The organism is Kitasatospora sp. NBC_00039 (assembly GCF_045160625.1).
Classification (GTDB): domain Bacteria; phylum Actinomycetota; class Actinomycetes; order Streptomycetales; family Streptomycetaceae; genus Kitasatospora.
Genome location: NZ_CP108289.1, coordinates 275,758 through 333,428, shown reverse-complemented (window position 1 = coordinate 333,428; position 57,671 = coordinate 275,758). Strand labels below are relative to the sequence as shown.

General features: G+C 72.6%; 39 protein-coding genes and 2 pseudogenes (1 of these 41 running past the window's edge). 14 read left to right on the top strand and 27 right to left on the bottom strand.

Annotated elements, in window-relative coordinates; all coding sequences use genetic code 11:
• The 4 genes from OG286_RS01820 to OG286_RS01805 all read left to right on the top strand — a co-directional run.
• Positions 1-50, top strand: partial view of a hypothetical protein gene (locus tag OG286_RS01820; protein ID WP_396320232.1) — the 3' portion only. Its footprint begins 124 nt before the window's first position; 50 of the gene's 174 nt are visible here — the last part of the coding sequence; the start codon falls outside the window, past its left edge; its stop codon occupies positions 48-50.
• A 1,585-nt stretch (positions 51-1,635) separates the two neighbouring features.
• Entirely contained in the window at positions 1,636-2,280 is a 645-nt protein-coding gene (locus OG286_RS01815) for a transcriptional regulator (RefSeq protein WP_396320231.1), read from the top strand.
• Between the two features lie 7 nt (positions 2,281-2,287).
• Positions 2,288-3,421, top strand: a complete 1,134-nt coding sequence (locus OG286_RS01810) for an aminotransferase class I/II-fold pyridoxal phosphate-dependent enzyme (protein WP_396320230.1) — start codon at positions 2,288-2,290, stop codon at positions 3,419-3,421.
• Entirely contained in the window at positions 3,418-4,359 is a 942-nt protein-coding gene (locus OG286_RS01805; protein ID WP_405363408.1) for an ornithine cyclodeaminase family protein, read from the top strand. The genes OG286_RS01810 and OG286_RS01805 overlap by 4 nt, the downstream gene beginning before the upstream one ends.
• A 333-nt stretch (positions 4,360-4,692) precedes the next feature.
• On the opposite strand, the gene OG286_RS01800 is transcribed toward OG286_RS01805, so the two are convergent.
• The 10 genes and pseudogenes from OG286_RS01800 to OG286_RS01755 form a co-directional block, all read right to left on the bottom strand.
• Positions 4,693-5,709: an aminotransferase class I/II-fold pyridoxal phosphate-dependent enzyme gene (locus OG286_RS01800; RefSeq protein ID WP_396320228.1), complete on the bottom strand. Its 1,017-nt coding sequence runs from the start codon at positions 5,707-5,709 to the stop codon at positions 4,693-4,695.
• Entirely contained in the window at positions 5,706-7,046 is a 1,341-nt protein-coding gene (locus tag OG286_RS01795; protein ID WP_396320226.1) for a radical SAM protein, read from the bottom strand. The genes OG286_RS01800 and OG286_RS01795 overlap by 4 nt, the downstream gene beginning before the upstream one ends.
• Positions 7,047-7,053: 7 nt before the next feature.
• Positions 7,054-7,233: a hypothetical protein gene (locus tag OG286_RS01790; protein ID WP_396320225.1), complete on the bottom strand. Its 180-nt coding sequence runs from the start codon at positions 7,231-7,233 to the stop codon at positions 7,054-7,056.
• A 21-nt stretch (positions 7,234-7,254) separates the two neighbouring features.
• Positions 7,255-8,097: an alpha/beta fold hydrolase gene (locus OG286_RS01785; RefSeq protein ID WP_396320224.1), complete on the bottom strand. Its 843-nt coding sequence runs from the start codon at positions 8,095-8,097 to the stop codon at positions 7,255-7,257.
• A 65-nt stretch (positions 8,098-8,162) separates the two neighbouring features.
• Positions 8,163-8,354 (bottom strand): annotated as a pseudogene (locus OG286_RS01780) (deaminase); the annotation flags it as partial.
• 390 nt (positions 8,355-8,744) lie between these two features.
• Positions 8,745-9,548, bottom strand: a complete 804-nt coding sequence (locus OG286_RS01775) for a hypothetical protein (RefSeq protein WP_396320223.1) — start codon at positions 9,546-9,548, stop codon at positions 8,745-8,747.
• Between the two features lie 188 nt (positions 9,549-9,736).
• Positions 9,737-10,531 carry an alpha/beta fold hydrolase gene (locus tag OG286_RS01770; protein ID WP_396320222.1) on the bottom strand — a complete coding sequence of 265 codons (795 nt, stop codon included), beginning with the start codon at positions 10,529-10,531 and terminating at the stop codon, positions 9,737-9,739.
• 35 nt (positions 10,532-10,566) lie between these two features.
• Entirely contained in the window at positions 10,567-10,896 is a 330-nt protein-coding gene (locus tag OG286_RS01765; protein WP_396320221.1) for a winged helix-turn-helix transcriptional regulator, read from the bottom strand.
• A 135-nt stretch (positions 10,897-11,031) separates the two neighbouring features.
• Positions 11,032-11,937, bottom strand: coding sequence for an NADP-dependent oxidoreductase (locus OG286_RS01760; protein ID WP_396320220.1), 906 nt, complete (start codon positions 11,935-11,937; stop codon positions 11,032-11,034).
• A 96-nt stretch (positions 11,938-12,033) separates the two neighbouring features.
• The gene (locus OG286_RS01755) at positions 12,034-13,104 is read right to left on the bottom strand and encodes an alkene reductase (protein WP_396320218.1); all 1,071 of its coding nucleotides are present in this window, start codon (positions 13,102-13,104) and stop codon (positions 12,034-12,036) included.
• Positions 13,105-13,325: 221 nt separating this feature from the next.
• Between OG286_RS01755 and OG286_RS01750 the strand changes: the two genes are divergently transcribed.
• Positions 13,326-13,856, top strand: a complete 531-nt coding sequence (locus OG286_RS01750; RefSeq protein WP_396320217.1) for a MarR family winged helix-turn-helix transcriptional regulator — start codon at positions 13,326-13,328, stop codon at positions 13,854-13,856.
• Between the two features lie 140 nt (positions 13,857-13,996).
• Here OG286_RS01750 and OG286_RS01745 read toward each other — a convergent pair whose 3' ends face one another.
• Together OG286_RS01745 and OG286_RS01740 are read right to left on the bottom strand one after the other, a co-directional pair.
• Complete coding sequence (locus tag OG286_RS01745) at positions 13,997-14,143, bottom strand: hypothetical protein (protein ID WP_396320216.1); 147 nt, start codon at positions 14,141-14,143, stop codon at positions 13,997-13,999.
• A 239-nt stretch (positions 14,144-14,382) separates the two neighbouring features.
• Positions 14,383-15,285, bottom strand: a complete 903-nt coding sequence (locus OG286_RS01740) for a LysR family transcriptional regulator (RefSeq protein WP_396320215.1) — start codon at positions 15,283-15,285, stop codon at positions 14,383-14,385.
• A gap of 188 nt (positions 15,286-15,473) precedes the next feature.
• Between OG286_RS01740 and OG286_RS01735 the strand changes: the two genes are divergently transcribed.
• From OG286_RS01735 to OG286_RS01720, 4 genes are all read left to right on the top strand, one after another.
• The gene (locus OG286_RS01735; RefSeq protein ID WP_396320214.1) at positions 15,474-15,767 is read left to right on the top strand and encodes a DUF1330 domain-containing protein; all 294 of its coding nucleotides are present in this window, start codon (positions 15,474-15,476) and stop codon (positions 15,765-15,767) included.
• Positions 15,768-16,184: 417 nt separating this feature from the next.
• Complete coding sequence (locus OG286_RS01730; protein ID WP_396320213.1) at positions 16,185-19,136, top strand: type 2 lanthipeptide synthetase LanM family protein; 2,952 nt, start codon at positions 16,185-16,187, stop codon at positions 19,134-19,136.
• A gap of 42 nt (positions 19,137-19,178) precedes the next feature.
• Positions 19,179-19,382 (top strand): hypothetical protein, encoded by a 204-nt coding sequence (locus OG286_RS01725; protein ID WP_396320212.1) that lies wholly within the window; start codon positions 19,179-19,181, stop codon positions 19,380-19,382.
• 111 nt (positions 19,383-19,493) lie between these two features.
• On the top strand, positions 19,494-22,400 hold the full coding sequence (locus tag OG286_RS01720) for an ATP-binding protein (RefSeq protein ID WP_405363421.1): 2,907 nt from the start codon (positions 19,494-19,496) through the stop codon (positions 22,398-22,400).
• 73 nt (positions 22,401-22,473) lie between these two features.
• Here OG286_RS01720 and sbnB read toward each other — a convergent pair whose 3' ends face one another.
• The 7 genes from sbnB to OG286_RS01685 all read right to left on the bottom strand — a co-directional run bounded on the left by sbnB (position 22,474) and on the right by OG286_RS01685 (position 28,950).
• Positions 22,474-23,487 (bottom strand): 2,3-diaminopropionate biosynthesis protein SbnB, encoded by a 1,014-nt coding sequence (sbnB, locus tag OG286_RS01715; protein WP_405363423.1) that lies wholly within the window; start codon positions 23,485-23,487, stop codon positions 22,474-22,476.
• A complete protein-coding gene (gene sbnA / locus OG286_RS01710; protein ID WP_396320209.1) occupies positions 23,481-24,494 on the bottom strand; it encodes a 2,3-diaminopropionate biosynthesis protein SbnA in 1,014 nt (337 codons plus the stop codon). Before sbnA ends, sbnB begins: the two co-directional genes overlap by 7 nt.
• On the bottom strand, positions 24,487-24,645 hold the full coding sequence (locus OG286_RS01705; RefSeq protein ID WP_396320208.1) for a hypothetical protein: 159 nt from the start codon (positions 24,643-24,645) through the stop codon (positions 24,487-24,489). The genes sbnA and OG286_RS01705 overlap by 8 nt, the downstream gene beginning before the upstream one ends.
• Before the next feature lie 550 nt (positions 24,646-25,195).
• Positions 25,196-26,149 carry an ornithine carbamoyltransferase gene (locus tag OG286_RS01700; RefSeq protein ID WP_396320207.1) on the bottom strand — a complete coding sequence of 318 codons (954 nt, stop codon included), beginning with the start codon at positions 26,147-26,149 and terminating at the stop codon, positions 25,196-25,198.
• A gap of 34 nt (positions 26,150-26,183) precedes the next feature.
• Positions 26,184-27,485: a diaminobutyrate--2-oxoglutarate transaminase gene (gene ectB, locus OG286_RS01695; RefSeq protein WP_396320206.1), complete on the bottom strand. Its 1,302-nt coding sequence runs from the start codon at positions 27,483-27,485 to the stop codon at positions 26,184-26,186.
• 209 nt (positions 27,486-27,694) lie between these two features.
• Complete coding sequence (locus tag OG286_RS01690) at positions 27,695-28,285, bottom strand: response regulator transcription factor (RefSeq protein WP_396320205.1); 591 nt, start codon at positions 28,283-28,285, stop codon at positions 27,695-27,697.
• Between the two features lie 44 nt (positions 28,286-28,329).
• Positions 28,330-28,950 carry a response regulator transcription factor gene (locus OG286_RS01685; RefSeq protein ID WP_396320204.1) on the bottom strand — a complete coding sequence of 207 codons (621 nt, stop codon included), beginning with the start codon at positions 28,948-28,950 and terminating at the stop codon, positions 28,330-28,332.
• 556 nt (positions 28,951-29,506) lie between these two features.
• Here OG286_RS01685 and OG286_RS01680 point away from each other — a divergent pair.
• Together OG286_RS01680 and OG286_RS01675 are read left to right on the top strand one after the other, a co-directional pair.
• Positions 29,507-30,212, top strand: a pseudogene (locus tag OG286_RS01680) (oxidoreductase C-terminal domain-containing protein); the annotation flags it as partial.
• Positions 30,213-30,244: 32 nt separating this feature from the next.
• Complete coding sequence (locus OG286_RS01675; RefSeq protein WP_405363427.1) at positions 30,245-30,517, top strand: hypothetical protein; 273 nt, start codon at positions 30,245-30,247, stop codon at positions 30,515-30,517.
• 45 nt (positions 30,518-30,562) lie between these two features.
• Here OG286_RS01675 and OG286_RS01670 read toward each other — a convergent pair whose 3' ends face one another.
• Both OG286_RS01670 and OG286_RS01665 read right to left on the bottom strand, forming a co-directional pair.
• Positions 30,563-31,549: a TauD/TfdA family dioxygenase gene (locus OG286_RS01670; RefSeq protein ID WP_396320203.1), complete on the bottom strand. Its 987-nt coding sequence runs from the start codon at positions 31,547-31,549 to the stop codon at positions 30,563-30,565.
• A complete protein-coding gene (locus tag OG286_RS01665) occupies positions 31,549-38,862 on the bottom strand; it encodes an amino acid adenylation domain-containing protein (RefSeq protein WP_405363429.1) in 7,314 nt (2,437 codons plus the stop codon). The genes OG286_RS01670 and OG286_RS01665 overlap by 1 nt, the downstream gene beginning before the upstream one ends.
• Before the next feature lie 182 nt (positions 38,863-39,044).
• Here OG286_RS01665 and OG286_RS01660 point away from each other — a divergent pair, with 182 nt between their 5' ends.
• Positions 39,045-40,295 carry an MFS transporter gene (locus tag OG286_RS01660; RefSeq protein ID WP_396320201.1) on the top strand — a complete coding sequence of 417 codons (1,251 nt, stop codon included), beginning with the start codon at positions 39,045-39,047 and terminating at the stop codon, positions 40,293-40,295.
• Positions 40,296-40,373: 78 nt separating this feature from the next.
• On the opposite strand, the gene OG286_RS01655 is transcribed toward OG286_RS01660, so the two are convergent.
• The 5 genes from OG286_RS01655 to OG286_RS01635 form a co-directional block, all read right to left on the bottom strand.
• Complete coding sequence (locus OG286_RS01655) at positions 40,374-46,817, bottom strand: amino acid adenylation domain-containing protein (RefSeq protein ID WP_396320200.1); 6,444 nt, start codon at positions 46,815-46,817, stop codon at positions 40,374-40,376.
• Complete coding sequence (locus tag OG286_RS01650; RefSeq protein ID WP_405363432.1) at positions 46,804-47,850, bottom strand: TauD/TfdA family dioxygenase; 1,047 nt, start codon at positions 47,848-47,850, stop codon at positions 46,804-46,806. Before OG286_RS01650 ends, OG286_RS01655 begins: the two co-directional genes overlap by 14 nt.
• A gap of 228 nt (positions 47,851-48,078) precedes the next feature.
• Complete coding sequence (locus OG286_RS01645) at positions 48,079-51,402, bottom strand: amino acid adenylation domain-containing protein (protein ID WP_405363434.1); 3,324 nt, start codon at positions 51,400-51,402, stop codon at positions 48,079-48,081.
• Entirely contained in the window at positions 51,399-53,252 is a 1,854-nt protein-coding gene (locus OG286_RS01640) for an amino acid adenylation domain-containing protein (protein ID WP_405364639.1), read from the bottom strand. Before OG286_RS01640 ends, OG286_RS01645 begins: the two co-directional genes overlap by 4 nt.
• Positions 53,249-53,470: an MbtH family protein gene (locus OG286_RS01635; RefSeq protein WP_396320196.1), complete on the bottom strand. Its 222-nt coding sequence runs from the start codon at positions 53,468-53,470 to the stop codon at positions 53,249-53,251. The genes OG286_RS01640 and OG286_RS01635 overlap by 4 nt, the downstream gene beginning before the upstream one ends.
• Positions 53,471-54,040: 570 nt before the next feature.
• On the opposite strand from OG286_RS01635, the gene OG286_RS01630 reads away from it, so the two are divergent.
• Positions 54,041-54,535 (top strand): hypothetical protein, encoded by a 495-nt coding sequence (locus OG286_RS01630; protein ID WP_405364637.1) that lies wholly within the window; start codon positions 54,041-54,043, stop codon positions 54,533-54,535.
• Positions 54,501-55,073, top strand: a complete 573-nt coding sequence (locus OG286_RS01625) for a GNAT family N-acetyltransferase (protein WP_396320194.1) — start codon at positions 54,501-54,503, stop codon at positions 55,071-55,073. Before OG286_RS01630 ends, OG286_RS01625 begins: the two co-directional genes overlap by 35 nt.
• Positions 55,074-56,219: 1,146 nt before the next feature.
• On the opposite strand, the gene OG286_RS01620 is transcribed toward OG286_RS01625, so the two are convergent.
• Positions 56,220-57,584: a glutamate decarboxylase gene (locus tag OG286_RS01620; RefSeq protein WP_396320193.1), complete on the bottom strand. Its 1,365-nt coding sequence runs from the start codon at positions 57,582-57,584 to the stop codon at positions 56,220-56,222.
• Positions 57,585-57,671: the final 87 nt, after the last annotated feature.

The window sequence follows — 57,671 nt, the reverse complement described above, 5'->3', positions numbered from 1 at the left end:
CCAGGGGCACGGCTCCCAGCAACTTGGCGCTGGCGGTGAAGAAGCCCTGAGGATCGAACACTCCGGTGGAGAGCAGGTCCGGGTCGCTCCCGACCGGGCCGAGCGTCCGGGACAGGGCGCGGACCGCCGGGTTCGGCGTGACGAGCGCTCCGGCCCGTTCGGCCGGCAGGCTCACGTCGAGCGTCCCGGCGATGAGCCGGGCGAAGAGTTGTGCGCGGTTGCCCGCGGCGAGCGCCGTTGTGGCGAGCGCCGCGTTCGGCCTCGCGACACCGTCGCACGCTGCCGAGCCGGAGGCGCCGGTGTCCGCCGCCTACGGAGAGCACGAACCCGCCGACACCGCCACGTCTGTGCACCCGGTGACGGACAGGCAGAACCAAGGACACTAGCGAGAAGCAACGAAGGCTCCCCCGGCCGCGCCGGGGGAGCCTTTCGCGAAGTCCGGGTCAGTGCCAGTCGGGCCTAGCTGCGACGAGTCGGTCGAGCTGTTCGTCGGTGAGCTTGGCCCGGCGGCGCCGTAGGGCTGCTTGGCGGCATGCCGGCCCGCAGGGCAGGCCGGGCCGACCGGTGCGGGCCGGTTTCCGGGAGTTGCCGACCGCGGCGGGGCCGGCGCACACGGCGGCCGTCCATTCGTGATGGTCCGCCTCCACCCCACCGTGAGGGAACCCGGAGGCCACCACAAGCCGCCCCGCTGCGGGGCGGTGGGTGATGTGGGCCGGAGCTGCCCGTCTGCCCGTCCCCGTCGGGTCGGGTCGGGTCGGTGCGGCTGCGGGTGCCCCGGGGTGGTGGTGTTCACCAGCTACCGGTGACGCCGCCTTGCCCCGCACGCCCCGGTCGCCCGGGGGCGGGTGGTCGGGCTGGTTGTGGGGGTGTGGCTTCGGCGGCGGTTGGCGGTGGGCGGGTGGCTGCGTGGTTCGTCGGGGCTGGCCGGGCCCGCGCCGGCGTGGTCGTCCGCTTCGGGTTGGTGGGGAGGTTGCCGGGCGGGGCTGGTTCTTCGGGTGGGTGAAGCTGTGCTCGGTCGGCGTCCGGGCGGCGGTCGGTGTCCTGTCGGACGGCCTCTGTCCTCGGGGTAGGGGCCGCTTAACTGGCGGATTTGTGGCTGGTGGTCACCGCCGGGTCGGCGTCCGGGCGGCTGTCGTCGAGGCCGGCGAAGCCCGGTGGGCGAGCGCGCCGGGCGGCGGCTTCTGGCGGCCCGCGCGGCCAACGCCGTGTGTCCGTGCTGTAGGCGCCGGGGCTCGATCGGTGGTGAGGCGGGCTCGATGGAGCTGACGGCCCGGGCGGGCCCGGGCCGGCTGGAGTGCCCGGCCGGTGAGGGCAGGCGCAGGCGGAAGGACTGGGGGCGCTGATCCTGGCGAATCCGGCCGGGCGCGAGCTGGTGGCTGCGCTGGTGTCGGCGCCGTCCGGTCCCTGGTGGGAGGCGGGCAGCTGCATGCCCGCGGGTTTGCGGATCGTAGGGCGTGGCACCTGCCGCCGGTCATCCGCATTCGCATCTGCGCCGTCGCGGAGCTGTGCGAGGCAGGTCGGGTGCGCAGCGCCGTGTGGATCGCGGGGCGCTGTTCGTCCCGCTCCCGTGGCCGTGCTCGTCGCTCACATCCATCAGTCTGGACATTTTGTCCAGGCTGGACTTACAGTCCAGGTATGGGGAATGTGGAAGAGGGCAGGGATCCTCGGGTGCGGATGTGGGCGCCGGTGTGCCAGGCCGTCGCGCTGTTGCTCGGCCCGTACGCCGAGGTCGTCCTGCATGATCCGGACACCGATCGGGTGCTGGAGATCTGGAACCCGATGACCTCCCGTGGCCCAGGGGATCCTTCGCTGCTCGGCGAGCTGGTCGAGCTCGACCCGTCAGCGCAGGACGTGTACGGGCCGTACGAGAAACTGCTCGCGGACGGCCGCCGGTTGTCGTCGGTCAGCGCGGTCCTGCGAGATGCGCGGGACCGTCCGTCGGCGGTGCTGTGCGTCAATCTCGACCGCACGCCGCTGGAACGGGCCGCGGCGGTGCTGTCCGCCTTCGGCGCGCCGACCGTGCCGCGCCCAGAGCCGCTGTTCGAACAGGACTGGTCCGAGCGCATCCAGCACGTGATCGGCGGCTACGTCCGCGAAACGGGCCGTCCCATCGAACGCATGACCCGCCAGGACCGCCTGGCCGCCCTCGGCCGCCTCGACGAGGCCCGGGTGTTCGCGGTGCGCCGCGCCGCCCCGGTCGTCGCCGGCGCCCTGCGGGTGTCCCGGTCCACCCTCTACGGCCTGCTGGCCGAGCTCAGAGCACCAAGCGCAAAGGACTGACACGACCATGACCCGGCTGCCCGACTTCCGCCTGGAAACGTACTTCTCCCGCTGGGAGTTCACCGCCCGCCACCACCTGACCGCCTCAGACGTCCAGACCATGACCCTCGGCGAGCTGCTCGCCCTGGCCGACGACAAGGACCGCGAAGCCTTCGAGAACCTGTCCCTGGGCTACACCGAGACCTTCGGCGACCCGGCCCTGCGTGAGGTGATCGCCCAGACCTACGGGCACGCCGACGCGGACGACGTCATCTGCTTCGCGGGCGCCGAGGAAGCCCTCTGTCTGGCGATGAACGTCCTGCTCGACGCGGGCGACCACGCGGTGGTGGTGACCCCGAACTACCAGGCCGCCGAGACCGTGCCGCTCGCGCTGTGCGAGGTCACCGGTGTGGCCCTCGACCCGGACCGGGACTGGGCCCTGGACCTCGAAGAGGTGGCGGCGGCGATCCGGCCGAACACCCGCCTCGTCTCGGTGAACTTCCCCAACAACCCCACCGGCAAGGTCATCGACGCCGCCGACTTCACCGCGCTGGCCCGGCTGTGCGACGAGCGCGGCATCCACCTGTTCAGTGACGAGGTCTACCGCGGTCTGGAGCGCGACCCGGCCCGTATCCTGCCGCAGGCCGCCGACCTGTCGGAGCGCGCACTGTCCTTGAACGTGACCTCGAAGTCGCTCGGGCTGCCCGGGCTGCGGATCGGCTGGATCACCTGCCGCGACCGCGCGCTGCGCTCGCGCCTGGAGCGGGCCAAGCACTACACCACCATCTGCAACTCCGCGCCCAGCGAGGTCCTGGCCCGCATCGCGCTGAAGGCCCGCGCGACGATCCTGGACCGCAACCGGGCCCTGATCACGGCCAACCTGCCGGCCTTCGAGGCGTTCTTCGCCGAGTTCACGGACGACTTCGACTGGCAGGCGCCGGACGGCGGCTGCGTCTCCTACCCCCGCTACCTCGGCCAGGACGGCGTCGAGGAGTTCTGCACCCGCCTGGTCCAGGAGGCCGGCGTCCTGCTGCTGCCCGCGAGCATCTACCGCTCCGAGCTCACCGCCACCCCCGCCGACCGGTTCCGCATCGGCATCGGCCGCCGCAACCCCGAGGACGGCCTGGCCGCCTTCGCCCAGTGGATGCGGGCGCGCCGATGACCCTATCCGTCTTCGACGCGGCCGCCATCAAGAAGGCCGCCACCTCACAACTGGTCTTCGACACCGTCCGCGACGCGCTGATCGACCACGCCGAAGGCCGCACCAGCGTGCCACCGCCGCTGCACCTGGACTTCCCCGACGCCGACGGGGACTGCCACGTCAAAGCCGGCTGGATCGCCGGCGCCACCGACTTCACCGTCAAGATCGCGACAGGCTTCTACCGCAACCCCGCCCTCGGCCTTCCGGCCAACCACGGCCTGGTCTGCGTCGTCAGCGCCCGCACCGGACAGATCCGCGCGATCCTCGACGACCGCGGCCTGCTGACCGCCTGGCGCACCGCCGCCGCAGGCGCGCTGATCACCCATGCCATGGCCCGGTCCGGCGCCGCCACACTGGCAGTCTTCGGCACCGGCGAACAAGCCCGCCTCCAGGCCGCCTGGCTGGCCAAACTCCGCCCGCTCAGCACCGTGCTCGTCCACGGCCGCAACCGGCACAAAGCCGCCACCTTGTGTGACGAGCTCAACGCACGCGGCCTGGCCGCCAGGCCCGCGTCGGCACAAGAGGCGGCCGCCGCCGACATGATCATCACCACGACTCCGGCAACAGTCCCCGTTCTGGACGCCGCCCACGTGCGCGAGGGCGCTCACGTGACGGGCATCGGCACGGACATGCCGCACAAGAACGAGCTACCACCGGCGCTCTTCCACCGCGCACGGCTCATCGCGACCGACGACCACGCCCAGTGCCTCGACCACGGCGACTTCGGCCACGCCGTGCGCGCAGGTGCCGCCGCCCAGGACAGCGACATCGCGGCCGGCCTGCTCCTCAAAGCAGCCGCCGACCGGCCGGACACCGCGATCACGGTCGCCGACCTCACCGGTGTCGGGGCACTCGACGCGGCACTCGCCTCGGCCGTCCTCGGCCGGCTCCCGCGCTGAATGCCCAGAGCCGGCCGGGGCGGTGACTGTCGGCAGAGGCAAGCGGTGGAAGCCGGGCTCGGCGGCCCCGGTGCGGGGCGCCGTCCTGGTGGCGCTCGCCCTCTTCCAGAGCGGCACCGCCCGGGAGCTCGGGTTCGCGGTGTCTCATGAGACACCGCGAACCCGCCCACGCGATCGGCAGGGTGATGCGCCCGGTTCCGCAGGCCACCTTCAGGACCGGTCAGCCCGCCCGGACCGCTTGGCCCAGGAAGAACGGAATGTCGTGGGTGCGAGCGGCGAACTCCTGGTCGTAGAAGTCCGCATCGTCGTACACGGCCAGGCCTTCCGGTGGTTTCATCGCGCCACCGCCGGCGTCGGGCCGGAAGCGTCGGCAAGGCTGGTGAGGATGGAGCCGGACCAACTGCTCTCCCCGAACACGCTGACCGGCATGGCGAGCACGCCGTGCTCGCGCTGGAGCGTCTCCGCCGGGATGTCAACCGGGAAGAAGTAGTTGCCGGGACAAGTGCGGCTCGCCGTGGGAATCGCCCCGAGCACCTCGTCCGGCAACCGTTCGAACAACCGCGCAGCCCGTGCGGCCAGTTCGTCGCCGACTTGCCGGGGCACGTCACTGTGCTCGGTCAGCAGACGGTCGGCGAGCCTCAACTGTGCCCGCGTCGGCGGATCCGCCCGGAACGCCTCGGCCAGTTCGGCTTGTTCCGGACCCAGCAGGACCACGCCGAAGGTGCGTGGCCACAGCCACCCCTTGGTGACCGAATGCAGCAGCACTGTACGACCGGTGTCCAGCAATCGCCGTGTCCCGGCGGCGAACGGGGCTCCCAGGTCGTAGACGCTGTCGATCAGCAGGCGGCGGTGTGGTGATTCCTGCAGCCACGAGATCACCGCGGCGCACTCGGCATCGGACAGGTACCGGCCGAGCGGCTTGCTGGGGTTGGCGAGCAGCAGGTACTCGGGCCGGTCCTCCGCAGGCGCCCCCGGCCAGGCCGGCACCGGCAGCGTCGGGTAGGACGCGGGTGTCAGGCCCGCCGCGCGGGCCAGCTCGAAGTACACCGGGTACACGTCGCCGGGCAACCACAACCGCGCTTGCACGGCGCGCAGCCACTGGAACACCACACCGAGCCCGTGCCGGACCCCTCGACAGACCATGGCGCGGCCGGACCACTCTTCCGGCAGCTCGAACCGCCGCAGCCAGGCACGGGCGAGATCGCACCGGTGCACCGTAATCGTGTCGGTCGGCGGTTCCGGTCGCATCGGAGCGAGCGCCCGGTACACGTTGGTCTCGGCGGCGTCCAGAAGCGACGAGGAAGTGCCGAGTTGCCGCTGCCGGAATTCCTGGAACTCGTCGAACCTCATGCCGTTGCACCTTCCGCCACGATCTCGCTGGCGCGGTCCTCCAGGGAGGCGTAGCAGCGTCCGTCGGCCAGGACGTTCCAGCTGCGCGCGATCCCACTGGTGCGTTCCCAGAGCAGGCTGGGCTCGGTGTAAGCGGCGATCCGCATCGGCCGTCCGTCCCAGCTGCCGTGGTAGACCGGCGCGCCCCAGGGCAGGCGGCTCGCCAGTTCGAAGCCGTGCCGCTCGGCGAACCGGGTGACGACGGACAGCGAAACCTGGTGCGCTCGGCTCCAGACGTTGGCGGTGCGGTCGAAGTAGAGCGATTCAGTGCTGGTGGAGACGTACAGCTCTTTGAAGCAGACTTCCTCGACGCCGAGATCCGCGGCCCACGAAAGGTAGTCGGCGACGCCGGCCGCATCGGCCACGCCGCCGCGCTGGAGTACGCAGATCAGCCTCATCCGCAGGCCCGGCCATCGGTCACGTTCCCCGTGCCAGGTCCCGACCACGGAACTCACCGGCGTGCGCAGCATCATCAGCCGCTCGCTGACGGCGTCGTCCTGATGGTGCCGGGAGACCGCCAGCACGCTCAGGCCTGCGGCGCTCAGGGCTGCCAGTCGGCCGGCCCGGTCAGCGTGCTGACCCTTCGCCAGGGTGTGCGCGTTGGTGATCAGGACGACCTTCGGGAAGGCCGCCGAGCAGGCGGACACCAGCCGCAGCTGCTGTTCGAACGGTATGAGCGTGGGCTCCCCGCCGCCGGTGATCACTGCCCGCTCGGCACCTGCCGTGCGGGCGCGCTCCAGCCAGTGGGCGACCGCGTCCCACGGGACCCGTGCCGGCGCTTGGTCGCTGGAGATCGAAGCGGAGGAGAAGCAGAACGAACACCGGGCCTGGCAGGCGGAGGCGACCGGTAGAACCGAAACCGAGCGCGGTCGCACGTCGGCGTAGCGGCGCAGTGCCGATCCGTGCAGGTGCAGGGAGTCCGCCATTGCATCCTCGACGGTCGTCGGGCGCAGGGTGAACTCGTCGCCTACGTGGTCGAGCTCGTGGACGGCTGACAACCGGATGTGAGCCTCGTGCAGTTCCATGCCGAGGCCGGTCGACACGTTGGGCACCAGCTTGTCGGGGTCCACCGTGGTTTCCAGCACCAGCAGCCGGTCGCCCGGAATGGCCAGACGGTCCAGCAAGCGTCGCGCCTTGCCGATGCCGATACCCAACTCCGAACGGGTCAGCAGGTGGAACCGGTCGGGATAGGTACTCTCCGGAATCCCCGTTTTACCGTAGGTGAACGCGTACTTGTCGAAGCCCTTCGCGAAGTTCGACAGCACGATGACGTGGAAGCGCTGGTCACTAGGGTTCATCCCGTCATCATGCATGAACGGGCTCGGGGGCCAGGATCGCGACGTCGTCGTCCGGACCCCCGGCCGACTCCTCCATGCTCTCCCGGGCCTCGCCGGTCAGATCGCCGTCCTTGCCGTGGACCAGGTCCTTGTTCGCCGAGTTCCGGTTCTCCACCACCCGCAGTCCCTCGTCGATTTCCCGGTGCACCCGTGCGGCACCTGCCGTCGTCTATCCGAGCATGAGCATTGCTTCGGCGACCTTGCTGACCGCCGTGTCGGGGATCGCGGTGGCGGCCCCGTTGAGGACGAGGGGCCGTGCTCCGGGGATCTCGCGCGCGAGCGCCTCGCCGTTGCCGAGGGGCAAGATCCGGTTGCGGCGGCCGTGGACGACGAGCGTGGGGACCTCGATTCCGGGCAGGCGCTCGCGCCAGCGGGGTGTGGAGTCGAGCCTGGAGAACACCGTGCCCAGCTGGTTGGCCATCTGGACCGGTGGTGTGGTGCCGGGGGTGCGGTCCCAGATGCGTGCGGCGGTTGCGCGCGCGGCGGCGGGGTCGTCGCCGAGGATCTCCGCGCCGGTGGCGGCGAACTCCGCGACTGCCTCGCGGTCGGTCCAATCGGGCATCGGACGCGCGAACAACCGGCTCATCGTCGCCTGGTCATGGTCGGGGAGGTCGTCGTCGGGCGGACCGGGGGCGACCGCGCGGGTGCCGACCAGGGTGAGTGCGCAGAACGCGCCCGGATGGTCGAGCACGGCCACCTGGGCGACCATCCCACCGATACCGATCCCCCCGAGGTGCGCAGGCGCCCCGCCGAGCGCGTCGGCGAGGGCCGCGGCGTCGGCGGCGAGGTCGCGCAGGGTGTAGGCGGGCGCCTGGGGATCCGTCGTCGTGGACTCCCCGCTGTCACGCAGGTCGTAGCGCACCACACGGCGCCCGCCGGCGGCGAGGCGCTCGCAGAGCGAGTCGGGCCAGGAGAGCATCGTCGGCCCGCCTGCGAGCAGGACGAGTGGTGCGTCGTGGTCACCGAACGACTCGATGCCCAAGGCGATCTCATTGGCGTTGACAGTGGTCATCGGATCACCGGAAGTCGTCGCGCCCGAGACCGCGGTCGGGTGCGCTCATGTCGCCCGTCCCGGGGGTGCCGTCGGCGGCCGAGCAGGAGGGCGTCCGTGCCCTCGTACGCGGCGAGGATCTGCGCCCCGGTGACCTCGTCCAGCAGGGGCGCCTGCCAGCCGCCGAACGGGAACCCCACGGGGTCCTCGTCGGGGCCGCCGGGCGCCTGCCCGACGAGGTCGAGGGTCGTGAACAGCTCGATGTGGATGAGGCCCATGTCTGTACTCCCGATGAGTTGGTCGTCCGGGTCGAGATGTAGACCTGCCGGGGCCGGAAAACTCATCGACGCGCCGGCACCCGGTTTCCGTACCCCCTGGCTTCGCTCATGTGAAGTAGCAGCGATTAGTCAGCGCTTTGGGCAACAGTTGGCGATCTGAGTGCCGCGGATGTCACCAGATATGACGTCACCTGGAGCCGACGGGGCCTCTGCGAGGGTCGGCGATCTTCCCCGGCCTGCTCGTCGCCTCATGTTGTTGGATCCCGCGGCGACGTTGGTGGTGGGCGATCGGCGGTGGCACGTGTGGGCGGTAGCGCCACAGGGACTCGGTCTGGACCACCTCGGCTGGTGCGGAGGGCTCGTCGTTGGTGGCGGATCCGGCTGACGGTGTCACCGAGCTGTGAACTGCTTGAGTGTGTCGACCCATGCCCGGTCGCTGTTTCCTCTGGTGCTCCCTCCCCAGATCACGACTCCCTTGACAGCTTTCGCGCATGCCGCCAGTTCGTATGACCACAGGTCTGCGGGCAGATACTGTGACGCGTTCGGGGTGTGGTCAGGGTAATGGGGCCAGAGGAACGGGTAGACCGGAATGTTCGGGTTGGTCTGTTGCGCCTGGGCCACGATGCGGTCGAGTCTTGCCTGCCACTTGTTGCGGTCCGGGGAGGGGGTGTAGAGGTCCGGGAAGAAGGCGTCCTCCTGTTCGGCGAGGCTGCGGGCCAGCGGGTAGTACGCGGGTTGCGTGGTGTCGAGCAGGCCGAAGACGCCGATCTGTTTTCCCGGCGCGGCCTCGTGTGTCCACTGCAGCAATGTTGAGAGCTTCTGGTAGTGCCGCTGTGCTTCGTCGGGCGTGCCGGTGAGGTAGAGCGTTTCGTAGTCCAGGACGAGGGGTCCTGGTGTGCCCAGGTGCTGGCGCACCACCTTCTCGTAAGCCTCCTGCGGCGGCAGGGCCAGTTCGGCTTTGGGGCCGCCGTATGTGCCGCCGGGGGAGGGCTGGCCGGCCAGGGATGCGACGGCGGATCCGTAGATGATGTCGGCTTTGACCGCACCGGCTTGTTCGAGGTCGAGATTCGCATAGAACGTCGTGTCGTAGACGGTGAAGCCGGCGGGAGCAGGACCGGGGCTCTGCTTGACGGTTGGTGTGGACGCGGCCGGGGCATTCGCATCGCACGCGGCGAGTCCGAGGACGGCGATCATGCATGCCGTCGTTCGAAGTCCCCACCCACGGTTGATTCTGGTTATGGACATCCGTCCTCCGCCTGGACTGTCGGTCGGTGAGTGCGCACGGTGATCGGCTGCGGCCGTGCGCCAAAGGTTTGTCGGGGAGCACACATCGGTGTGGGGCCGTGCCGTCGTTGTCGGCGCGGCCCCACACCGGTCTGTGGTCAGGCGTTGTGCTTGGCGAGGAAGTCGGTGATGAGCTTCTGCCATTCCTCGGGCCGCTCGACCATGGGCAGGTGGCCGGTGGGGATCTCGGTGAGCTGGGCGCCGGAGATGTTCTCGGCGAGGTGGCGGTGCAGGGCGGGGGGCGCCAGGTGGTCGGCGGTGGTGGAGATGACCAGGGTAGGGACACGGATGCCGGCGAGGTCGTCGCGGACATCGATCCGGCTGGCGAGGTCGGCGTGCTCGACGGTGCCGTCGGCGACTTCGCCGGCGGCGTAGGTGATGACTTCCTCCAACTGCTCGGCGGGCATGGCCTCGATGGCCTGGGGGCTGAGGGCGTGGGGGAAGAGGAACTCGCTCACCAGGCGGCGGTCGCCGGTGGCGGCGAGCTTGCCCCACACCCTGATGGTCAGGGCCTGCTGGTTGTTGGGGTGGGCCATGGTGGCGGTCAGGACGAGGGCGGTGACGCGCTCGGGGTGGCGGGCGGCAGCGCGGATGGCGACGGGGCCGCCGAGGGAGTAGCCGTGCAGGGCGAAGGTGTCCAGGCCTTCGGCGACGGCGGCGGCGACGAGTTGGTCGGCGAGGTCGTCCAACTGGAGGGGAGTGGTGGAGCGGGGGGTGTTGCCGCTGCCGGGGTAGTCGACGCCGACGACGGTGTGGCCGGCGGCCAGGCCTTCGAGGATCGGGCCGTAGGTGTTGTCGATGCTGCTGCCGGCGCCGTGGGCGAGGGCGAGGCCGGGGCCGGAGCCCAGGACGGTGCGGGCGAAGGTCGCCTCGGGGAGGGTGCGCTCGGACATGACGTTTCCCTTACTCGTTGGGGTGTGGCGGATGGTCAGGTGGTGCGGTTCTTGGCCCAGGTGCGGACGTGCTCCAGGGCGGGTAGCAGGGCCCGGCCGTCGGAGGTGAGGGTGTAGCCGGCGGGCCCGGGCGGGAGCTGGTCGTGGGTGACCAGGCCGGCGTCGAGGAGTTCGCGCAGCCGGTCGGCGAGCATCTTGGTGCTGATGCGGTCGATGGCGGTGCGCAGTTCGCCGAAGCGGGCCGGGCGGGTGGCCAGGGTGTGGAGGATGATGCCGTTCCGCTTCTGGCCGAGGACCTGGAACGCGGTAGTGAGGTCCGCGTCGGCCGCCAGTGGCGCGGGCGTGGGGATGGTGGCGAGTGCCATCGCGTTCGGCCTCCCGTCGTACCGGTTCAGCTCGTGGGGGTTCGGGGGTTAGGCCGCGGCCGGTGAGGTGCGGGTGCCGGCCGCGGCCCCGGGGCCGCCTCGCCCGGTCCAGCGATGCGAGGCGGCGGCAGGGGGTCAGGGCAGGAGGACGGCCTTGCCCTGGTTGCGGTGGGCTTCCAGGTCGGCGTGGGCCTGGGCGGCCTCGGTCAGGGGGTAGGTGCGCCAGATCGGCAGGCTGAGCTTTCGGTCGGCGGCCAGCTTCACCAGCTCCGGCAGGGCCTGGCTGCCCTGGTCGGCGCTGCCGGCGCTGAAGCGCACGCCGTGCTGCTGGGCGGCCATGTCGGCGATGGTGATGACCTTGGCCGCATCGCCGGTCAGGGCGACGGAGTCGGCGAGCACGCCGGCGCCGGAGGCGTCGAACACGAAGTCCACCCCGCCCGGAGCGGCGGCCTTCACCCGCTCGACCCAGCTGTCGCCGTAGCGGACCGCGGTGGCCCCGAGCGCGGTGACGCGCTCGAGGTCTTTCTCGCCAGCGGTGCCGATGACGGTGATGCCGCGGGCGGCGGCCAGCTGCACGGCGATGACGCCGACGCTGCCGGCGGCGCCGTGGACGAGCAGGGTCTGCCCCGGCTGCACGCCCAGCTGGCCGAGGACCCGGTGCGCGGTCTGGCCGACCGTCACCAGCGAGGCGGCGACTTCCCACGACAGGGCGGCAGGCTTGGCCACCGGACGCTCCAGCAGCGCGTACTCGCCGTAGCTGCCGCCGACCGTGGCGCCGAGGACCTCGTCCCCCACCGCCGCTCCGGCGCCCTCGCCGACCGCGTCGACGACACCGGCCGCGTCCAGACCCGGGACCACGGGAAAGCGGGCCGGGGTGACCTTGGCCATCAGGCCGGAACGGATCTTCATGTCGAGCGGGTTCACCGAGGCGGCCCTGACCTTGATCCGGACCTGGCCCGGGCCCGGCTCCGGCCGGTCGACCTCCGTCAGCTGGAGCACCTCGGGCGCGCCGTACTCGGAGAAAGTGATCGTGGTGGACATGAGGAACTCCCAGGTGGAGACGGGTGGGGGAGGAAAGGTCACACGTTCTGACTCACTGTGTGGCCATGAGAGCGGCCACGAGGGTGGCCACGCCGGTTAGGCGGTCAGAGTGGGGTAGTCGGTGTAGCCGCGGTGGTCGCCGCCGTAGAAGGTGGCCGTGTCCGGGGTGTTGAACGGGCCGCCGACGGCCAGGCGGGCCGGAAGGTCGGGGTTGGCGAGGAACAGGGCGCCGTAGGCGACCATGTCCGCCGTTCCGTCCTCGACCAGCTTCAGCGCCTCGGGGCCGGTGACCTCGGGGTAGGTGAAGGGGTTGAGGACGAAGGTGCCCGGCCAGGCCTTGCGCAGCCGGGCGGTCAGGTCGCGGTCCGGGCCCTCCATCAGGTGCAGGTAGGCCAGGTCCAGACCGGCGAGCTGCTCCAGCAGCGCCTCGTACACCTCGCCCGGCTGGGGCTCGGCGATGTCGTTGTACGGGTTCCCGGGCGAGATCCGCAGACCGACCCGGTCGCTGCCGATCGCCTCCGTCACGGCCGTGACCACCTCGACGGCGAACCGGATCCGGCCCTCGACCCCGCCGCCCCAGGCGTCGGTGCGCAGGTTGGTGTTCGGGGCGAGGAACTGGTGGACCAGATAGCCGTTGGCGCCGTGGATCTCCACGCCGTCGAAGCCGGCCTGGATCGCGTTATGGGCCGCGGTGGCGAAGTCGGCGATCGTCTGCCGGATCTCCGCCTCGCTCAGCTCGTTCGGGGTCACGTACTCCTTCGGGCCCTCGTGGGTGAATACCTGGCCCTTGGCGGCCACCGCCGACGGCGCCAGCGGCACCAGGCCGTCGGGCAGCAGGCTGGGGTGGCCGATCCGGCCGGTGTGCATCAGCTGCGCGAAGATCACGCCCCCCTCGGCGTGTACGGCGTCGGTCACCGTCCGCCACGCCGCCACCTGGCCGGCCGTGTGCAGACCGGGGGTGCCCGGGTAGCCCTGGCCGACCGGCGAGGGCTGGATCCCCTCGGTGACGATCAGCCCGGCACTGGCGCGCTGCGCGTAGTACTCCGCCATCAGAGCGGTCGGCTCCGCGCCCGGCCCGTAGGCGCGGCTGCGGGTCATTGGCGCCATGGCGATACGGCTGGCCAGGCGGCGGCCGCCCAGAACGATCGGATCGAAAGCAGTGGTCATGATCTCTTCCCTCGTCAGGAGTGATGGGCGGTGGCCCCGACATATCCAACGTAACAGATACCTGCTCGAACAAGTAAATATTCGAGAGCCACTTTCCAGTCGATATGTGACGCAAATCACGCACCCTGACCAGGAAAGGTCCGAATCTGAGGTAGATGCAGCCCGTAGAGAGAGGAGGTGCGGGATAGCATTAGCTGCCTGACCAGGAAAGCGAGGTAGAGATGACACAGTCCACACCGGCAGCCGGGAAGGATCCCGTGGCAGCCGGGCAGGAGGCCAGCGTTCCGGTGCCGGCCGCGGCGAGCGGCGGGCCCATCAGTCACGCGATCTTCCGTCTCGCCCGCCTGCACCGCATGTTCGCCGGACAGCTACTGCGCCGCATCGGTCTGCATCCGGGCCAGGAGCTGGTGATGATGCACCTGTGGGAACTCGGCCCCCAGCGCCAGACCGACCTGGTGCGGCTCATGGACTCCGATGCCGCCACCATGACCCGCACCGTCCAGCGCCTGGAGCAGGCCGGCTTCGTACGCCGCCGCCCCTCGCCCACCGACAAGCGCGCATCCCTCATCGAACCCACCGCGGCCAGCCACGCCCTACGGCGTGAGGTCGAGCAGAGCTGGAGCCAGCTCGAGGACCTTGTCACCGCGGGTCTCTCGGCCGACGAGTGCACCGAGGCCCTGCACACCCTGGAACGCCTGGAACAGAACCTCGTCCAGGCCGCCGCCGACCCCACCTGCGCAGTCGGGAGTTAGCCGGCGGCTCTCCAGCTGGTCGGCGTTACAGCACGTCAGAGCTGGTTGAGCAGCATCGCAGCCCCGTCACCTGACGGGGCAACGGTCCTTCAGCTCGCTCCCGTCCTCGTCGGCCGACGGCTCCCGCATCGGGACTGGTGTCACGGTGTATGGCTGCCGGGTGCGTACCGGCTCCACGGGGCTCCGACCTCGGTGGCGACGTAGGCGGTGGCGGCCCCGGTGTAGCCGAGTGCCTTGGCGACGACCGGGGGCGGCGCGTGTCGGAGGTAGTGCCGGAGGGCTGTCACTCGGGCGGATCTGGGGGAGATGCCGGCTTCCCGTAGGTGTTCGCGGAGGGCACCTGGGCTCATCGGCTGTCCGGCCTGGCGGCCGGGGAACAGCCAGCAGGCGCTTGCTGATCCGCCGGCGTAGCGAGGGCGTGTCGGACATTCAGCAAGACCGCCGTCGTCATCACCGCGAAGTCCGCCGGGCGCAAGGTCTTCGGGCTCGCCACCGCAGGCGTCCGGCTCGCTTGACCTCTTGCGCGTCAGTCCGGCAGCCAGTGCAGCTCGTGCGCCAGGGTTTTGGCGACGGCACGGATGCGGCGGTGTAGTGGCGACTGCTCGCGTGGGAGGACCAGGTGGATCGTCAGGCTGGGCGCGCCCCGCAGCGGTCGCCAGGTGAGACCGGCCGGTTGTGCCGTGGCCGCGGCTTCTCCGGCCGGGGCGAGGGTGACCCCGTCGCGCAGGTCGCGCTGAGACATGTCGAAAGCGACTGCGGGCGTGTGGAATCGGGGGTGTGGTCGGGTGTCTCGGAACAGTGCGGACAGCTGATCGTGGATCACGGGGTTGGCCGCACGGTCCGGGAGCCGCAGCGGATACGCGGCCGCGTCGGCGATCTCGATCTCCGGGTGTTCGGCCAGCGGATGGTGCTGCGCCAGCTGGACCCCGATGCGCGCACGCCGCAGCAGGAACCGGCGCACGCCACGGCCCGGTTGTTCACCGCGGGTGATCCCGGCATCGAGGCGGCCGTCGGCGACCGCGGGGGAGATCTCCGGTGTCGCCATCGGGACCGCGCCGACCTCGAGTCCGATGTTGCCGCGAATCAGCCTGTCCACCAGGGCCGGTGCCGTCTCGGCCCCGGCGCTGAGGCTGTATCCGATGCGCAGCGTGCCCAGTTCACCGGCTGCCGCGCTCCGGGCAGTGTCCCATGCCCGGTCCAGCGCCGCCAGCGCGGGCGGCGCGGACTCCGCCAAAGCCGCACCGGCCGTGGTCAATACGACGCTACGCGTGTTGCGGACCAGCAGGGCCGTACCGAGTTCCGCCTCCAATCGGCGCATCCGGGCGCTGAGTGCGGGCTGTGCGATACCGATCCGTGCGGCCGCGCGGGTGAAGTTCAACTCCTGTGCCAGCACCAGGAAGTACCGCAGGCTCACCGTATCCGGCGCCACGTGCCCTCCCTGCCGATTGATAACGATCCGTTCTGAGCCTATCCCGTACCGGTCTTTCCCTCGACCGCACATCAAGCCCTAACCTGCGCATATGACGATTCCGCTGACCGCAGTACCCGTCGCCGGGATCGATCGATCCGAGTGTCAATTCGAAGTCGGACGTGTCCGGCCGAACACAGGAGGTTTCCATGGCCAAGGGCTACTGGGTCAGTGTCTACCCCGCCATTTCCGACCCTGAGAGGCTGACTGCCTACGAGAAGCTGGCCCGTCCGGCTGTCCGGGCTGGGGGCGGGCGCCTCCTGTCCCGTGGCGGTCGAGTCGTCGCCCACGAGGCCGGAATCACGCAACGCGTCGTTCTGATCGAGTTCGACAGCTTTGAACAGGCCGTCGCGGCATACGAGAGCGAGGCATACCAGAAGGCGCTGGTGGCCCTCCCCGACGGCGTCGAGCGCGACTTCCGCATCACCGAAGGCATCGACTGACCGGCGGGCCCAGCCATCGCTGAGCATCCGTCACCTGATGCGCACACGGTGCTGAACGACGACTCACGACGTTCTTGCCGGTCTTGATCGTGATCTTCTTGGCGATCTCGGGCACGGGCTCCAAAGCCAGCTCGACGCCTTGGAGGCCGCCCGCTGCAAACGGGCGGGCCGGTGAGCAGTTCGTCGCAGATCGCGTTGTGTTCCCGGACGGATCCCCCTGGGAGGGGTGTTCCCCTGCCGGCGCTCCGGTTCCACGATAGGAGGGTCGCCGCCCGCCCGCGCGCCGGGGCTTCCGGCGGCCCGGCGCCTCCGGGGACGAGGCGCGCCGGAAACCCTCAACGCCGTCTCCCGGTAGGGTAATTCCGGCTGGTTCCCGTCTCTTGCGCCGCCACCGGGCGGACTGACAGGCTCTGCGCCGTGATCGGTGACAGTGCGTTCGCAGCAGGGGAGGAGGCCGCCTCGTCCCGGTGGTCGCCGACCCTCGCGCCGGCGCAGTCCCCGGGCCCGCGGCACCTCGACCCGGCCGAGTTCGTCGAGGCTGCTCTCGCCGCCGCACCCGGCGACCCGGTCCTGCCGTCCGGGCCGCTGCCCGGGACGGCCGGCTTCGCCGTCGTGCTCGCGCCGTTCGCCGCTCTGGCCGGGCGGCGGCTGCTCGCCGCGCTCGACCCGGTGGTCGGCCGGTCGGCCGAACTGCCGCATATCGTGGCGGAGTTCACCGCGCGGACGGCCGCCGCGCTGGGCGGTCTGGCGGCCCGCGCGCTGGTGTTGGAGCTCCGGGTGGCGAGGGTGGAGGGGCGACTGGCGGGCGCGACCCCGCCGGCCAGGTTCCGCGACTTCGTCGCCACCGCCGGCACCCGGGCCGGCCTGACCCGGTTGTTCGCCGAGTACCCGGTGCTGGCCCTGCTGCTCGGCCGTTCCTGCGTGAACGCCGTCGCGGCCATGGCCGAACTGCTCACCCGGTACGCCGCCGACCGCACCGAACTGGTCGCCCGGCTGCTGGCCGGACGCGACCCGGGGCCCTTGGCCGCCGTGGACCGGACCACCGGTGACGCGCACCGGGGCGGCCGACGGGTCGCCGTACTGGGCTTCGCCGACGGCAGCCGGCTCGTCTACAAGCCCCGCCCGCTCGCGGCCGACCACCACTTCGGCGAACTGGTCGACTGGTTCAACACCCGCCCCGGGACGCCCGGGTTGCGCACGCCCGCCCTGCTGACCCGTCCGGAATACGGCTGGTCGGAGTTCATCGAGGCCGGACCCTGCGCCTCCCCGGCCGAACTGGACCGGTTCTACCGACGCCAGGGCGCGCTGCTCGCCATCGCCCACGTCCTCGACCTCACCGACCTGCACCACGAGAACCTGATCGCCTGCGGCGACCACCCGGTAACGGTGGACGTCGAGACGCTCTTCCACCCGCCCTCGCCCGAGGACTCCGCCGCCGCTGACCCGGCGGGCCGTGCGCTGGACGAGTCCGTCCAGCGGACCGGCCTGTTGCCCCAACTGATGCTCGGGGACGAGGCCGCGCTCGACCTCTCCGGCCTCGGAGGCGGGACCGACCGCCGCTCGCCGCTGGAGGCGATCGGCTGGCAGGCCGCCGGCACCGACGAGATGCGGCTGGTGCGCCGGCCCGGCTCGGTCCCCGCCGGCGACAACCGCCCCCGGCTGGACGGCGCCGAAGCCGAGCCCGCCGCCCACGCCGACGCGCTGGTGGCCGGCTTCCGCGCCGGCTACCAAGCGATCCTGACGGACCGGCAGGAGCTGACCGGCCTGCTGCGCCGCTTCGCCGACGACGAGGTCCGCGTGGTCACCCGGGCCACCCAGGTCTACGCGACGGTCCTCGTCGAGGCCACCCACCCCGACGTGCTGCGGGAGCCGGCCGACCGGGAGGCGCTGCTGCGACTGCTCGGTACGGACGCGGTGGACGACCAGGGCTGGCCGGGACTGCTCGACCACGAGGTCGCCGAACTGGAGGCCGGCGACGTGCCGGTGTTCACCGCCCGGCCGGGCCGCGCCGACCTGTGGAGCGGCACCGGCGCCCGCATCCCCGGCGCCCTCGACCGGCCCGGACTGGCCCGGGTGACGGACCGCCTCGCGGCGATGGACGAGGCCGACCTCGCCGGGCAGGAGCGGATCATCCGGGCGTCGCTGGCCTGCCGTGCCGCGAAAGCGGCCCATCCCGCCGCCGTGCCCGGCCCGCGCGCCGCCGAGCCGGGCGAACCGCCCGCTCCGGGGCGGCTGCTCGGCGCCGCCCGGGAGCTCGGCGACCTGCTGATCGGGCGGGCCCACCGGGGGCGGGGGCGGGCGAACTGGCTGGGCGTGGAACCGCTCGGCGAGCGGTACCGCAGGCTGGGGCCCTGCGGTGCCGACCTGGGGCACGGGTACACGGGCGTCGCACTGTTCCTCGCCCAACTGGCCGCGGTCACCAGTGCGGACCGCTACGCCGGGACGGCGCTGGCCGCTCTGCAGCCGGTGCCGGAGCTGCTCGAACGGCTCGCCGCGCTCCCGGACGAGGACCTCGCCGCGGTCGGCTCGGGCGGCTTCACCGGGCTCGGCGGCATCCTGTACGCACTCACCGGCGTGGCAGCCGCCCTGGACGACGCCGGGGTGCGCGCCCTGATCGATCCGGCGGCCGCCCTGACCGTCCGGGCCGCCGGCGTCGAGCAGCCGACCGGTGTGTTGGACGGCACGGCGGGCGGCCTGGTCGCGCTGCTGGCCGCGCACCGCGTGAGTCCGTCGGCCGAGCTCCGGCGCGGCGCGGATGCCTGCGCCGACCGGCTCGCCGCCGCGCCCGTCCCGGCGGCGCCGGGCTTCGCCACCGGCGCCGCCGGGGTGGGCTGGGCGCTGCTCGGCTTCGCCGCCGCCGGGGGCGGCGAGCGGTACCGCCGGACGGGACTGGCCGCGCTGCGTTCGGCCGTGGCCGCGCTGCCGTCCGCCGGGGTGGACCTCTCCTGGTGCACGGGCTCGGCCGGGGTGGCGCTGGCGGTCGCCGACCGGGCCGAGGCGATGGCGGACCCCGGGCTCGCCGAGACCGTCGCCGAGGTGGTCGGACGTCTCGCCGGCACCGGACCGTTGTCTGATCACAGCCTGTGTCACGGCGAGTGGGGCGCACTGGAGTTGCTGCACCGGACGCCTGACCGTTCGGCACTGCGGGACCGGGCCGCCGGTGCGGCCCGGCGCGGCCCCCGCCGCGCCGCCCGGGCCGGGACCGCGTCGCCCGGACTGCTCACCGGCCTGGCCGGCTGCGGCCACGGCCTGCTGCGGCTCGGCTTCGCCGACCGCGTCCCGTCGGCGCTGCTGCTGCGGGAGCCGACCCCTGAACCGCCGTCGGCCCGACTCGCGTCCCGGGCCGCGGTCACCTCCGAGACCATCTGACGCCGACCTCCGAGATCGTCTGCAGTGGAAAGGAAACCGTTCATGAACACCACCGACCTCCTGCCGCGCCGGAAGCAGCCCACCAGCGGATTCGGCGCCACCGGCGACCACCCGGCGGGTGAGATCCGGCTGCGGAGCGGCGGAGGACTCGGCCGTCGGTCCCGGCTGCTGCGTGAGGCCTCGGCGTTCCGCAGCACCAGTCAGTGGACCACGATCAGCCAGCCGGTCACCGACGAGCACCACTGACCGTTTCGAGGTGGTTCCGGCCGGTCGCCCGCTGGGCGCATGCAAGGAAGCGTGATTATCTTCCTTTAGAGATCACTATTCATCACAAGTCCTGCACAGTAGCCTGCGAACGTGCGCAACACTTCCCCGACGACCATCGGCCGCGAGATCGAACTCGGCCTGCTCCGGCGCGCCCTGACCGATCTTCAGCACAACGCGGGCCACGCAGTCTTCCTCTCGGGGGAGGCGGGGATCGGCAAGTCCCGGCTGGCGGGGGACTGTGCCGGGCGGGCCGAGTCGCTGGGCCTGCCCGTGCTGCGCGGACGCGGCAGCCCGACCAGTGCCGGTATCCCCTACCGCCCGCTCATCGAGGCGTTGAACTCTCGCTTCCGGGTCGTCGGTGTCCCCGACGACCCGGAGCTGGAGCCCTACCGTCCGGCCCTGGGCCGGGTGATCCCGGAGTGGCGGCACACCGCCGTGCCCGGCTACCCCGAGAGCGCGGTCGAGCTGGCCGAGGCGATGCTGCGGCTGCTGGTCGTCATCGGCCGGGACGGCGGCTGCCTGCTCGTCCTGGAGGACCTGCACGAGGCCGACTCGGACACCATCGCCGTGGTGGACTACCTGGTCGACAACCTGGCGGGCCTGCCGGTCCTCCTGGTGGCCACGCTGCGGCCCGAACCGGGGACCGCCCTGGAGCTGGCCCGGGGCGGCGAGCGCCGCCGGGTCGCCTCGGTGGCCGTCCTGGAGCCGCTCGGCATGTCCCAGATCGGCGCGCTCGCGGCCGGCTGCCTGGAGTTGCGGGCCGAGCAGGTGCCCGCCGCCGTGGTCGACCGGCTGAACACCTTCAGCAACGGGATCCCCTACCTCGTCGAGGAGTTGCTCGCCGAGATGGTCACCTCCGGGGCGCTGCGCCAGGACGGCGGCGACTGGCGGGTCGCCGGTGACCTGGCGGCCGCCGTTCCGGCCAACGTGGTCAGCGGCCTGCGCCACCGGCTGGAGCAGCTCGATCCACAGGTGCGCGACCTGCTGCTGCTGGCCGCCACCCTCGGCACCGGCTTCTCGCTCGGCACGCTCAAGCTGATCACCGGCCACGGCACGCGGCTGCTGCTCGATCACCTGGCCGCGGCGGCCGCCTCGGGCTTCGTCGTCCCCGACCCCACCGCCGTCGACCAGTACGCCTTCCGGCACGCGCTCACGGCGGAGGCCCTGCTCGCCGGACTGCCGCCGGCCGAGCGGGCCGTGATCGCCCTCCGGGCGGCCGAGGCGATCCTGGCGGCCGACCCGGCACTCTCCGACGGCCACTGCCAGTTGGTCGCGCACCTGCGGCAGTTGGGCGGCGACAGGCCGGGAGCGGCGCTGCTCTACGCCGAGGCGGGCCGCCGCACGCTCGCCGCGGGAGCCTCGACCACCGCCGTGCAACTGCTGGAGCGGGCCCATGAGCTGGCTGCGGCGACCGACCGCACCGACGTCGTCGAGTCGCTGGTCTACGCGCTGGCCGAGGAAGGGCAGCTGGACCGGGTGTTCGCCCTTGCCGAGTCGTTACCGGATGCCGGGGCCGACGCGCTGGACATCGAGCGTCGCGTCGCCCTGCACACCAGGCTCGCCTGGGTGGCCGTGATCGCCGAGCGTGCCGCCGACACCCTGGCGCAGATCGCCGCGGCCCGTGCGCAGCTCGACGGCTCCGCCGATCCCCGCCAGACCGCCGCCCTCGACGTGGTCGAGGGCCACCTGGCGCTGCTGCCCGGCCACGGCGGGGCGACGGCGCAGACCGAGCGGCTGGCCCGCGAGGCGGCCGAGGTCGCCGAGCGCGAGAAGCTCCCCGTAGTGGCCTGCCAGGCGTGGCAGTTGCTGGCCCTGTTGGCCCGCGAACGCGGCTTCGACGAGGCGGACGCGTGTCTGGAGCGGATGCTCGCCGTCGCGGAGGCGCACACTCTGCCGGTCTGGCGGGTGGAGGCACTGCTGCGGCTCGGCGGGAACGCCTTCATGCGCACCGGTGACGCGCGTCGGATCCGGGAGGCCAGGGACGCCGCCCGCGACCTGGGGGCCCTCATCCTCGCCCAGCACGCGGAAGGCCTGCTGGCCATGGACGCCCTGCAGCGCGCCGACTTCCCGGCCGCCCGGGAGATCATCGACCGCTGCCTGGAGCCGAGTGCCAGGATGCGCAACCTCGGCATCCACCGCTACCTTCTGCTGGTGGCGGCAACCCTCGCCGCCCACCAGGGCCGGCGGCGCCAGATGGAGCGGGAACTGCTCCGCTTCGAGCGCGCCGACGACTCCGCTTCCTTCCTCACGCCGGTCGTGCACGGCCTGTGCCGGGCCTTCTGCGCTCTCCTGGAGGAGAACCGCGCCCAGGCACTGGCCGAACTGGCCGCCGCGGCCGCCTGGGAGGACCGGCACCCCAACGTGTTCTACCTCAGCGGACGACACGGCCTCGGCCCGTTGCTCGCCGTCCTGGAGGGCACCGCCGACCGCGCGGCGTACGCGACCGTCCTGGCGGCACCGGCCTCCGCGCTGGCGTGGAACCGGCAGTTCCTGCTGCTCGCCGACGCCGTCCTGCTCGGACGCGAGGGCCGTGGCGGGGAGGCCGTCGCCCGGGTGGAGGTGGCGGTGCAGGCGGCCCGGAGGTTCCCGACTGCCCGGCACCTCGGGCTGCGCCTGGTCGCAGAGGCGGCCCTCGCCGACGGCTGGGGAGATCCCGTCGGCTGGCTGCGCACTGCCGAGGAGTACTTCCACGAGGCCGGCGTCCGTTCCGTCGCCGGTGCCTGCCGATCGCTGTTCCGGCAGGCGGGCGTGTCGGTCGCACAGCGGCGCACCGGGCGGGAGCTGATCCCTGAGGCGCTGCGGGCGAGCGGGGTGACGCTACGTCAGTACGACGTGTTCGTCCTGCTCGTGGAGCGCCTCGGGAACCAGGACATCGCCCAGCGGCTGTCGATATCGCCCCGCACGGTGGAGAAGCACATCGCCGGCCTGCTCCACAAGACCGGCAGTGCGGACCGCGCGGAGCTGTGCCGCCTCGCCCGGGAGCTGTGCGGGGACTGACCGGCCCGCGGTGCCCGGTCTCCGGAGGTTCCGCGGGGGCGGGGTCTCCCTCGCCCCCGCGGACCTGCCGCTCCTACGCCCCGGGGGCGAGGAAGTCCGGGACATGGGTGCCGAGGCCCTGCTCCTGTGCCCGGTGGTGGACCAGGTCGGCGACGGCGAGGTCGAGGACGCCCAGGCCGAAGGGCGAGAAGACCGTGAGCGCCTCGGGGTCGCGGTGGCAGCGGCCGGCGGTGAGGACGGCACCGATCGAATCGGCGATGAAGTCGCGGTGACCGGCCTGCTGTTCGGCCAGGTGCAGCGAGGTGGCCTCGCGGCACACGTGGTCGCCGTCGTCGACGATGTTGACGCTGGACAGGATGGTCTCCGGGGTGAGGTCGCGAAGGGACAGGTGGAGCAGCAGTGTCCCGGGCCGGCAGGGGGAGGGGTCCAGGTGCGGGGTGGACGCGGTGGTGGCGAGGGAGACCAGCCGGTGGGCCGCCAGGGCGTCCTCGATCCGTTCGGCAACGGCGGTCTTGAGCTCGGGCAGCCGGGCCGCGCACCGTTCGGCGAACGCCCGCGCGCGGGCCGGGTCGAGATCGAACAGGGTGACCTCGGCCAGGTCGGGCAGCAGGGCGCGCAGGAAGGTGAGCACCTCGAAGTTGATCACGCCGCAGCCGATCAGCGTGACGCCGGTCTGCGGCTCCCGCGGGGCGAGCGTCGCGGCAGCGAGCGCGGCGCCGGCCGCGGTGCGCCGGGCGGAGATCACCGAACCCTCCAGCAGCACCTCGGGGTGGCCGGTGCGCATCGAGTTGAGGATGACCGCCGCCGAGGCGCGCTCCAGTCCGGAGAGCAGGTTGCCCGGGAAGGACGAGATCCACTTGATGCCGGCGACCGGCTCCCGGTCTCCGGGGTCCCCGGTGTTCCCGAGGTAGGCGGGCAGGGCGATGATCCGGTTGCGGGCCTCCTCGGGGAACCGCAGGAAGAGCGAGTGGGGAACCGCGGTCCGGCCGGCCGCGTGCAGCCGGTAGGCCCGGCTCACCGCCTCGACCACCTGGTGCTCCGCACCGTCCAGGACCTGCCGTACGTCACGGGCTGTCAGAATCAGCATGCTGTCACCTCGGCCACCGGACTGTTCTCCCTCCACAGGTGGGTGACGTCGCCGAAGTGCGACGTGACCCAGTCGTCGTTGTAGATCGTGTCGAGGTAGCGTTCGCCCCGGTCGGGGAGGATCACGGCGCAGGTCGCGCCGGGCCGGATCCGCTCGCTCATCCGCCGGACCGCGGCGAGCACCGCACCCGACGAGCCGCCGGCGAGGATCGCCTCGCGGTTCGCCAGCCGCCGGCAGTTGACCACGCAGTCCAGATCGCTGACGTGCACCACTTCGTCCGCGAGGCCGTCCTGGTGGAGCGCCGGCCGGACGGCGGCGCCGTGGCCGGGGATGAGCCGGGGTGCGGGCCTTCGCCCGAAGATGACGCTGCCCTCGGCGTCGACGGCCACGAGCGTCACCGGGAGCTGCTGCTCTCGCGCGTACTCGGCGCAGCCGCGCAGTGTTCCGCACGAACTGGTCGCGCAGAACAGGTAGTCCAGGCCGCCGGGAACGGCCTCGCAGATCTCCCGCATCGTCGCGTGGTGCGAGCGCGGGTTGAGCGGGTTCGAGTACTGGTCCGGCCAGTAGGCGTGCTCGGTCCCGGCGAGGACCTCGCGCACCCGCCGGATCCGCACCGGCAGGTACTCGCCGGTGACCGGGTCGGTCCGGGTGACCACCTCGACCTCGGCGCCCAGCGCCCGCATGACGGCGATGTTCTGGCGGTTGGCGCGGGGGTCCACCACGCAGATGAAGCGGATCCCGAAGTATCCGCAGACCTGGGCGAGCCCGATGCCCAGGTTGCCCGAGCTGGACTCGACGACGACCGACCGTCCGGGAACCAGCCGGCCGGACCGGATGCCCTCGCGCAACAGCTCCAGCGCGGAGCGGTCCTTGATGGAGCCGCCCGGGTTGTGCGCCTCCAGCTTGGCGAAGAGGCGGAAGCGGCCGGCCGGGTCGATCCTGGTCAGCTCGACCAGCGGCGTCCGGCCCACGGTCTGGAGCACGCCGGCCGGAACGGTGTCAGACATGCGCACGGGCCCCGCCGGTGAGACTGGCACCACGGGTGCCATCGGTCCGCCGGTCGAGCGGCGGTTCGCGGTCGGGGAGCCGGATCGCATGCTGCTCCTCGTCGTCGACGACGACCTGGTACGTGCAGGTGTCGATGGCTTCCTCGGCCACAACGGCCCTCCTAGCTCCGGGGTTGACACTGCGACGGGGCGAGCCTGCCGGGCGTCGGGGAACGGCGGCAAGAGACAAACGGGCAGCAGGAACAGCATGCGCACCCTGCCGCTGTGTCCTTGGCGGCCGGTGGGTGTCACCGGCGCGGGCGTTCGGGCGTCAGGCGTTCGGGGCGGACTCGGCGGCGCGGCGAGGGAGCGGGCGGAGCGCGCCGAGAGGCTGAGGGTGGCGGTCGCGCCGAGGAGGACCATCCAGGCGGCCAGGACCCACCCCTTCCGGGCCGGGCCGGCTCAAGGTGTGGCGCGAGCCCGCCCCGGCCACCCTCGGCCAACGGCACCGGCCCCACCCGGGGCGGCTGCACCGGCACCGGCCCCACCCGGGACGGCACCTGATGGTCGGACCGAGAGGTCGGCTCCCCGCGGCGCGATCGCGGGGAGCCGACCTCCTCGTCCCCGCGGCCCGGTCCGCCGGTGGTCGTACCGCGCCGTCCGCGGACACGCCGAACAGGCCGCCCTCCCGGGGCTCCGAGAGGCGGCCCGTTCGGCCGGGCTCACTCCTGGCCGGCTCCGGCCGGGTCGGTGCCGACGCACCACTCCAGCACCGCGCGGGCGCTGTGGTACTTGTTCTCGGCCTGCTCGAAGGCGATCGAGGCGGGCCCGTCGAGCACCTCGGCGGTCACCTCGTCGCCGCGGTGCGCGGGCAGGTCGTGCATGAACAGCGCGTCGGGGGTGGCGTCCATGACAGCCTTGTCCACCCGGAACGGCTCGAAGGCGATCCGCCAGTCGGGGTCGGGCTTCGTCGAGCCGGTGGTCTGCCATCGGGTGGTGTAGACCACGTCGACCTCGGGCAGGTCGGCCATGTCGTGCCGCTGCTCCACCAGCGCGCCGCTGCCCGCCGCGTAGTCGGCGGCCCGGTCGAGGTAGCGCTGCTCGACCCCGTAGCCGCCAGGAGTTCGCAGGTGCAGCTCCGTCCCGGGGTAACGGGACAGCGCCAACGTCAGCGCCGAGGCGGTGTTGTTGCCCTCGCCGACATAGAGCACCCGCAGGCCCTCGATCCGCCCGAACCGGCCGAGCAGCGTGGTGAGGTCGGTGAGCGCCTGGGTGGGGTGCTCGGCGGCGCTCATCGCGTTGACGACGGCCATCCGCCGTTGGGCGGCGAAGGCCCGCAGCTCGGCCTCGCTGCCAACGGTCCTGGCCACCAGGACGTCGAGCATCCGGGACAGCACCGCGGCGGTGTCCTCGACGGTCTCCCCGGTGTTCTCCTGCAGGTCGTCGGGGCCGTAGGAGATCAACCGGCCGCCCAGGCGCAGCGTTCCGGCCGAGAAGGCGGTGCGGGTGCGGGTGGAGGTCTTGCGGAACAGGACGCCCACGACCGCGTCGCGCAGCGGGCGGGCGTCCTCGCAGCGACCGGCCGCGAAGTCGGCGCCCCGCTGCACGATGCGGTGCATCTCCTCGAAGCCGAGGTCGTCGATCGAGATCAGGTGGCGGTGTTGCGGACGGGACATTCCGTCCTCCTTCCTTGGCGGTACGTCAGGTTCGTCAGATCGTTCGCAGGCCCTGCAGCAGCACGTCGAGGCCGCGGTCGAGGAGCGCGAGGTCGACGGTCAGCGGTGGCAGCAGCTTGACCACCTCGTCGTCGCGGCCGCAGAGTTCGACGATCAGCCCCTGCTCGAAGGCGTGGCGCTGCAGCCGGTCGGCGCGCAGCGGGCCGCCGGAGGCGCCGAGGTCGATGCCGAGCGCCATCCCGCGTCCACGCGTCACCAAGTCCTGCCCCAGCTCGTCCAGTTCGCCGCAGAACCGGTCCAGGCGTTCGATCGCGGCGGCGAGGTGGGTGTGGAAGGAGTCCTGCCGCCACAGCTCGCAGGCCGCGGTGGCGGCGACGAAGGCCAGCTGGTTGCCGCGGAAGGTCCCGGTGTGCTCGCCGGGCTCCCATGCGTCCAACTCCCGCTTGAAGAGCACCATCGACAGCGGAAGCCCGTAGCCGCTGAGCGACTTGGACAGCGTCACCACGTCCGGGACGATCCCGGCGTGCTCGAAGCAGAAGAACCGGCCGGAGCGGCCGCAGCCCGCCTGGATCTCGTCGAGGATCAGCAGGATCCCGTGCCGCTCGGTGAGTTCGCGCAGGGCCCGCAGCCACGCGCTGCTCGCCGGGTAGACACCACCCTCCATCTGCATCGGCTCGAGGATCACCGCGGCCGGCAGGTCGACGCCCGAGGACGGGTCGGCGAGCAGCCGCTCCAGGTATCCGATCGAGTCGAACGGGCCCTGGGGACCGTCCTCGTAGGGGATGAACGTGACGTCCTGCCCGCTGACCCCGCCCGCCCGGCGGGCCCGGCGGCTGCCGGTCACCGCGAGCGAGCCGCGCGACATGCCGTGGTACGCGCCGGTGAACGCGACCACGCCGGTGCGGCCGGTGTGCTTGCGGGCGAGCTTGAGCGCGGCCTCCACGGCGTCGGTCCCGGTCGGGCCGGTGAACTGCGCCTTGTAGTCCAGCCCGCGGGGCCGCAGCACGGTGTCGGCGAAGGCGGTCAGGAACTCCCGCTTGGCCACGGTGTACATGTCCAGGCCGTGCGCGATGCCGTCGGCGGCGAGGTACCCGGCGACCCGGGCCTTGATGAAGTCGTTGTTGTGCCCGTAGTTGAGTGTCCCCGCGCCGCAGAAGAAGTCGGTGAACGTCCGGCCGTCCTCGGCGTGCAGCTCGACGCCCTTGGCCCGCTCGAAGACGGCCGGGAACTTACGGCAGTACAGCCGGACCTCCGACTCCAGCTCCTCGAAGATCTTGAACTCGTGCTCCGGCAACGGCTCCTGGCCGGTGTTCGGGGCGTCCTCGGCGATGTCCATCGGGTCCTCTCGGCAGGGATCGAACCCGCGGGGGGACCGCTCGGGGCGGCGTCCGCGGGTGGAGGGAGGGTGGCCATGCCCGCCGGACGGACATGCGCAGGAGCAGCGTGCCGCCGGACCGCGGCACGGTGCCAGGGAACGAGTGGCAGGCTCGGCGCCGCGGCGCTGCGCGTTTGTCCCGGTCCGGTGTCCCGCGGCGGCTGGCCCGGTCAGATCAGCCCGGTCCGCACGGCGTGCGCGACCGCGTGGGACCTGTTGTGCACCTGGAGCTGGCCCATCAGCTCGTAGATCACGTTCTTGACGGTGTGCTTGGAGCAGGACAGCGTCCGGGCGATGGCCTCGTTGCCGTGCCCGTCCGCCATCAGCCGGAGCACCTCGATCTGACGGTCCGTCAGCTGCGGGGTGCCCGCGCGCCGGCCGGGACCGGCCGGCTCCGGCGCCCCGTTGAGCAGGCAGGCCAGCACCGGGTGGGAGAGCCGGCCCTCGCCGCGGTGGGCCGAGTGGACGGCCGCGGCCAGTCGCGTCGGCGTCGCCTCGGCGGAGAGCAGCATGGCCCGCGCGCCCGCCTTCAGCGCCCGCAGCACACCGTGCCGGGACAGCACGTCGGCCACCACCACCAACAGCCGCTCGCCACTGGCCGGAAGGGCGGGCCGGCAGGCTTCGATCGCGCCCTCCACGGTGCCGCCGACGGCCACCAGCACGTCCCGCGACGACGGCTCCGGCGCACGGACCGGACGGAGCCCCGCGACCGCCAGCTTGGCCTCCACCGCCGCTCGCGCCACCGCGTCGCTCGACCGCACCCGTACCCTGGGTCCCGCGGTGGGGAGGACCGCCGTCGTCGCGGTCACAGCAGGCCCGCCCGCAGTGCGAACGCCACCGCATGTGCGCGGTTGCGCAATCGGAACCGCCGGGTCACGTCGTACACCACGGTGGTCACGGTGCGGGACGAGTAGCACAGTTCACGCGCGATCTCCTCGGTCTCCCGGCCGTCGGCGACCAGCCGCAGGACCGCCTGCTCCCGCTCCGACAGCTCCCACCCGGCCGGCGCCGCCACCCCGCCCGAGCGGTGGGTGCCGCCCCCGTGCTCGAGGAGCCCGTCCAGCAGGTCCGGCGGGAGCGTGCAGTCGCCCGCGGCGGCCGCCACGACGGTCCACGCCAGCCGCTCCACGGTGGCCTCGGATCGGCGCAGCAGTCCTCGGGTGCCGGCCGCGAACGCTTGGACCGCGTCGCCGGCCGCGAGCTCCGTCGCGACCAGCACGATCTCCCGGCGCGGGTCCGCCTCCCGGGACGCCCGCACCGTGTCCATCACCTGCGGGGTCACGCGGTCCACCATGATGACCGCGACCTGCGCCGGCTCCCCGGGCGGCGCCACCGCGATGTCGCCGTGGCGCTGCAGGCTGGTCCGCGCACCGGCCTCCAGCACCGGGTCCTGCGCGACGATGCTGACTCTCACCGGTTCACCCATCGGCTCCTCCTGGGGATCTGGCCCGTACCCGACAGGAAGAGATCATCGACCGGTGAGCGCCCGGCGGCATCGGGTGAGGGCACCCAGATTTCCCGACCCGCGGCGGGCTGGACCGGCACCGACCTGCGCGGCCGCTCGCACACGACCCTCGCCGCCCTCCCGGCGCCTCCCACAGTGCGTGCCGTCCTGCGCCGCACAGCCGTGCAGCGAACCGCCGTGCGCCCGTCGTGCGTGCCGTCCTGCGCCGCACAGCCGTGCAGCGAACCGCCGTGCGCCCGCCGGGGCGCGCCGGGAGACATGCGGGAAACATGGGGGCGATGCCCCCATGACGGGCCGGGGCCGTCCGTCGACGGCCCAGGCCCGTGTCCGGGTGGCGGCCCGGCCGGATCGGCGGTGCCCGGTATCGGAGCCCGAAGTTCCGGACACCGGTCCGGCGCGGACCTCGTGGAGCCGGGAAGCCGACGGCCGGCCGGTCTCGGGCCCGGCCGGCCGTGTGGTGGTGGTCTCCGGCGGCGCCCGGCCGATCGCATCGGGACGAGCCTCCACCTCCGCGCCCGTTCACTCCTCCGGTCTGTCCGACGGCGCCGAGGTCGAGGCCGACGTGGTGGTCGTCTCGCTCGGCGCCATCCGCAGCACCGAGCGGCCGGTCGGTTCGGGCTGGGCGCCGGCCCCCGCGGCATCGCCTGCGACGCCGGCTGCCGGGCATTCGACATCCGCGGCATCGTCACCGACGACGGGTTCGTGGCCGGTGACGTCGCACGGGCCCGCACCCGCCGTTCGGCTACCGGTTCCTGTCCCTGGAGGACTGGGGCAACGCCGTCACCCAGGCCGAGGTCGCCGCGCACAACATGACCAGCATCGGCCCGGACCGCATCCCCCACCGGTGGGTGCCGGCCTTCTGGTCGTCCCGGTTCGGAGTGACCATCAAATCCGTGGGCGTGCCGTCCATGGGCGAGGAGATCCTCGTCGCCCAGGGCTCGCTCGCCGAACGCCGGTTCACCGCCGTCTACGGGTACCAGGGGCGGGTCATCGGCGCGGTCACCTTCGACCACGGCCGCTGGCTGGAGTTCTACCAGCGGCTGATCGGGTCGACCGTGCCGTTCCCGCCGGAGTTCCCCAGCAAGGACCGGCGCCCCGAGGGGCGCAGCCCCGTACCGGCCGGGTTCCCCGACCCGTCCGTGCCCACGCACGGCCTGACGGTCACCGTCAGCGGATACTCACCGGCCGACCAGCGGCTCACGTTCACCCCCGCCCGGCCCTGACGCACCCGGACGGCCGCACCCAAGGACTCGCCATGGCAAACGTCGCGCTGCTGCAGATCACCGGCCGAAAGGTGGAGGTCCGCCCGGCGAGCCGGGCGGACCTCCGCGTGCCCCGGAACCACACGTGCACGTCCGGTCAGGGGTCGGCCTTCTCGGAGGTAGGCCTTCTGGAAGTCGGCCTGCGCGAACGCTTCACCACGGCCGGCTCCGGACGCCACGGCGCCCGGCGGGACGCCGGGGTCCGCGACGCTCCGCAGGACCCGCGCGGCGGCGACGGGCGCGCCCGTCGCCGCCGGTGGCCGTGAGCGAGGTGCGCACCCCGTACACGATCGCCTGCAGGTTGTCGGCCGCTAACCGAGCAGCACATGGCCGTCGCCCGGCCGGTGGGAGAGCGAGCGGCGTAGGTCGCGTGCCGCGAACGAGCGCTGCAGCCAGCGGTCCCGCCCGTCGTAGCGCGGGGTGAACTCGGTCCGGCCGTGCGCGGTCACCGAGTTGTCGACGATGGCCAGGTCGCCGGGGACGAGGTGGTGGGTGAGCGCGTGGCGGCTGAACAGGGACTGCAACGCGCGCAGGGCGGCTGCGGCCCGTTCGGTCAGCGGCTCGGTCGCCGCGAAGTCGACCACCATGTCCGGGTCGTCCGGCGCGCCGCTGAGCACCGCGTGCGGCTGCGGCTGCGTCGTCCCCGCCCCGAAGGACGGTGGCGGGCTGGTGACGAACTCGGGTCTGAAAAGCACCGCGCGGTGGTCCTCACCGAGCAGCCGGTGGACCTGGCGGATGCACACGGTCCGCAGCCCGGCCACCCGTTCGTGGTCGGCCCGCAGGCACAGCAGCAGCACGTAGTCCGGCCGGTACGGGTGGAAGGCGTTCTCGGTGTGGAAGTCCAGCAGCACCGAGCCCTCGTTGCCCTGGAACTCCTCGTTGCCCGGCACCGGCACGACGTCCTGCACCATCGCGCCGGACTTCTCCGGGCGGAACGCGATGGGGTCGCCCAGCGCGCTGGTGACGAGCATCAGCGCGCCGGCCGGGATGGTCGCCTCCCGTTGGACGGAGCCGCTGACCATCGGCGTGTCGGGCAGCAGCTCCTGGTCGACCGGCAGGCCGCGGACGAGTAGCGCCCCGGTGGGTCCGGAGTCGCGCCGGAAGGCCGAGAGGGACCTGCGCAGCGCCAGCGGCAGTTCGTGCCACCGGCGACCAGCCTCGCGCAGCCACCGGACGTCGTCGACGCGCCCGTCGGCCACCGGCAGCAGAGCTGCGGCGACCGCCTCCAGGGCCGGTGCGACGCCCGGGTCCAGCGCCACCACGCCCAGCTGCGAGTCGGCCGTGAGTATGGTCGGCATCACTTCACATCCCTCGTGCTCACCATGGCGTCGTTCTCGAACAGGCTGGTCAGCAGCTCGGCCACGGCCGCGACGTGGGGCGCGCGCAGGACACCGAGGTGGTTGCCGCTCACCCGGTGGACCTCGAGCCCCTCGGTGGCCAGTTCGGCCCACCGGGCGGTGAAGTCCGTGAAGCTCACCCCGACCGCGACCTCGTGCTCGCCGGCGGCCAGTTCGTCGCCGGCCAGCAGGTGCAGCCGGGCGGGGACGGGCGTGTGGCGGTAGTCGAGCCGGGTCTGCAGCAGTTCCCGCCAGACCCGGACCCGGGAGGGCCAGAACTGGTCCCCGGGCACCGGCGGGTCCACCTCACCCTCATCGATGATCTTGGTGAGGACGGTCACCGCCTCCTGCTGGAGTTCGCCGAGCCGCTCCCCGCTCGCCTCGGCGAGCTCGGCGAGCACCGCCTCGGCGTACTGGAACCTGCGCACGAAGTCGTGCATGTTCTCCCGCTCGTAGGTGTCCAGAGCGGGATCGAGCAGCATGAAGGTGACGTCCTCGCCGGCTGCCTTGAGCCGCCTGACCATCTCACTGGTGATCTGGCTTCCCCCGCACCAGCCGAGCAGCCGGTACGGCCCGGTCGGGGCGATCCGCCGCAGTTCGGCCAGGTTGAGCTCGGCGATCTGCTCGACGCTCTCCGGGGCGGGGCACGGCCGGGTCAGCCCGGGCCACTCGAACGCGGCCACCGGCTGGTCGGCCGGGAGGTGCTCGGCGAGTTCGGCGAACCAGTGCGCACTGCCCGGGTGGATGCAGAACAGCGGCGGCTTGGTGCCCGCCCGGCGCAGCCACACGATCGAGTCCGCGGCCTGCGAGCCGGACGGGGTGTCGGCCCTCGCGTCCGTCACCGCGACGGCCAGTTCGGCCACCGTCCGGTGCCGGTAGAAGTCCTGGAAGGACAGCTGATAGCCGTGCTCGGCACGGAGTTTGACGATCACCCGCATCACGGTCATGGAGTGGCCGCCGAGTTCGGCGAAGCTGTCGTCGATACCGACCTCGGCCACTCCCAGTGCCTCGGCCCAGGCCCTGGCCAGGATGTTCTCCACAGCCGTGCGCGGCGCCCGGTAGGGCCGGGTGGTCGTGGCCTCGTCGATCCGCGGCAGCGCGGCCAGGTCCACCTTTCCGCTCGGGGTCATCGGCAGGTTGTCGAGCACCAGGTACCTGGACGGCACCAGGTGGGCCGGCAGGATCCGGGCCAGCCGGTCGCGCAGCGCGACCGGGTCGAGCTCGGTCCCGTCGGCCGGCACCAGATAGGCGGCCAGCTCCCGCTCGTGGCTCGGCGTCGTGTGCACGCGCACGGCCACCTCGCGCAGTTCGGCCTCCCGGCGCAGCGCGGCCTCGACCTCGCCCGGCTCGATGCGGAAGCCGCGGATCTTCACCTGGTGGTCGACGCGGCCGGCGAACTCCAGCACTCCGTCCGCACGGTAGCGGGCCAGGTCCCCGGTGCGGTAGAGCCGCCCGCCGGGCACCGCGGCATAGGGATCGGGCACGAAGCGCTCGGCGGTCAGGCCCGGCTGCTCCACGTAGCCGCGGGCCAGCTGCGCGCCACCGATGTACAACTCGCCCACCACGCCGACCGGTACCAGCTCCATCGTCCGGTCGAGCACCCGCATCGTGGTGTTGGAGAACGGCCGGCCGATCGGCAGCACGCCCGCTTCGAGGTCGGCCGCGGTGCCTTCGAGGTGGGAGCAGCCGACCGTGGTCTCGGTCGGACCGTACTCGTTGTCCACCACGGTGTCCGGCGCGAACTCGGCCCAGCGGGAGACCTTCTCCCGGGTCAGCTCCTCGCCGCCGGCGATCAGCCGGCCCGCCGCGGTGCGCAGGCCCTGGGGTGACAGCGACTGGTTGAGCAGGGCGAGGTGGGAGGGGGTCAGCTTGAGGATGCCGAACCCGCCCTGCTCCAGCGCCGCGACCAGGGCGTCGATCCCGGGCGTCCCGTCGTCCTCCACGAGCGTGACCGGCTGGCCGGACAGCAGGGCGGGGAACAGCGAGGTGACCGGCAGGTCGAAGGCCATCGAGGAGTACAGCGGTGCGCCCGTGCCGCCCAGCGGGGTGTAGCCGCCCAGGCACCAGCAGACGTAGTTGACCACGTTGCGGTGCTCGATCATCACGCCCTTCGGCGTGCCGGTCGAGCCCGAGGTGTAGATGACGTAGGCGAGCGTGTCCGGTGTGGCGGTCCGCCCGAGGTTCTCCGGCGACTGGTCGGCGACCGCCGTGTCGGCGTCGACCAGGTACCGCTCGGCCGGGGAGTCGGCGAGCAGGCCGGTCAGCTCGCTCTGGGTGACGACCACCCGGGCGTCGGTGTCGGCGACCAGGGTGGCCTGCCGCTGCGCCGGGTGGGCCGGATCGAGCGGGAGGTAGGCGGCGCCGGCCTTGAGCACGGCGAGCAGCGCGACCACCAGCTCCGGTCCCCGGCGCAGCAGCACGCCGACCCGGGACTCCTGGCCGATGCCGAGCGAACGCAGGCGCCTGGCCAGGCGGTTGGCCCTGGCGTTGAGTTCGGCGTAGCCGACGGTCGTGCCGTCGGCGCACCGCAGCGCGGTCGCCTGCGGGGTGCGGGAGACCTGCTGCTCGAACAGCTCGTGCAGGCACAGCTCGGGGTAGGCGGTGTCGGGGCCGGCGGCGAAGGAGAGCAGCAGGGACCTCTCGCGCTCGTCCACGGCACTGTGGCGGGAGTCGCCGGCCGGGTCGGCGGCCATGCTCTCCAGGACCGTGCGGTACAGCCCGGCCAGCCGTTGCCCGTTGGCGCGGCTGATCCGCTCGGGCCGACCGGAGACGTACAGCACACCGGGGAAGGTCCAGACGTCCAGCCCGAACTCGTTCGGGCTGACGTCCACGACCTTCGCGGACTCGATCGGCCGGGTGTCCAGGACGTGAAAGTCCAGGTAGGTGAAGGCGATGTCGACCAGCGGCGTGCCGCCGCCCCACTCGCGCTGCATCTCCGGCAGCGGGAACCGGCGGTGCGGCCAGGCCGCCACCTCGGCGGCGAAGACCTGGCCGACCAGCTCGGTCCAGTTCGACCCGGTCAGCTCGACCCCCAGCGGCAGGGTGTTCAGGTGCATGCCGCGGACCAGGTCGCCGCCGTCGGTCTCCAGCCGCCCGTTGCAGACCAGGCCGGTGTGGAAGCGGTCGCTGCCGCTGATCACGCTGAGCACCTTCAGGTGCGCGGCGAACAGCACGCTCTTGAGCGGGGCCCCGGCGGCGGCCGCCAGCCGGCGCAGGCCGGGCTCCAGATCCTCGAACAGCACCGTTGTCTGGTACGGCGACTCCCCGGCGTCCGGGGCGGCGGCCCAGGCGACCGGCAGCTCGACCCGGTCGGATCGGGAGACCTGCTCACGCCAGAACGCGCGGTCCTCGGCGGAGTCCAGCGAGCGCTTCTCCAGGGCGATGTGGTCGGCGAAGCGCACGGTGTGCGTGCCGGGAGCGGCCGCCTCGCGGCCGGCCCGCAGCGCCCGGTAGTCCGTCATCAGCTCATCGAGCAGCGAGTGGTGGCTCCAGCCGTCGAGGATGGCGTGGCACTCGCTGAAGGAGAAGGTCCAGCGGTCCTCGGCCGTCTGGTGCACGTGGAAGCTGAGCATCGGCGCCCGGCCGAGGTCGAAAGGGCTGCGCCGGGTGTCCGCCGTGAACCGCCGCAGCGTCCGCTCGGCCTCCTCGGCGCCGAGCGTGCGGAGGTCGTCGTAGCCGACCTCGATGGTGCCCTCGGCGTGCACCAGCTGGAGCGGCTCGGAAAAGCCGGTGAGATCGAAGCTGGTGCGCAGGATCTCGTGCCGGCCGGCCAGCAGCCGCGCAGCCTCGCGCATCGCGGGCAGCGAGAACGGCGCGTCGTCGAGGAACGGGAACAGCGTGATGTTGTGGTACGGGCTGTCGTCCTGGTCCGACACCATCTGGTAGGCCATGGCCGCCTGCACCATGGACATCGGGTAGGCGTCCACCAGGCCGGCCGGCAGCTTCGCCCGGTCCTGCGGCGTCAGCAGGGCGAACGGCTCGACCCGCTGCTCCTCCACGCCGACGGCGTCCGCTGCCGTCGCCTGCGCGCCCGCCGACTGTGCGAACCGGGCGAGCGCGGCCACGCTCTGGTGCACCAGCAGGTTCTGCACGGTCAGTTCGACCCCGCGCCGGCGCAGCGCTGCGACCACGCGGATGGCGCGGATCGAGTCGCCGCCCAAGGCAAAGAAGTTGTCCTGCGCGCCGACCCGTTCGAGCCCGAGCACCTCGGCCCAGATCTCCGCGACGGTCCGCTCGACCGGGGTCCGGGGCGCGACGTACTCCTCGTCGGCCTGGACCCGGTGCGCGTCCGGATCGGGCAGCGCCCGGCGGTCGGTCTTTCCATTGGCCGTCACCGGCAGCGTGTCCAGCGGGACGAAGACCGCGGGGACCATGTAGGCCGGCAGGACCCGGCCGAGGTCCTCGCGCAGCCGGACCACGTCGATCCGGCGGCCGGCCCCGGCCGTGAGGTAGGCGACCAGCCGCGCCTCGCGTTCGCCGCTGCGCCGGTGGGCGAGCACCACGCTCTTGTCGACGTCCGGGAGCCGGCCGAGGGCCGCCTCGATCTCGCCCGGCTCGATCCGGTGCCCGCGGATCTTGACCTGGTCGTCGGCCCGGCCGAGGAACTCGAGGTCGCCGCCCGGCCCGAAGCGCGCCACGTCGCCGGTGCGGTACATGCGCGCGCCCGGCTGCGTCGTGTAAGGGTCCGGGCCGAATCGCTCCGCGGTCAGCGCCGGGCGGCCGAGGTAACCGCGGGCCAGCCCGGGGCCGGAGACGAAGACCTGACCGGGCATGCCGGCGGGCACCAGGTTGAGGTCGTCGTCCAGCAGGTAGACGCGCAGATCGCGCAGCGGCCGGCCGATCGGGCTCGGGCGCGTCCCGGCCGCCTCGGCCGCGTGCAGCGGGCGGTACGTCACGTGCACGGTGGTCTCGGTGATCCCGTACATGTTCACCAGGACCGGGCCGCTGTCGCCGAACCGGGCGAACCACGGCTCCAGCTCGGCCACGTCGAGGGCCTCGCCGCCGAAGACCACGGTCCGCAGCGCCAGGGCGTCCGGCCGCAGCCCGGCCTCGGCCACCGCCTCGCCCAGCACCCGGAAGGCCGAGGGCGTCTGGTTGAGGACGGTGACGCGTTCGGCGACCAGCAGCTCGAGGAAGTCCTGCGGGGAGCGGGAGACGGCGAACGGCACCACGACGGCCCGGCCGCCGTGCAGCAACGCCCCCCACAGCTCCCAGACCGAGAAGTCGAACGCGTAGGAGTGGAAGAGCGTCCACACGTCGGTGGGGCCGAAGCCGAAGTCGGCCTCGCAGGACCGTAGCAGCCGCAGCACGTTGGCGTGGGTCACCGGCACGCCCTTCGGCCTGCCGGTGGAGCCCGAGGTGTAGATGACGTAGGCCACGTTGTCCGCACCCGCACCCGCACCCGCGGCGGGTGCGGTGTCCGGCCAGTCGCCCGCCGGGGCGTCGGGCGACACCGTGGCGACCGCGTCGCCGGCCGGCTCCCGGCTGACCACGACGGACACCTCGGAGTCGGCCAGGATGTAGGCCAGTCGCTCGGCCGGCTGTCCCGGGTCGAGCGGCAGGTAGCCGGCCCCGGACTTGAGCGCGCCGAGCAGGGCCACCACCAGGTCGAGGCCGCGCTCCAGGCGGACGCCGACCAGCTGGTCCGTCCGCACGCCCAGCGAGCGCAGCCGGTGGGCCAGCCGGTTGCTCCTGGCGTCGAGCTCGGCGTAGGTCAGGTCGGCGCCGTCGCAGCTCACCGCGACTGCGTCGGGGGTGCGCTCGGCCCAGCTCCGGAACACCTCGGGGATGCTCTGCCGGACCGGCTCGGTGGAGCCGGTCCCGGCCCAGTCGGTGAGCAACTGCTCGCGCTCGGGAGCGGTCAGCAGCTCCAAGCGGCTCACCGCGTGCTCCGGCGCGGCCACGGCGCCCTCCAGCAGCCGCAGGTAGTGGCCGGCCATCCGCTGGATCGTCGCCCGGTCGAACAGCGCGGTGGCGTACTCCAGATGGCCCACCATCGAGCCGTCCGGCCGCTGGACCAGGCCGAGACTGAGGTCGAACTTTGCGGTTTCCCAGTCGACCGGCCGCTGCTCGCCGCCCAGCCCGGTGGGCGACCCGGCCGGCTCGGCGTCGACCAGTTGGAAGGTCACCTGCACCAGCGGGGTGCGGGAGGCGTCCCGTTCCGGCGCGAACTCCTGGACCAGCAGCTCGAACGGGGTGTCCTGGTGCTCGAAGCCGCTCAGCACGTCCTCGCGCACCCGGGCGAGCAGCTCCACGAAGGACGGGTCGCCGGACAGATCGGTGCGCTGGACCACCGTGTTGACGAACAGGCCGATCAACTCGTGCGTGTCGGGGTGGTTGCGCCCGGCCACCGGGGTGCCGACCGCCACGTCGCTCTGCCGGCAGTACCGGCCGAGCAGCAGCTGGAAGGCGGCCAGTGTGACCATGAACGGCGTCGCGCCGTGCTCCCGGCCCAGCCGGACCAGGGCCTCGGCGAGCGTCGCCGGCAGCTCGAAGGAGACCTCGGCGCCAGCGGCGTCGCGCACCGGCCCGCGCGGCCGGTCGGTCGGCAGGCGGAGCGGCTCCAGGCCGGACAACTTCGATCGCCAGTAGGCGAGTTGCTCGGCGAGCCGGGGTCCGGAGAGCCGTTCGCGCTGCCAGGAGGCGAAGTCCGCGTACTGCACCCGCAGCGGGGGCAGCGGGGAGGGCAGACCGGCCGCGAAAGCCGAATACAGCCGGTCCAGTTCGGACAGCAGGACCGACTCCGACCAACCGTCGGAGGCGATGTGGTGCAGGGTCAGCAGCAGAGCGCACTCGTCGTCGGCCAGGCGGACCAGCAGCGCCCGGATCGGCTGCTCGCCGGCCAGGTCGAACGGCCGCTCGCCGGCCTCGGCCACCAGCTCGGCGAACCGGTGCTCGGCGGCCTCCCGGTCGCTGCCGGACAGGTCGACCCGGGTGAAGGCGACGGCGCCGGGCGCGTCTATCACCTGCAGCGGCTCGTCGTCCACCGTCACGTACCGGGTGCGCAGCACCTCGTGTCTGGCGGCGATCTCGTCCAGCGCACGCCGCAGCGCCTCCTCGTCCAGTGGGCCGGGCAGCCTGAGCTGCAACGCCATCAGATATTCGGTGCTGCCCGGCTGGATCTGGTCGAGCACCCACAGGCGGCGCTGCGCGAACGACGGCGGCAACTCGCCGTCTCGGCACACCGTGGCGATCTCGTCGCTGTGCTTCGCCTTCGTCAGGCCGCGCAGGCGCCGCTGCAGCAACTCGGCGCGGGCAGTGGAGCTCGTGCTCATCTGGGCCTTCCTGTGTTTGCGGTGGTCAACCAGGAACTGGGGGGTGGGCTGGGCCTCAGCCTGCCGGGTCGGCGGTCGGCGTCGGCAGAGTCACTACGGCACACTTCGCACGGCTGTGACTGCGCGCGTGACTGCCGGTCCTTCTCTGCTCCCGGCCGTTCGCGCCCGCGCAGCATCGGCGCATGACAAAAAAGGTGCAACCGCTGCGGCACAACCGGGACTTCCTGCTGCTCTGGCGGGGCGCGGTGGTGTCCGAACTCGGTTCGAACGCCACGACGGTGGCCTATCCGCTGCTGGTCCTCTACCTCACCGGCTCGCCCGCCAGCGCCGGGTTCACCGGGTTCGTCGCGCTACTGCCGCAGTTGCTGTTCCAGCTCCCGGCCGGCGCGCTGGTCGACCGGTGGAACCGGCGACGGGTGATGATCTGGTGCGACGTCCTGCGCGGCCTGGCCATCGGCAGCCTGGCCCTGGCCCTGGCCGCCGACCGGCTGGCGCTGGCGCACGTGCTGGTCGTCGGGTTCATCGAGGGCACGCTCACGGTGTGCTTCGGGATCGCCGAGTCGGCGGCCGTGACCACCCTGGTGGACCCCTCGCAGTACGCGCTCGCGCTCTCCCGCAACGAGGCGCGCACCCGGGGCGCCGTCGTGTTCGGCCAGCCGCTCGGCGGTCTGCTGTTCGGGCTCGGCAGGGCGATCCCGTTCCTCTTCGACGCGGTCAGCTACGCGGTGTCGCTGACCACGCTGCTGATGATCAGGAAGGACTTCCGGGCCGAGCCGGCCGACCGGCCGGGTCGGCTGACCACGGAGCTCGCCGCCGGGATCTCCTGGCTGTGGCACCAGCCCTTCCTACGCGTGACCACCCTGCTGGTCGCGGGCAGCAACCTGCTGTTCCAGGCGCTGTTCCTGACCGTCATCGTGATCGCCCGCGCCGACGGCGGCTCGTCGGGCGCGGTCGGTGTGATGTTCGGCGTGGCCGCGGTCGGCGGGGTGCTCGGTTCGCTGGCCGCGCCCGCGCTGGAGCGCCGGCTGTCGATGAGGACCGTGGTGATCGGGGCGAACTGGGCGTGGGCGCTGGTGGTCCCGGTGCTGCTGGTGGTGCACGACCCCTATCTGATCGGGGCGGTGTACGCGCTGATGTGCTTCGTCGGCCCGGTGTGGAACGTGGTGGTGGTGGCCTACCAGCTCGGAGTGACGCCGGATCGCATTCTGGGCCGGGTGCAGGGCGCGGCACGCATGATCGCCTTCGGAGCCATCCCGCTCGGCTCGCTGGTCGGTGGTCTGCTGCTGCGCTGGATCAGTGCCGGTGCCACGGTGGCGGTGCTGTCCTGCTGGATGCTCTTTCTCGCGGTCGCCGCGAGCGTCAGCCCCGCGATCCGCAAGGCGCCCAGCCTGGCCGAGCTGCACGCGCCGGAGCCCGTGGCGGCGGCCGGCTGAACCACCGTGCGATGCCCCGCTCGTCGTCGGTGACGAGCGGGGCTCATCGCTGTCCGGCGCGGGGTCAGGCGGTCCCGGTCATCGCGCACCCTCCCCGGAGAGCAGCCCGGCGACCTCGTCGTCGGTCAGCTCGGCGATGTCGTCCTCGACGGCCTTGGACACCGCCTGCGCGAGGGCGGCCACCGTGGTGGCCTCGAACAGGCGGCGCAGCGGGAGCTCGACCGCGAACGCCGTCCGGATCCCCGCCAGGACCCGGGTGGCCAGCAGCGAGTTGCCGCCGAGGGCGAAGAAGTCGTCCAGCACCCCGATCCGCTCCACGCCGAGCAGCTCGCTCCAGATGTCGGCCAGCGCCTCCTCGACGGGGTCGCCGGGCGCCTGGTACTCCCGCCCACCGTTCGCGCCAGCCGACACCGGATCCGGCAGCGCCTTGCGGTCGACCTTGCCGCTCGGCGTCAGCGGCAGGTCCACCAGCGTCACCCACAGTGACGGGATCATGTACTCTGGCAGCAACTCCCGCAGGTGGGAGCGGAGTTCGCCGATGTCCGGCACGGTGTCGCCGGGTCGGGCCGCCAGGTAGGCAGCCAGCCGGCGGTCCCCGGGCAGTGGTTCGGCGGCGATGACGACCGCCTCCTGCACCGCGGGGTGTGCGGCCAGCGCCGCCTCGATCTCACCGAGCTCGATCCGCAGCCCGCGCACCTTGACCTGACGGTCGATCCGCCCGAGGAACTCGATGGCGCCGTCCGGCCGTCGGCGGACCAGGTCACCGGTGCGGTAGAGCCGCTGCCCCGGTTCGACGGCCAGCGGGTCCGGCACGAAGCGATCGGCGGTCAGGGCGGCCCGGCGGTGGTAGCCACGGGCCAGCCGCACCCCGCCCAGGCAGAGTTCGCCGGCGATCCCGACCGGCACCGGCCTCAGGTCGGCGTCCAGGACGTGGGCCCGGGTGCCGGCGACCGGCCGTCCGATCGGCAGGGCGGCGGACTGCTGCCCGGGCGGCTGGGTGTCGCCCACCGGGTGCAGCAGGCAGGTGACGGTCGCCTCGGTCGGCCCGTAGTTGCACAGGAACCGCCCGGGCAGGCCGCTGTCCGCCCAGCGCTCGGCGTCGGCCACGGTGACCACGTCGCTGCCGACGTTCATCAGCTTCAGCGAGGTCAACCGGCCGAGCTCGGGTGACTCCAGCATCGCCCGGTAGTAGGCGGGGGTGATCTCGACGATCGTCACTTCGTGCTCGGCCAGTCGGGCCGGCAGTTCGGCGGGGGTCCAGAAGACCGGGTCGCCGACCACGACGGTCGCGCCGGCCACCAGCGTGGCCGCGATCTGGTCCATGGCGACGTCGAAGGTGAGGGCGGACAGCAGGACCACCCGCTCGCCCGGCGCGATGCCGTAGGCGTCCGCGATCACCCGGCAGTGCTGGGCGTAGGACCGGTGCTCGATCATCACCCCCTTGGGACGGCCGGTGGAGCCCGAGGTGTAAATGACATAGGCGAGGTTGCCGGGACCGGCCTGCGCGGGCAGGTCGGCCGAGGAGCCCTGCCCCGCGGCCTCCTCCTTGTCCAGCACCAGCAGCCGCCCACCGCCGCCGCCGAGCCGGTCGGCGAACTCGGTGGAGGTGACCACGACCTCGGCGCCGGCGTCGGCGAGCATGAATTCCAGGCGCTGCGCCGGATGCCTCGGGTCGAAGGGGACGTAGACCCCGCCCGCCTTGAGCACCGCCAGCAGCACCACGACCGCCTCCGGGCTGCGCTCCAGGCACGAGCCGACGACCGTCTCCGGTCCGACCCCCAGCGCGCGCAGCCGGCGGGCGAACCGGTTGGCCCGCGCGTTCAGCTCCGCGTAGCTGATCCGCTGGTCCCCGAAGACCACCGCGATCGCGTCCGGCGTCTGGCGGACCTGGTGCTCGATCAGCTGGGGCACGCACAGCCCGTGCTGCTCGGCGGGGTCGAGTGCGGCCAGCCGGTCCCCGTCCGGGTCGGGCCAGACGGTGAGCAGGTCGTGCCGCTCGGGGGCGGTGAGCATCGCGAGGGCGCTCAGCCGTGCGTCCGGGGCGTCCACGATGCTGCGCAGCAGGGTCAGGTAGTGTCCGGCCAGCCGCTCGACGGTGGCCCGGTCGAACAGCGCCGTGGCGTACTCGAACCAGCAGCGCAGCCGCCCGTCGCCGTGCTGGGTGACGCTCACCGTCAGGTCGAACTTGGCCACGGCCGGGCCGATCTCGAGGCTCTCCACGGCCGCCCCGCCGAGCGCGGTCAGGTCGCCCTCCTGGTGCTGGAGCTCGAACATGACCTGGAACAGCGGGTTGCGCGAGAGGTCGCGGTCCGGCTTCAGCGCGTCGACCAGGTGCTCGAACGGCACGTCCTGGTGGCTGAAAGCCTCCGCGGACACCCGGTGGACCTGCTCGAGGAACTCGCCGAACACCGGGTCGTCCGCCAGATCGGTGCGGATCACCAGGCTGTTGCTGAAGAAGCCGACCAGCTCCTCGGCCTCCGGCCTGGTCCGCCCGGCCACCGGGGTGCCGACCGCGACGTCGTCGAGACCGGTGTAGCGGCCGAGCAGCACCTGGAACGCGGCCAGCATCAGCACGAACGGTGTCACACCGCGCCGGCGTGCCAGCTCCGCGACCTCCTGGCCCAGCGCCTGCGGCAGTTCGACGTCGAACAGGTCCCCGCGTGCGTCGCGGACGGCGGAGCGCAGCCGGTCGGTCGGCAGCTCCAGCGGCTCCAGTCCGGCCAGCCGCTCACGCCAGTAGTCGAGCTGCCCGGCCGTCTCGCCGGCGGACTGCTGACCCCGCTGCCAGGCGGCGAAGTCCGCGTACTGGACGGCTTGCGGGCGCAGCGGTGACGGCTCGCCGGCGGCGAGCGCGCGGTAGGCCTGGTCCAGGTCGTGCAGATAGAGGCCCGTCGACCAGGCGTCGAAGGCGATGTGGTGCAGGGTCAGCACCACGAGGTGCTCCTCGGGCGCGGTCCGGACCACCGTGACCCGCAGCGGCCACTCGGCCGCCAGGTCGAAGGCCCGGCCGGCGGCCTGGGCCAGCAGCCGCAGCGCCCGCTCCTCGGGCTGCGGCGTACCGCTGAGGTCGACCAGCTCGAAGGGGACCGGTCCCGCAGGGTCGATCACCTGCCGGGGGTTGCCGTCGTCGGCGAGGTAGCGGGTCCGCAGCACCTCGTGCCGAGCGACGCTGGCGTCCACCGCCAGCCGCAGCGCCTCGGCGTCCAACGGGCCGCGCAGGCGCAGCGCCAGCGGGACGAGGTACTCGTCGCTCCCCGGCTCCAGCTGGTCGAGGAACCACATGCGCTGCTGGCCGAAGGAGAGCGGCAGCTCCCCGGTGCGCGGCACCGGCCGCACGCCCGGCCCGTCACCCTCGGAGCGGGCGGCGTCGATCCGGGCGGCCAGCGCGGCGACGGTGCGGGCGCTGAACAGCTCGCCGACCGTCAGCTTGATGCCGAAGTCCCGGCGCAGCCGCAGGACCAGCCGGATGGCCACCAGGGAGTGGCCGCCGAGCGCGAAGAAGTCGTCCTCGGCGCCGACCTGCCGCACTTCGAGGACCTCGGCCATCAGCGCGGCGACCGCGGCCTCCGCCGGGGTGCGCGGGGCGGTCCACTGCCCGCCCGCCGGTCGGTCCCGCTCCTCGGGGGAGGGCAGCCGCTGCCGGTCCACCTTGCCGCTGGGGGTCAGCGGCATCGTGTCCAGGAGCAGCACGACGGAGGGCACCATCGCCTCCGGCAGCCGGGCCGCGAGGTGGGTGCGGATCTCGTCCGTTCCGGCCGGCTCGCCGTCCCCGTCGCCGTCCGCGAGTACGACGTAGGCGAGCAGTTCGAGGTCGCCCGCCGTCGAGCGGCGGGTGGTCACCGCGGCGGCGGTGACCGAGGGGTGCGCGGTCAGCACGGCCTCGATCTCACCCGGTTCGATCCGCACCCCGCGCACCTTGACCTGCTCGTCGGCGCGGGCGACGAACTCCAGCGCGCCGTCCTCGCGGCGGCGGACCAGGTCGCCGGTGCGGTACCAACGTTCGCCGGGTCCGGCCGCGAAGGGGTTGGGGGCGAACCGCTCGGCGGTCAGCGCGCCCTGGCCCAGGTATCCGCGCGCCAGGCCGATCCCGCCCACGCACAGCTCGCCGGGGACGCCGACCGGCACGAGGGCGTCGTCGCGGTCCACCACATAGGTCCGCACGCCGGTCAGCGGGTGGCCGATCGGCACGATGCCCTCGCCCCCGCCGCCCTCGTAGCGCCAGGCGGTGGAGTCGATGGCGCACTCGGTGGGGCCGTAGGTGTTGAACACCTCGACGTCGACCACCGCGCGCAGCCGCTCGCAGAGTTCGCCCGGCAGCGGCTCGCCGGCCGAGCACACCAGCCGCAGCGAGGCGCAGCCGGCCAGTTCGGGCTCGGCCAGCAGCAGCCGCAGCACCGAGGGCACCAACTGCAGGACGGTGACACCGTGTTCGGCGACCGCCCGGATCATCACGGTCGGGTCCCGGTGTGCCTCCTGGGGGGCCATCACCACGGTGGCGCCGCAGACCAGCGGCGAGAGGAACTCCCACATCGCCGCGTCGAAGCCGATCGTGGTCTTCTGCAGGAGCCGGTCGCCGGCGCCGAGCCCGTACCGTTCGACCGACCAGAGCACCCGGTTGCGGATCGCGGTATGCGGAATCAGCACCCCCTTGGGCCGGCCCGTCGAGCCGGAGGTGTACATCACGTAGGCCCCGTCGGTGTCCTGGACGGAGGGCGGTTCGGCGTCGGGGGCCGGGGCGTCGCCCGTCAGCCAGGCGTCGTCCGGCGTCACCACCCGCAGGCCGGCCGGCAGCCGCTCCCGCAGCGACTCCTCGGTCAGCACGACCTCGACGTCGGCGTCAGCGACCATGTACGCCAGCCGGTCGACGGGGTACTCGGGCGCCAGCGGGACGTACACGCCGCCCGCCGTCAGCACCGCGAGCAGCGCCGTGACCAGGTCCGTGCCGCGGTGCAGCGCCACTCCGACCGGCGTCTCACGCGTGACCCCCCGGGTGCGCAGGTGGAGCGCCAGGCGCCGTACCCGGTCCGCGAGTTCGGCGTAGCCGATCTCCTGGTCCCCGGCCACGACCGCCACCGCGTCCGGGGTCGCCCGGGCCTGGGCGCGGAACAGCTCGGGGAGCGAGAGTTCCGGCGACGCGGCGTCGGTGCGGTTCCACTCCTCGAACTGCCCCAGCTCGGCCTCGGTGAGGAGTTCCAGCCCGTGTGCGGGGGCGTCCGGCCGGTCGGCGATGTCGCCCAGCAGCCGCAGCAGGTGCTCGGCCATCCGCGCGATCCGGGGGAGCTCGAACAGGGAGGTCGGGTAGATCAGCCGGCCGTCCACCGAGCCGTCGGGGCGCTCGGTGAGGTGCAGGGAGAGGTCGAAGGCGGAACTGGGCGTCGCCGTTTCGTCCGCGGTGACCTCGAGCCCCGTCAGCTGGAACGGTTGCGGCGCGACGGTGTGCAGGGCGAAGCCCACCTGGAACACCGGGTTGCGGGAAAGGTCCCGCTCCGGCGCGAGGTCGGCGACCACCCGCTCGAACGGCACGTCCAGGTGCTCGTGGGCGTCCAGGACCGTCTCGCGGACCTGCGCCAGCAGAGCGGTGAAGGACGGGCCGCCGGACAGGTCGGCGCGCAGCACCACGGTGTTGAGGAACATGCCGATCAGCTCTTCGAGAGCGGCCGGCTCGCGACGGGACACCGACACCCCGACCGCCACGTCCTGCTGCCCCGAGTGGCGGGCCAGCAGCACCTGGAAGGCGGCCAGGTAGACCATGAAGGGCGTCGCGCCGCGGCGCCGGCCGAGTTCGGCCAGGCGTAGGGCCAGCTCGCCCGGCACGGTGAAGGTCAGGTCGGCCCCGGTCGACGCCCACTGGTCCGGTCGCCGGTGGTCGGTGGCGAGTTCCAGTGGTTCGAGTCCGGCCAGCCGCGCGCGCCAGTAGGAGCGCTGGCGCTCGACCGCCTCGCCGGCCGCCTCCCAGCGGTCGCGCTCCCACTGGGCGAAGTCCGCGTACTGCAGTGTCGGCGGCTCCAGCCGGGACGGCCGGTCCGAGCAGAACGCCTCGTACAGGTCCTGCAGTTCGCGGGCGAGCACGGACCAGGACCAGCCGTCGAAGGCGATGTGGTGGACGGTGACCAGCAGGGCCGCGTCGTCCGGCCCGAGCTGCACCAGCGTCAGCCGCCAGGGTGCCTGTGTGCGCAGGTCGATCGGGGTCGTCAGTTCGGCGTGGCCCAGCTCGCGCAGGCGCGCGTCCCGGTCGGTGGCCGGCAGCTCGCGCAGGTCGACCGGGCGCGGCTCCACCGGCGCGTGTTCGTCGATGATCTGGACCCCGGCGCCGTCCGCGGTGCCGTAGCGGGTGCGCAGAATCTCGTGCCGCGCGGAGATCTGCGAGAGCGCGGCCGACAGCGCGCGGGGGTCCAGCGGGCCGCGCAGCCGCAGCGTCTGGTTCGACAGGTACTCGGTCGAGGCGCCGGACCGGAGTTGGTCGACGAACCAGAGCTGCTCCTGGGCGAAGGACAGGGCGTAGCCCGCCTCATCGGTTCCCATCGGAGGCCTCCCCGAGCGCGTCGGAGCGGTGGCCGCCCTCGGCCGCAGCCGACCAGGGCTCGGCCATGGCCACCGCGATCCTGCGTGGACCGGTGAACGGCTCACGGCCGTGGGCCGCCAGCATGTTGTCCACCACCAGCACGTCGCCGAGCTGCCAGTCGAAGCGGCGCTGCTCGGCGCGGTAGCACGCGCGCAGGTGCGCCACGACCTCGTCGGGGACGGGCGCGCCGTCGCCGTAGTAGGTGTTGGTCGGCAGATCCTCCTCGTCGTACATCTCCCGCAGCCCGGCGCACACGTCGGCGGCCAGCGTGCTCACGTGGAAGAAGGCGAGGTGGTTGAACCAGACGGTCTCGCCGGTGACCGGGTGCCGGTGCACCGCCTGGCGCCGGGCGAGGGTGCGCAGGCCGTTCTCGCCGGTCCACCGCGGCTCGATGCCGTTGCGGGCGCAGTACCGCTCCACCTCGGCACGGTCGTCGGTGTTGAACGCCTGCTGCCAGGGCACCCCGAAGCCGTCGGTGAAGTTGCGCACGACCATCCAGCCGCGGGCGGCGAACTCCTCGCGCACCGCGGGGTCGATCGACCGGTGGATGCGGCGGGTGTCGGCGAGCGGCGTCGCGCCGAGGGTGTCCGGCGGGCGCACGCAGGAGAAGAACAGCGTGAGCGGCCAGTCGGCCTGGTAGGAGTTCTCGTTGTGCAGGAAGATCTCCTCGGCGGGTGGGTAGTCCGTGGAGGTGTACACCTGCCCCTTGATCGTGCTGCGGGGCGAGGAGCGTTCGGCATAGGCCAGCGGTTCCCCGGACACCGCCCGGACCACGCCCGCGAACCCGTCCACCCCGCCCACCTCGAATCCGCGCAGCAGGACCGCGCCGTGCTCCAGGAGCCGTCGGCGGATCAGCGGACGGGCGGCGGGCAGGACGTCGGCCACCGGTGTACCCGGCGCGTCCGCCGCCAGGACGAACGGGAGCGCGGACTGCGCGGTGGGCTCCCGTTTGTGATCCGCGGGGGCGGACGGGGCGGATGGATGCGCGGTCATCGGATACCTCCATGGAGATCCCTGGCCTCGGCCGAGGGAGGAGACGGATTCCCTGCGGAACGGGGCAGGGAGAGGTGGTCCACGGCAGCTCGGGCCGCGTGGTGGCGGCGTCGACGAGAGGCGGTGACGCCGTGGTCGGCTCGCGTGGAGGACGACCGCGCAGACCGAACCGGCCGGCGGTTGCGCGCGGATGCCGTCCAGCGCGCTGACCACCGCCCATCGGGTGTCCTACCGGCGCAGCCGGCGGGTGCCCGGCAGGGGGAGCGCGACCGCAGTGGACAGCTCGGGGTAGCCGGGCAGCGCGGCGGCCAGTTCGGCCACCGTCGAATGGTCGAAGAGCGCCCGTACCGGCACCTCCCGGCCGGTCGTCCCGCGCAGCCGCAGGGTGATCCGGCCGGCCAGCAGGGAGTGGCCGCCGAGGTCGAAGAAGTTGTCGTGCGCGCCGACCCGCTCCACTCCGAGGACCTCACGCCAAGCGCTCGCCACCGTACGCTCGCCTTCGCTGCGGGGCTCGACGAACTCCCGTGCCCCGCCGTCCGGTTCGACCAGCGGCAGCAGCCGCCGGTCGAGCTTGCCGTTCGGGGTCAGCGGGAGCCGGGCAAGGGTGGCCCAGGCGCTGGGGACCATGTGCTCGGGCAGCAGACGGCGCATCCAGGCTCGCAGGTCGGCGGGATCCGGGACGGCGCCTGGGCCGGCGGGCACGAGGTGGGCGGTGAGCCGCTCCTGGCCGGGATCGCCCTGGACGGCGGCCGCGGCGTCGGCGACCAGTGGGTGCTCCCGCAACGCGGTCTCGACCTCGCCGAGTTCGATCCGGTGCCCGTGCAGCTTGACCTGGTGGTCGCTGCGGCCCAGGTAGGTGACGGTGCCGTCGGGGTTGCGCCGGGCCAGGTCCCCGGTGAGGTAGAGCCGACAGCCGGGGTGGCGGGGGTCGGGGTCGGGAACGAAGCGCTCGGCGGTCAGCGCGGGGCGTCCCAGGTAACCGCGGGCCAGCTGGACGCCGGCCAGGGCGAGCTGACCCGGGACGTTCACCGGTTGCGGCGCGAAGTCGCGGTCCAGCACGTGGACCCGGGTGTTGGCGACCGGGGTGCCGATGGTGACGTGCTCGCCGGGCGGGCACGCGGTGGCCGTGACGTCGATGGAGGCCTCGGTCGGGCCGTAGAGGTTGTGCAGCTGGACGCGGCCGGTGGCGAGGTGCCGGTGGAAGGCGGCGGCGAGGTCGTCGGGCAGCGCCTCGCCGCTGCACAGCACCAGGCGCAAGGGCTCCAGCGGGGTGCCGGGGGGCAGTGCGGTCAGGAACGCCCGGAGCATGGCGGGGACGAAGTGCAGGGCGGTGATCTCGTGACGGCTGATGGTCCGGGCGAGGTACTCGGGGTCGCCATGGCCGTCGGGCCGGGCGACGACCAGGGTCGCGCCGGTCGTCAGCGGCCAGAACAGCTCCCAGACGGAGACGTCGAAGCTGTACGGCGTCTTGTGCAGGACGTGGTCGGTGCCGGTGAGCCCGTAGGTGTCCTGCATCCAGCGCAGCCGGTTCACGATGCCCTCGTGGGGGGTGACCACGGCCTTGGGCCGGCCGGTCGAGCCCGAGGTGTAGATGATGTAGGCCGCGTGCAGCGGGTCCACCCGGGCAGTCGCCCCGGCCCCCGCGGGGGTCTCCGCGGTGGTGGCCTCCTCGTCGACCAGCAGGACCTGGGCCCGGTGCGGCGGCAGGGTCGCGGCGAGCTCGGTGGTACTCAGCACCACCGGGGCCGCGGAGTCGTCCAGCATGTAGCCCAGGCGCTGGGCGGGGTAGCCGGGATCCAGCGGCAGGTAGGCGCCACCCGCCTTGAGGACGGCCAGCAGCGCCACCGGCAGCTCCAGGCCGCGGTGCAGGCAGACGGCCACCACGGTCTCCGGCCCCACCCCGGCGGCCCGCAGCCGTCGCGCCAGCTGCTCGGCACGGGCGTCCAACTCGCGGTATCCGAGCTGCTGTTCCTCGAACCGCACGGCCACGGCCGCCGGGGTGCGGGCGGCCTGCCGCTCGACCAGGGCGTGCAGCACCTCGCCCTGCGGGTACGCGACCGAGGTCTCGTTCCACCTCTCCAGCAGGCCGCGCTCGCGCTGCGAGAGCAGCGAAGTCCCCGTCACGACGGCCTTCGGATCGCGGGCGACCACGCCCAGCAGCGTGGTGAAGTGCTCGGCCAGCACCGCCATGCTCTCCCGCTCGAAGAGCGCCGTGGCGTACTCGACCACGCCCGACAGCGAACCGTCGGACTGCTGGGTGAGTTGCAGCATCAGGTCGAACTTGGCGCTGTGCCAGGGCGTCGTCAGCGCAGTGGCCCGCACCCCGGCCCCGCTGAACTCCGCGGTGGTGTCCGAGTCGAGCAGCGAGAACATGGTCTGGAACAGCGGGTTGCGGGACAGGTCGCGCGCAGGTGCCAGCTCGTCCACCAGCCGCTCGAACGGCACGTCCTGGTGCGCGTACGCCCCCAGTGCCGTCTCCCGGACGCGGTCGACGACCTCCTCGAAGGTCGGCTCGCCGGACAGGTCGGTGCGCAGCACCAAGGTGTTGACGAAGAAGCCCAGCAGGTCCCGCACTTCGGCCCGGGCGCGGCCGGCGACCGGGGCGCCCACGGTGACGTCGGTGCGGCCGGCGTGCTGGGACAGCAGCAGCTTGAACGCGGCCAGCAGCACCATGAACGGTGTCGCACCCCGGGACCGCCCCCAGGCGATCAGCGGCTCGGCGATCTCGGCCGGCACGGTGAACGACAGGGTGGCGCCGGCCGGGTCGAAGGCCGCCGGCCGGGGCCGGTCTGTGGCCAGCTCCAGCGCGGTCGATCCGGCCAACTTCTCCAGCCAGTAATCCAGTTGGCTGGAGAGTGCGGTGCCGGAGTGCGCCTCGCGCTGCCATGCGGCGAAGTCCGCGTACTGCACCGGGAGTTCCGGCAGCGGATCGGCCCGGCCATCGGCGAACGCCGGGTAGAGCGCGCCGAGTTCGGCGGCCAGCACGCCGATGGACCAGCCGTCGAAGGCGATGTGGTGCACCATCAGGACCAGCGCGTGGTGCTCCGCAGTGAACCGGACCAGCCGGACCCGCAGCGGGCCCCGGCCGCCGAGGTCGAACGGCGTGCGGGCCTGGCGCTCCACGAGTTCGTCCAGCCGGGTTGCCCGGGCGTCGGCGGGAAGCTCGCAGAGGTTCACTGTCTCGAAGTCCAACTCGTCTGTGGGAAGCACGAGTTGAATCACCTCGTCGCCGACCGCCAGATAGCGGGTGCGCAGCACCTCGTGCCGCGCCACGACCTGCGCCAGCGCGGCGCGCAGCGCCGCCACGTCCAGCGGTCCGCGCAGCTCCCACCCGACCGGCACCACGTACTCGGTGGTGCCGGGGCGCAGGCTCTCCACCAGCCAGATCCGCTGCTGGGCGGACGACAGCGGCAGCGGCCGGTCCCGCGGCGCCCGGGGGATGGTGTCGGAGGTCCGGGCGCTGCGGCCGCCCGCGCGCAGCAGGCTCTCGAGCAGGGCCTGCCGCTGGTCGGTGGGGCTTGCCGAAGCGGGACCGGTCAGGGGTGTGCTCATCCCTCACGCTCCTGAGACAACATGGACTCCACCTCTGTGTCGGATAGCTGCGCGACATGCTCGGCGATCGCGCGATGGACCTCCTCGGTGAGCAACGCGACGGTGGGTGCGTTGAACACCACGTTCACGGGGAGGTCGACGGGGAACCGCTCCTGGAGCAGCACGGCGGCCTGGGTGGCCAGCAGGGAGTTTCCGCCCAGCCCGAAGAAGTCGTCGTGCACGCCGATCGCGGCCACGTTGAGCAGTTCGGTCCAGACCTCGGCGACGGCCTGCTCGAGGGGTGTGCGCGGGGCGAGCCCCGGGCCGTCACCGCCGGCCACCGGCGCCGGGAGTGCCGAGCGGTCCAGCTTGCCGTTGGGCGTCAGCGGGAACTCCGTCAGCCGCACCCAGGCGGTGGGGACCAGGAAGTCCGGCAACCGTTCGCGCAGATAGTCCTGCAGCTGCCCGCCGGCCGCCGGGCCGAGGGTGTCCGACAGCACGTAGCCGACCAGCTGCTTTTCCCCGTTCGGGGTCGTCCGGACGGCGGCCGCGGCCCCTCGCACTTCGGGGTGATTGCCCAACACGACCTCGATCTCGCCGAGTTCCACGCGGTGGCCGAGGATCTTGACCTGCTGGTCGCGCCGGCCGAGGTAGTGCAGCACGCCGTCGGCGTCCCGGCTGGCCAGGTCCCCGGTCCGGTACAGCCGGGCACCGGGCGCGGTGCCGAACGGGTCGGGGACGAAGCGCTCGGCGGTGAGGGCCGGCCGGCCGAGGTAGCCGCGGGCGACCCCCGGGCCGCCGATCAGCAGCTCCCCGGCCACCCCGGGCGGCGTCTCCTGGTACGCCTCGTCCACCACGTACGTGTCGGTGCGGACGATGCCGGCGCCGATCGGGATGTTCCCCCGGGTCTCGGCGACGGTGACGCCGCGCCGGGCGCAGCTGAACGTCGTGCACTCGGTCGGCCCGTAGGCGTTGACGACCTCCACACCGAACTCGAGCACCGTCCGCACCTCGGCGGGCGGTGGCGTGTCGCCGCCCACCAGCACCTGGCGCACCCCCGCCAGCGCACCGGGGCGGGTGCGCACCACGTGCTGGAACAGCCCGGCGGCCATGAACAGCACGGTGACGCCGTGGCGCCGCACCGCCTGCTCGATCGAGGCCGCGGTCGGCACGCCCTGCGGGAGCACGGCCACCCTGGCGCCGTTGCACAGCGCCCCCCACAGCTCGAAGGTCGAGGCGTCGAAGGACAGCGGGGCGAGCATCAGCATCACCTGCCCCGGGTCGAGATCCGCGTAGTCGGCCTCGTGGACCAGCCGCATGATGTTGCGATGAGTGACCTCGACCCCCTTGGGGCGGCCCGTGGACCCGGAGGTGTACATCACGTACGCCAGGTCGTCGGGCCGGGCCCCGGCCGCCGGCGTACTGGTGGGCAGCTCGGACGCGGCCGACCAGTCCCGGTCCATCAGGACGGTGTCCAGGCCCGGGGCGCCGGCGAACCCGTCGGCGAACTCCGGCTGGACCAGCAGCAACCGGGCGCCGGAGTCGGCGAGCATGAATTCCAACCGCTCGGCCGGGTAGTCCGGGTCCAGCGGCAGGTAGTGGCCGCCCGCCTTGAGCACGCCCAGCAGCGCGACCAGCACCTCCAGGTCCCGTTGCGCGCTCACTGCCACCGCGACGCCGGGCCGCACGCCGCGCCCGCGCAACAGGTGGGCCACCTGGCCGGCCCTGGCGTCCAGCTCGGCGTAGGTCAGCCGCCGGCCGCCGCACTCCAGGGCTACGGCCTCCAGCGCGTCGTTCGCCCGCTCCGCGAACCGATCGTGCACGCACTGCTCGGGCAGCGGCGGCGTGGCGCGGCCAGCCTGGGTGCTCATGCGGGCCGGCTCTCCTGCTCCATGCGCCGGCGCAGGCTGAGCGGACGCATGTCCGTCCAGATCGAGTCGATGTGGTCCAGGCACGCCTGCCGGGTGCCCTCGGTGCCCTCCCGGTGCCAACCCAGCGGGACCTCCCGGTCCGCGAGCCAGATCGAGTACTGCTCCTCGTCGTTCCGGACCACGAGATAGGTGCGCCCGTCGGTGTCCTCGTCAGCCATTCCGCTCTCCTCCCGCTCGGCCGGCGCCTGTCGTCCGGCGCCCTGGTGAAAGCCTGTCTCGCAGCGGTCCGGCCGCCATAGGGAAGAACCGGCCGAGGATCACGCAGTCGGCCTGCGGCAAGGACTGCCGGTCCTTCTCTACTACGCACCGTCACCGGCGCAGCATGCTGCCAGCATGCCGACTCGGCGACGGATGCCGGGCGGCCGTCCACCGAGTGCGGATGGTGAATGGAAGTCAGGAACGACCCTCAAAGAGGACGCGCCCACCGTATTCCGCACGTGTCCGGCCCCCGGCGAGGTGCTCGGCGAGCGCGTCCCCGTGGACCTCCGGGCCCAGTGCAGGCGCCTGGCCGCCGAGCCGGGGCGCCGGCTCGACCTGTTCCTCGAAGGCCGCCTGCCGACCCTCACACACCCGGTGGGCGAACCGCGTCCCGGCTGGAGCCGGATCGCAGAGGCGGCCCTCGGCTGAGACCCGCGTTGCCCACAAGAGATGTCGGCTGCTGCAGTCGCCGGGTCTGCGGGGACTGCGAGTTCGAGCTGTTCGCCGTTGCCCACGTGGCGGGTGCAGGAGTGGCCGTCGGTCAGGGCGATCGAGCGGATCGCGTGGCCGGGCCCGGTGGTGTGCTGTTCTCGGTGACGAGGAGGCTGATCGGCCGGGTGGGGTACGAGATGTTAGTGGCGTTTCTCGGCATCGGCCTCCGTGATGGAACCCTTTCCATCACAGCCTCGATTGCCCCGGGTTCGCCGGATTGCGGGCCGCTGCTGCTCTCCACACCGCTTCGTCTGTCCGTTCTGGCCTCGGGCTCGCAGGGGGAGGAGATCTCGGCTGCGGAAGTGTCCACCGTGCCCGTCGGCACCCTGGCCGCATCGGGCAACATCGAGATCACGAAGAACCACCCGTACGCCTTCTCGGTGAGCGTGCCGGCTTCCGGGTCGTTGGATCGGGTGACTTTCGACGATGCCTTGCCGTTGGGCCTCGGAGTTCGAAACCCCGTTGCCACTGACGGCGATCGGGGGCGATCCTCCGTATATGGACTCTCCACAGCAAGTGATGGCACTGGGTGATGTGACACTCCGCCGCTTCGACTGCGAGGCGGACCTTCCGGAGTTGTTCGAGGTCATCGAGGAGTCGCTGGAGCACCTGCGCCCGTGGATGCCGTGGGTTGCCGAGCACAGCCTGGCGAAGACCGCAGATTTCCTGGCCCGCCGCCAGGAGGCTTGGGAGAGCGGCCGGGAATTCACCTACGCGATCGTGCTGAGCAAAGCCATCGTCGGTGCCTGTCAGCTGTTCCAACGTGACGACTGCCCGGGCAACGGCCGCGAGATCGGCTACTGGCTGCACCCGGCAGCCACCGGCCGCGGCGTGGCCACCCGGGCCGCGCGCGCCCTGGTCGACCAGGCCTTCCGCCTCCCCGGCGTCGACTACGTCGAGGTCGTCCATGATCCGGCCAACCGCGCCAGCGGTGCTGTCCCGGCCCGACTCGGCTTCACCGAACGCCTTCGTCGCCCCGCCGAGCGCCTCGCCCCGGCCGAGACCGGCGAGGATCAGGTCTGGCGACTGACCCGGCAACAGGCGGACAAGCCGGCCGCAGAGGCCTGTTGACGGACACAGGCAGGAGCTCCAGAGCCGAGGCAGCTGACGGTGGCGGATCGTCCACGAGCCCGACCTGCACGAGCGGGCGAGGGCTCGCGTCCCAACAGCCTGAGGCGAGAGAAGGGCGGGTACGTAGCCATGTACGTGCCCGAGCAACATTCGGGTGTACGCCGGCAGCTGCTGCGGGTGCTCGGTGTGGAGCGCCGGGATCCCCTGGGACGGGAAGGGCAGGCCCGTCGGGTGCGAAATGGTGGAGGGTGGTCGCACCCGTAGGGGTGCGCCCCCCTCGTGGGATCGCGCCGGAATTCGCGGGCCCAGTCCCTGTTCCATGGTGGAGCCCACGACGCCAGGGGGAGATCCAGCCCTGAGAGATCCGGAATCAGCGTTGTGGAGAGGTCGGCCGCTGCCGAGCAGGGTGCGCCGGTGGTCCTGGTGGCGCCGGGCGCGAGGGCGTTGACGGTGTCGGGGATGACGGAGTGCGTGAGCCCGTTCCCGGTGTGCGCGACCGTCGGGGAGAAGCCCCCGGGCGGTGGGGGGTCTTCGGCGTCCGGCGGGTAGGCGGCGGTGGGCCGGGCAGACGCCGGGGTCGGAAGACGTTGAGCCCCGACCGGGAAGTCGCCATGTTCTCTCCCCCTGTGCCTTCGGACCGTCGGAGGCTGACGTCCCGCATCCATGACCTGACCCGCCGTGATCCCAGCGGCCTGTGACCCGTCCAGTGCAATATCCCGGCCCGACCTCCCACCGATTCCCGGCACGGCAGCCCCCATGGCTCCCTGTGAGGGGCTTCCCAGCAGAGAGCGGCCACGGTCCCGCCAGGCTCCCCGTTCCGCGGCGACCGCGCCCGGGGGTGTGCGGCGGTGAGCGCCCGGCCCCGGCGGAGCTGCTCGTGGCCACCACCCCACCGGCCACCCGGGCCCGGCCGACACCGGCATCCAGTGGAGCGATGTTTTTGTTGGCCGGTGCTTTCGCTCCCGGGGCCCATGGGCGTCGGCACGCATGTGGCGGCGGTGCTGCGGCGGATCTTCACGGCGCTGCTTGTGTCGGGGAGCCGCACCCGGACGCCGGTCCGCGCGGGCCCGATCGATGCCGCTGCCGTGGCGGTGCTCCTCGGACGGCAACGACTTCGCCGCCCGCCCCGAGGAGCCGCCTGCGGCGTCAGTAGCCGGGGCCGCGCTTGATCTGTTCCCGCTCGACGTCATGGGCCGCACCCTTGCGCTCCAAGGTGGCACACGCGTCGGCGATGTCCTGGGTCAGGCGATCGATCTGGTCACGGCTCAGGGTCTCCTTGACCAGCGCACGAAGGATCTTCACCCGCTGCGCGTTGGGCGGGAGCGTGTACGCCGGCACCATCCAGCCGCGCTCGGCCGAGAGTTGCCAGGCGATGTCCGACTCGTCGTACGAGTGCTTGCCCGCGAGGCGGAAGGCGACCAGCGGAAGCTGCTCCAGATCGCTGCCGATCACCTCGAAGCGACCGCTGCTCCGCAGGTTGTCCGCCAGCGCGCGTGCGTTCGTCTGCATCGTCTCCATGACGTAGGTGTAGCCCTGGCGCCCCAGCCGCACGAAGTTGTAGTACTGCGCGAGCACCATCGACGCGCCGGTCGAGAAGTTCAGCGTGAACGTCGCGTCGGTCTTGCCCAGGTAGTTCTCGTAGAACACGAGATCCTTGGCCAGGTCGGACTCCTCGCGGAAGACCAGCCAGCCGATGCCGGGGTAGACCAGACCGTACTTGTGCCCGGAGACGTTGATCGAGCGGACCTGCTCGAGCCGGAAGTCCCACTTCGAATCGGGGTAGAGGAACGGCCACACGAAGCCGCCGCTGGCACCGTCGACATGGATCGGAATGTCGAGGTCCCGCTTCTTGCGGATCTCCCGCAGAAGCTTGTCGATCCCGACGACGTCGTCCTTGTGCCCGGTGAACGTGGTGCCGACGACAGCGACGACGCCGATCGTGTTCTCGTCGAGGTGCGGCTCCACATCCTCCGGGCCGATCGTGTACTTGTCCTCGGCGAGCGGCACGATCCGCGGCTCGACGTCGAAGTAGCGGCAGAACTTCTCCCACACGACATGGACGTCACCGCCGAAGACCAGATTGGGCCGGTCGACCGACAGGCCGGCCGCCTGGCGGCGCTCCCGCCACTTCCACTTCAGCGACAGCGCACCGAGCATGATCGCCTCGGACGAGCCCTGCGTCCGGCACCCGGCAGTCTTCCCCGGCGCGTGGAAGAGGTCGGCGAGCATACGCACGCAACGCTGCTCGATCTCGGCGGAGATCGGGTACTCCGCGTGATCGATGAAGTTGCGGTGAAGGTTCTCCGCAATGACCCGCTGCGCCTCCGGCTCCATCCAGGTGGTGACGAACGTCGCGAGGTTGCGCTGCGGGTCGCCCTCCATCGCGAGGTCCGCGTCCACCAGCCTCATGGCGTCCGTTGCGGTCATGCCTTCCTCGGGAAAGGTCTCCGAGGGAGCAGGCACGGTCAGGAATCGGTTGCCGAACAGGGCCGCGGCCTCATTTTTGCTCATGCCGACGACTCAACCACGCCCCGGACGGGTGCCGCGGCAGGACCTGAGAACGGGGCTCGAAAGTGGACGCGAACGGCGTACCCTCCC

Excerpts from the sequence above, each read along its gene's own strand:
- OG286_RS01815 (WP_396320231.1), top strand. The coding sequence starts at position 1,636 with ATGGGGAATGTGGAAGAGGGCAGGGATCCTCGGGTGCGGATGTGGGCG.
- OG286_RS01700 (WP_396320207.1), bottom strand. The coding sequence starts at position 26,149 with ATGTCCCGTCCGCAACACCGCCACCTGATCTCGATCGACGACCTCGGC.
- OG286_RS01795 (WP_396320226.1), bottom strand. The coding sequence starts at position 7,046 with ATGAACCCTAGTGACCAGCGCTTCCACGTCATCGTGCTGTCGAACTTC.
- OG286_RS01755 (WP_396320218.1), bottom strand. The coding sequence starts at position 13,104 with ATGACCACTGCTTTCGATCCGATCGTTCTGGGCGGCCGCCGCCTGGCC.
- OG286_RS01750 (WP_396320217.1), top strand. The coding sequence starts at position 13,326 with ATGACACAGTCCACACCGGCAGCCGGGAAGGATCCCGTGGCAGCCGGG.
- ectB (WP_396320206.1), bottom strand. The coding sequence starts at position 27,485 with ATGGACATCGCCGAGGACGCCCCGAACACCGGCCAGGAGCCGTTGCCG.
- OG286_RS01805 (WP_405363408.1), top strand. The coding sequence starts at position 3,418 with ATGACCCTATCCGTCTTCGACGCGGCCGCCATCAAGAAGGCCGCCACC.
- OG286_RS01640 (WP_405364639.1), bottom strand. The coding sequence starts at position 53,252 with ATGAGCACCCAGGCTGGCCGCGCCACGCCGCCGCTGCCCGAGCAGTGC.
- OG286_RS01645 (WP_405363434.1), bottom strand. The coding sequence starts at position 51,402 with ATGAGCACACCCCTGACCGGTCCCGCTTCGGCAAGCCCCACCGACCAG.
- OG286_RS01670 (WP_396320203.1), bottom strand. The coding sequence starts at position 31,549 with ATGCCGACCATACTCACGGCCGACTCGCAGCTGGGCGTGGTGGCGCTG.
- OG286_RS01775 (WP_396320223.1), bottom strand. The coding sequence starts at position 9,548 with ATGATCGCCGTCCTCGGACTCGCCGCGTGCGATGCGAATGCCCCGGCC.
- OG286_RS01660 (WP_396320201.1), top strand. The coding sequence starts at position 39,045 with ATGACAAAAAAGGTGCAACCGCTGCGGCACAACCGGGACTTCCTGCTG.
- OG286_RS01800 (WP_396320228.1), bottom strand. The coding sequence starts at position 5,709 with ATGAGGTTCGACGAGTTCCAGGAATTCCGGCAGCGGCAACTCGGCACT.
- OG286_RS01665 (WP_405363429.1), bottom strand. The coding sequence starts at position 38,862 with ATGAGCACGAGCTCCACTGCCCGCGCCGAGTTGCTGCAGCGGCGCCTG.
- sbnB (WP_405363423.1), bottom strand. The coding sequence starts at position 23,487 with ATGCTGATTCTGACAGCCCGTGACGTACGGCAGGTCCTGGACGGTGCG.
- OG286_RS01765 (WP_396320221.1), bottom strand. The coding sequence starts at position 10,896 with ATGGCACTCGCCACCATCCCCACGCCCGCGCCACTGGCGGCCGACGCG.
- OG286_RS01620 (WP_396320193.1), bottom strand. The coding sequence starts at position 57,584 with ATGAGCAAAAATGAGGCCGCGGCCCTGTTCGGCAACCGATTCCTGACC.
- OG286_RS01725 (WP_396320212.1), top strand. The coding sequence starts at position 19,179 with ATGAACACCACCGACCTCCTGCCGCGCCGGAAGCAGCCCACCAGCGGA.
- OG286_RS01655 (WP_396320200.1), bottom strand. The coding sequence starts at position 46,817 with ATGGGAACCGATGAGGCGGGCTACGCCCTGTCCTTCGCCCAGGAGCAG.
- OG286_RS01650 (WP_405363432.1), bottom strand. The coding sequence starts at position 47,850 with ATGACCGCGCATCCATCCGCCCCGTCCGCCCCCGCGGATCACAAACGG.
- OG286_RS01785 (WP_396320224.1), bottom strand. The coding sequence starts at position 8,097 with ATGACCACTGTCAACGCCAATGAGATCGCCTTGGGCATCGAGTCGTTC.
- OG286_RS01770 (WP_396320222.1), bottom strand. The coding sequence starts at position 10,531 with ATGTCCGAGCGCACCCTCCCCGAGGCGACCTTCGCCCGCACCGTCCTG.
- OG286_RS01735 (WP_396320214.1), top strand. The coding sequence starts at position 15,474 with ATGGCCAAGGGCTACTGGGTCAGTGTCTACCCCGCCATTTCCGACCCT.
- OG286_RS01625 (WP_396320194.1), top strand. The coding sequence starts at position 54,501 with ATGGACTCTCCACAGCAAGTGATGGCACTGGGTGATGTGACACTCCGC.
- OG286_RS01685 (WP_396320204.1), bottom strand. The coding sequence starts at position 28,950 with ATGGGTGAACCGGTGAGAGTCAGCATCGTCGCGCAGGACCCGGTGCTG.
- OG286_RS01810 (WP_396320230.1), top strand. The coding sequence starts at position 2,288 with ATGACCCGGCTGCCCGACTTCCGCCTGGAAACGTACTTCTCCCGCTGG.
- OG286_RS01635 (WP_396320196.1), bottom strand. The coding sequence starts at position 53,470 with ATGGCTGACGAGGACACCGACGGGCGCACCTATCTCGTGGTCCGGAAC.
- OG286_RS01675 (WP_405363427.1), top strand. The coding sequence starts at position 30,245 with ATGGCAAACGTCGCGCTGCTGCAGATCACCGGCCGAAAGGTGGAGGTC.
- OG286_RS01760 (WP_396320220.1), bottom strand. The coding sequence starts at position 11,937 with ATGTCCACCACGATCACTTTCTCCGAGTACGGCGCGCCCGAGGTGCTC.
- sbnA (WP_396320209.1), bottom strand. The coding sequence starts at position 24,494 with ATGTCTGACACCGTTCCGGCCGGCGTGCTCCAGACCGTGGGCCGGACG.